Below are 57671 nucleotides of genomic sequence, written 5' to 3'. Positions count from 1 at the left end.
CCGGGCCCTGGATGAAGCCCTCGGGGAGGGAGAAGGTCGGGTCCGGTTCGGCTCCGCCGTTGCCGTTCTGGTCACCGTTGCCGCCGGTCAGGCCGCCGATGAAACCGCCGTTGCCGTTGTTTCCGCCGTTGTTGCCACGGTTGTCGTCGCCACGGTCGTCGCCGTCCTCGTCGTCACGGTCACGGTCCTTGTCGCGCTTTTCGGGCTCCGGGATGTCGACGAGGTTGAAGGACGGGGAGTCCTTGCCCGAGAGGGCGCCGGTCATCGCGTCCCGCCAGATGGGCCCCGGCACCGAGCCGCCGTAGACCTTGGCGTGGTAGGCGCCGCCGACGTTGATGTCGACCATCTTGACCTGCTGGGTGGCGCTGCCGACCCAGACCGCTCCCGACAGGTTCGGGGTGTAGCCGACGAACCAGGCGTTCTTGCGCTCGTCCGTCGTTCCCGTCTTGCCGGCGTTGGCGCGGTCCGTGAGACCGGACGCCCGGCCCGTACCGGAGTCGACCACACCCTGCAGCAGGGTGTTCACCGTGTCCGCGGTCTGCTCGCTCATCGCCCGCGAGCACGTCGACTTCGGTACCTCCAGCGACTTCTGCTGGTCGCCGACCTTCTGGGTGATCGACTCGATGGCCACCGGCGTGCAGTACATGCCCCGGGAGGCGAAGGCGGCGTACGCGGAGGCCATCGTCAGCGGGGCGACGCCCCTGGAACCGAGGGAGACGGCGGGGACCTCCGGAAGCTTCTCGCCGTTGCCCTCCACGACGTGCAGGGCGTCCGTCATCTTCACCAACGGGCACAGACCGATGTCGGCGACCATCTGCACGAAGTAGGTGTTGACCGAGAGGGCCATCGCCTCCTTCAAGCGGTACGGTCCGACCTCCGACTTGTCCTCGTTGGGGACGGTGGCGCCTTCCTGGTTCATCCAGGGCTTGCCGCTGCACGTCTGGACGGGGTCGGGGTAGGGCATCTCGTACGGCGACGAGTACTCCTGGATGGGCGGTCGCCCCTCCTCGAGCGCGGCCGCCGCGACGAAGGGCTTGAACGTCGAACCGGTCGGGAAGCCGTAGTTGGAGCCGCCCATGCTGTGGTTGACCGAATAGTTGATCTCGGTCTCGTTCTTGCCGTAGCCGTAGGGCTTCGACTGGCCCATGCCGAGTATCTTGCCGGTGCCGGGCTCCACCAGGGTGATCGCCGCGGCGACCGAGTCGCCCTTGTTGACGTGGCCCTTGAGCGAGGCGTGGACCGACTGCTGTGCCTGCGGGTCGAGGGTGGTCCGGATCGTCAGACCGCCCTGGTTCCAGATCTTGGCCCGGTCCTCCTTCTCCTTCCCGAAAACCGGGTCGTTCAGGAACACCTCACGTACGTAGTCACAGAAGAAGGCCGCATCGGCGACCGCCGTGATGCAGCCGTTGTTCGGCTTGCTGACCTTCAGTCCCAGCGGTGCCTTCGACGCCTTGGCGGCTTCCTCCTCGGAGACGTCGCCGACCTGGGCCATCCGCGCCAGGACGACATTGCGCCGCTTGATGGCCTCCGTCTCGTCGTTGACCGGGTTGTACCGGCTCGGCGACTGGACGAGGCCGGCGAGGAGGGCGGACTCCTGGAGGTTGAGGTCCTTGGCGGACTTGGAGAAGTAGCGCTGGGCGGCGGCCTCGACACCGTAGGCCTGCTGGCCGAAGAACGTGATGTTCAGGTAGTTCTCGAGGATCTTCTTCTTGCCCAGCTCCTCCTCGACCTGGATCGCGAACTTCAGCTCGCGGATCTTGCGGCCGATCGTCTGCTGGGTGGCCTGCGCGACCTTCGTCGGGTCGTCGCCGGCCTCCTCCACGAAGACGTTCTTCACGTACTGCTGAGTCAGCGTGGACGCGCCCTCGGAGACACCGCCGCTCTGCGCGTTGCGGTTGACCGCGCGCAGCACGCCCTTCAGGTCGACCGCACCGTGCTCGTAGAAGCGGGAGTCCTCGATCGCGACGATCGCCTTCTGGAGGTACGGCGAGATGTCCTTGAGGTCGACCACCGTGCGGTCGCGCGAGTAGACGGTGGCGATCTGACCGCCCTTCGCGTCCAGGATGGTGGTGCGCTGGCTCAGCGGGGGCGTCTTGAGGTTGGCGGGGAGCTCGTCGAAACTCTCCACCGAACCCTTGGCGGCCAGGCCCAACGCACCCACGGCGGGCAGTGCGATACCGGCCAGGACGGCACCCGCGAGGACACTGACACCGAGGAACTTGGCGGCCTGCTGCGTTGGCGACAGACCACCGCCTGAGCGCTTCTTTGGCATGGGAGCAGCCTACGTTCTCGTTTGCCGGACAGGCGTACAGGCCTTGGCCTAAGCTGCTCACAACTGTCACAGCAGTGAGGCCACGTATCAATACGTCCGGCGACCCCGAATCGTTCCGGATCTTCTCGACTTTCTTTGTCGGGGTGTGGTGGGTGCGTGTCCGGATCCGCCTTGTGTGTCACTCGGTATCCGTTGTGACGCAATGGGACTGCCCCGAAACGCCGGGATTGTCGCGCATGTCGTCAGGTCACTCCCCCGGGTGATCTGCCGCTTACCCATAGTCCGTTCGGGCCATTCAAGATTGGGCCCGCTGGGGGTGTTGCGCTGTGCCCACCTTCCGTAACGTCCTCAACTGGCGGCGGTGAATATGCCGCTGCCGCCGTGGGGGAGCCTCGATTCGGGAGAGGACGGCGCCGGTATGGGCTGGGTTACCGACTGGAGTGCGCAGGCTGCCTGCCGCACTACTGATCCGGATGAACTGTTCGTTCAAGGAGCAGCGCAGAACAGGGCCAAGGCGGTGTGCACCGGATGCCCGGTGCGTACGGAGTGCCTGGCCGACGCGCTCGACAACCGCGTCGAGTTCGGCGTGTGGGGAGGCATGACGGAACGTGAACGCCGCGCACTGCTGCGCCGGCGGCCCACCGTGACGTCCTGGCGCCGGCTGCTGGAGACCGCGCGCACGGAGTACGAGCGGGGGACGGGCGTCGTGCCCCTCGACGACGACGAGGTGTACGCGAACTACGCGGCGGTGAGCTGAGGTCTCTCGGGGGGTCCTCGGCGGGGCGTCTCGGGCTGTGTCGGGGCTGCCTGTTCGTCCGTCAGGCCGTGTCGGTGTGCGGCAGGTCGGTGCGTGTCAGGCGGTTGCCTCGGGTGAGGCGGGTGCCTCCGGTGTCTCGGGCAGCTCCGGCCTGTTGGTCGCGAGCCGGTCGCCGATCTGCCGCAGGCCCGCGAGGTCGTGCACGTCACCGGGCAGCGCGGCCACTTCCGTCACCGCCACCTCGGGATGGAGCGCGGTGAAGCGGTCGCGTGTGCGCTGCTCGCGTGAGAGCAGCCGCATCCGCTCGGCGTGCAGTCTCAGCAGGCCCGCGGTGAGTTGGTCGACGGACCGCTCCGCGTCCACCCCGTCCGTGTCCGTGTTGGTGTCGGTGGTGCTGGTGTCCGTGTCGTCAGTGGTGGCGGGGGAGCCTCCGGCAGGGACGTCTGAACTGGCGTGTGTGTCGGGGGAGTTACGAACTCCAGCTTTCCCGTCCTCCTGATCCACAATGCGGGAGTCCTCAAGATTTTCCGCGGCGGCGAGTGCCCGCTCGGCCGACAGCCGGTCGGCGCCGCTGCCATGGACCCGGTTGAGCACCAGACCGGCCAGCGGCATGTCCTCCGCGGCCAGCCGTTCCACGAAGTACGCGGCCTCGCGCAGCGCGTCCCGCTCCGGGGCCGCGACGACCAGGAACGCCGTCCCGGGCGCCTGGAGCAGTTTGAACGTGGCGTCCGCGCGCGTGCGGAACCCGCCGAACATGGAGTCCATCGCCGCCACGAACGTCTGTACGTCCCGCAGCAGTTGTCCCCCGAGTACCTTCCCCAGGACGCCGGTCATCATGGACATCCCGACGTTCAGGAACTTCATCCCCGCACGGCCGCCGACCTTCGCCGGGGTCAGCAGGACGCGGATGAGCTTGCCGTCGAGGAAGGACCCGAGCCGCTTGGGCGCGTCCAGGAAGTCCAGCGCGGAGCGGGAGGGCGGTGTGTCGACGACGATGAGGTCCCACTCGTCGCGGGCCCGCAACTGACCCAGCTTCTCCATCGCCATGTACTCCTGCGTGCCCGCGAAGCCCGCCGAGAGGGACTGGTAGAAGGGGTTGCCGAGGATCGCGGAGGCGCGCTCCGGGTCCGAGTGCGCCTCGACGATCTCGTCGAAGGTGCGCTTCATGTCGAGCATCATGGCGTGCAGTTCGCCGCCGGCGGAGTCGTCGATGCCCTTCACCCGGCGGGGGACGTTGTCGAGCGAGTCGATGCCCATGGACTGGGCGAGCCGGCGGGCGGGGTCGATGGTGAGGACGACCACCTTGCGTCCCCGTTCGGCCGCGCGCAGTCCCAGGGCCGCGGCGGTGGTCGTCTTGCCGACCCCGCCCGAGCCGCAGCACACCACGATCCGGGTGGTCCGGTCCTCGATCAGCGGGTCGATGTCGAGCGTGCGCACGGGGGAGAGGTGGTGGCGGGCCGGGTGGGCCGGATCGTGCGCGCGCGGGTGCGCCGGTTCCGGATGACGACTCATGACATCCCCTGCTTCCGATACTTCCGACTCGTGACGGACGTGAAGGGCCTGATGGGGGTGGCGGGCACGCCGGGCACGGGTACGGACACGGGCAGGTTTCCGCCGGTCATGACACACCCTGTGCGCGGAGTTCCTCGGCCAGTTCGTACAGGCCCGCCAGGTCCATGCCCTCCGCGAGCAGCGGCAGCTCGTGCAGGGGCAGGCCCACCTCGGCCAGCGCGGCGCGCTGTTCGGCCTCCAGCGTGTACCGCTCGGCGTACTCCTTCGCCTGCGCGAGCAACGGGTCCACCAGCTGCTCGGCGTGCCCGCCGCGCCGCGCGCCGCCGAGACCGGCGGACGACAACGCCCGCGCGACAGAGGAACGCCCGACCGTCCCCATGAGTTCCAGGTCGATCGCGTCCAGCACCTCGGGCCGCACCATGTTCACGATGATCCGCCCCACCGGCAGCCGGGCCCCCCGCAGCTCGGCGATGCCGTCCACGGTCTCCTGGACCGGCATCTCCTCCAGCAGGGTGACCAGGTGCACCGCCGTCTCCGGCGATTTCAGCACCCGCATCACGGCCTGGGCCTGATTGTGTATCGGGCCGATCTTCGCGAGCCCGGCGACCTCGTCGTTGACGTTGAGGAAACGGGTGATGCGCCCGGTCGGTGGGGCGTCCATCACGACGTAGTCGTAGACGAACCGCCCGTTCCTGTCCTTGCGCCGCACCGCCTCGCACGCCTTGCCGGTCAGCAGGACGTCCCGCACGCCGGGCGCGATGGTGGTCGCGAAGTCGATCGCGCCGAGCTTCTTCAGCGCCCGCCCGGCGCTGCCCAGCTTGTAGAACATCTGGAGGTAGTCCAGAAGGGCCCGTTCGGCGTCTATGGCGAGGGCGTGCACCTCCCCGCCCCCGGGAGCGACGGCGATCTTCCGCTCCTCGTACGGCAGCGCCTCCGTCTCGAAGACCTGCGCGATGCCCTGGCGGCCCTCGACCTCGACGAGAAGCGTCCGCTTCCCCTCCGTGGCCAGGGCCAGCGCGAGGGCCGCGGCCACCGTGGTCTTGCCGGTTCCGCCCTTGCCACTGACCACCTGAAGCCTGCTCACGCCTTTGAGCCTAATTCCTCCCCGTGCGCCCCGGCGGCTCCGGGGGCGAGTTGCCGGGCTTCCCGTGCTCCTGGGTACCCGGGCTTCCCGGGTTTCCCGGGCTTTCAAGGCTTCCCGTGCTTCCCGTGCGGGGGACGGCAGCGGCTAGAGTCGCCGCATGACGAAATGGGAGTACTCCACGGTTCCGCTGCTGGTCCACGCCACGAAGCAGATTCTGGACACCTGGGGCGAGGACGGCTGGGAGCTCGTGCAGGTCGTGCCGGGCCCGAACAACCCCGAGCAGCTGGTCGCCTACCTGAAGCGGGAGAAGCAGGCGTGAGCGCGGTCGAGGCCAGACTAGCCGAACTCGGTCTGAGCCTGCCGGAGGTCGTTCCGCCGCTGGCCGCGTACCGTCCGGCCGTGCTGTCGGGGCGGTACGTCTACACCGCCGGCCAGCTTCCCATGGTGGACGGCGAGCTTCCGCTGACCGGAAAGGTCGGTGCCGAGGTCACGGCCGAGGAGGCGAAGGAGCTGGCGCGCACCTGTGCGCTGAACGCCCTCGCCGCCGTGAAGTCCGTCGCCGGTGATCTGGACCGCGTCGCGCACGTGGTGAAGGTCGTCGGGTTCGTGGCCTCGGCCACGGACTTCACGGGCCAGCCGGGCGTCCTCAACGGTGCGAGCGAGCTGCTGGTCGAGGTCCTCGGCGACAAGGGCGTCCACGCCCGCAGCGCGGTGGGCGTCGCGGTACTGCCCCTCGACGCACCGGTGGAGGTCGAGATCCAGGTGGAGCTGACGGACGCCGGCTGACGGACGCGCGCTGACAGGCACGCGCTGACAGGCACGCGCTGACGGACACGGACAGGCAGAAGCGGCCGGTGTCCGACGGAGGCGGAGGCGGGCCGGTGCTCGGCGGAGGGCCGTGTGGCCCGTGCCGACCGCCGGGTCCGCCACCTCTCCTCGCCGCGTCCCCCTGCCGCTTCCCGGCGTCGCGCGTCCCCTTGTGCCCGCCTTCTCCCGCTGGGCACTCGAACATCCGCCCGTCCCGAGATAGCCTCCGGCCATGGTGAATGCGCAGGCTGGTGGGCAGTGGTACCCACCCGAGTGGCCGGTCCGCATCCGCGCGCTCGCGGAGGGCACCCTCACCCCGGTCCCGCCCAAGCGGGCGGCCACCGTGATGCTCCTGCGGGACGCCGGTGACGGCTGCGTCGTCCACATGCTGCGCCGAAGCGCCTCCATGGCCTTCGCCGGAGGCGCCTACGCCTACCCCGGCGGTGGCGTCGACCCGCGGGACGACGACCACCACGTCCGCTGGGCGGGCCCCACACACGCGTGGTGGGCGGACCGGCTCGGCGTCGACGAGACCGACGCCCAGGCGATCGTCTGCGCCGCCGTACGCGAGACGTACGAGGAAGCCGGTGTGCTGCTCGCCGGTCCGACGCCCGACTCCGTGGTCGGTGACACGACGGGCGCGGACTGGGAGGCGGACCGCGCGGCACTCGTCGCGCGAGAGACGTCCTTCGCGGAGTTCCTCGACCGTCGAGGGCTGGTCCTGCGCTCGGACCTGCTCGGCGCGTGGACCCGGTGGATCACCCCGGAGTTCGAGCCCCGCCGCTACGACACCTGGTTCTTCGTCGCCGCGCTCCCCGAGGGGCAGCGCACCCGCAACGCCTCCACGGAGGCCGACCGCACGGTGTGGATCGCCCCGCGCGAGGCGGCCGCCGCGTACGACCGGGGCGAGCTGCTGATGATGCCGCCGACGATCGCGACCCTGCGCCAGCTGACGGCGTACCCGGCGGCCGCGCAGGCGCTCGACGCGGCATCCGCGCGGGATCTCACGCCGGTACTGGCCACCGCGCGCCTGGACGACGAGAAGATCGTGCTGTCCTGGCCGGGGCACGACGAGTTCACCCAGCACATCCCGACCGGTGGAGCACCCGCATGACGGACGCGGCAGCCCTTCCCGGCCAACCTCGCGGTGGGGTCCTCTCCGGACCCGCCACCGCGCGCGCGGTCAACGTCCTGGCCCCGAACGCCTCGGCCATGACCCTGGACGGCACCAACACCTGGATCCTCTCGGAACCCGACTCCGCGCGGGCGATCGTCGTCGACCCCGGCCCGCTGGACGAGGGGCATCTGCGGAACGTCGTCGACACGGCCGAGCGGGCCGGCAAGCGTGTCGCCCTCACCCTGCTGACGCACGGTCACCCCGACCACGCCGAGGGCGCCACCCGCTTCGCCGAGCTGACCGGCACGAAGGTACGGGCGCTGGACCCGGAGCTGCGGCTGGGGGACGAGGGCCTGTCCGGCGGGGACGTCGTCGACGTGGGCGGTCTGGAACTGCGGGTCGTCCCCACCCCCGGCCACACCGCAGACTCCCTGTCCTTCCACCTGCCGGCCGACGGAGCCGTCCTCACCGGCGACACCGTCCTGGGACGCGGTACGACCGTCGTGTCCCATCCCGACGGCCGCCTCGGCGACTACCTGGACACCCTGCGCCGCCTGCGCTCGCTCACGGTCGACGACGGCGTCCACACGGTCCTGCCCGGTCACGGTCCCGTACTGGAGGACGCTCAGGGCGCGGTCGAGTACTACCTGGCGCACCGGGCCCACCGCCTCGCCCAGGTGGAGACGGCCGTCGAGAACGGCCGTCTCACCCCGTCCGAGGTCGTCGCCCACGTCTACGCCGACGTGGACCGCTCCCTGTGGCCGGCCGCGGAACTGTCGGTCCGCGCGCAGCTGGAATACCTGCGAGAGCACGGGCTCATCTAGCGGGTGTACGGGTTCGTCCAGCGGCGGCACGGCTCGTCCGGCGGCGGCACGGCTCGTCCGGCGGCGGCACGGCTCGTCCGGCGGCGGCACGGGCTCACCCGAAGGCCCCGGGGCCCGGCAGGCGCTGAGGCCTGCGGGGCACCGGGGCCTTCGGCACGCGTGCCGGGAATCCCGTCAGCGGGAGCGCTTCGCGAGGCGCTCGACGTCCAGGAGGATCACCGCGCGGGCCTCCAGACGGAGCCAGCCGCGCTGTGCGAAGTCCGCCAGGGCCTTGTTGACCGTCTCGCGGGACGCGCCGACCAGCTGGGCCAGCTCCTCCTGCGTGAGGTCGTGGACGACGTGGATGCCCTCCTCGGACTGCACCCCGAAGCGGCGGGAGAGGTCCAGCAGGGCGCGGGCGACCCGGCCCGGGACGTCGGAGAAGACCAGGTCCGACATGGCGTCGTTGGTCTTGCGCAGCCGGCGCGCGACGGCCCGCAGCAGCGCAGTGGCCACCTCGGGGCGGGCGTTCAGCCAGGGCTGGAGGTCGTTGTGGCCCAGGGCGAGCAGCTTGACCTCGGTCAGCGCCGTGGCGGTCGCGGTGCGCGGGCCCGGGTCGAAGAGCGACAGCTCACCGATGAGCTCGCCGGGACCGACGACGGCCAGCATGTTCTCGCGGCCGTCGGGGGAGGTCCGGTGGAGCTTGACCTTGCCCTCGGTGACCACGTAGAGCCGGTCTCCGGGGTCGCCCTCGTGGAACAGGGAGTCACCCCGTGCGAGGGTCACCTCGCTCAGCGAGGCGCGAAGCTCCGCGGCCTGCTCGTCATCGAGCGCCGCGAAGAGCGGGTTCCGCCGCAGAACGTCGTCCACGTGTTCTCTCCTTGTCGACCTGCTCAGGGGATCTTGTTCCCCGCGTACCAGGGGACCGAGGTGCCCATTTTGCCGGACAGTCCAAACAGTGTGATCTGTCACAAGGATGCCGCACAGGCGTGCCCGGGTAAGCGGCAGGGGTCCAATTGGGCGCCGATCCGCAGGGGCCGGGGCGGATGTCGGTGCCGAGCCGTAGGCTGGTCGGGTGTCCAAATCGCCGGTGAGAGCACGCCCCTAGGGCGCTGCACGGGTGGCGGTACATCATGATTCCGCTGTGGGCGAACAGGGTCCTGGCAGCGGCGGGGAAACGGCGAAACCGACAGAGAAGGCACCGGTGAAGAAGGATTCGACCGCGAGTGCGAGCGAAGCGGCGGCCGAGGTGAGGCCCGCGTCCGCGAAGGGCTCCGCACCCGCGAAAGGCTCCGCACCCGCGAAGAAGGCGGCGTCCGTGAAGGGCCCCGCGTCCGCGAAGAAGGACGCCGCCGGGCAGCCCAAGGCCGAGTCGCGTACCGCTCTGGTCCGCCGGGCCCGGCGGATCAACCGGGAGCTCGCCGAGGTGTACCCGTACGCCCACCCCGAGCTGGACTTCGAGAACCCCTTCCAGCTGGTGGTCGCCACGGTCCTGTCCGCCCAGACCACCGACCTGCGGGTCAACCAGACGACCCCCGCCCTCTTCGCGAAGTACCCCACCCCCGAGGACCTGGCCGCCGCCGACCCGGAGGAGGTGGAGGAGATCCTCCGCCCCACCGGGTTCTTCCGGGCCAAGACCAAGTCGGTGATAGGGCTTTCGAAGGTGCTGGTGGAGGAGTTCGGCGGCGAGGTGCCGGGCCGGCTGGAGGATCTCGTCAAGCTGCCGGGCGTGGGCCGCAAGACGGCCTTCGTCGTCCTCGGCAACGCCTTCGGCCGCCCGGGGATCACCGTGGACACGCACTTCCAGCGCCTGGTGCGCCGCTGGAAGTGGACGGAGGAGACCGACCCGGACAAGATCGAGGCAGCCGTCGGCGGGCTCTTCCCCAAGAGCGACTGGACCGACCTCTCGCACCATGTGATCTGGCACGGCCGCCGCATCTGTCACGCCCGTAAGCCCGCCTGCGGAGCCTGCCCCATCGCCCCGCTCTGCCCGGCGTACGGCGAGGGGGAGACGGACCCGGAGAAGGCGCGGAAGCTGCTGAAGTACGAGAAGGGCGGCTTCCCGGGCCAGCGTCTGAACCCCCCGCAGGCCTACCTCGACGCGGGCGGCCGACCGGCCCCGCCGCTGGGTGCCGGGTGACAGGGCATATCCGGCGGCCGCAGGTGGAACGATCTTTGATGGAACGTTCCAGGGGCCGCCGGGCGTTGGACCTGTCGCCGGGGCCGGACGGGCAGGGGGCAGGACGACGGGGGTGGCGATGACGCGGGCGGGCGACATCCAAGGTGGCCGGGCGACGCTCAGTCAGGAGGGTCTGCCCACCTGGCTGGACCCGGTGGTGCGGGCCGTGGAGACGGTCGCGCCGGGACAGCTGAGCCGCTTCCTGCCGCCGGCGAACGGCTCGGGGCGCCAGTCCGCGGTCCTGATCCTGTTCGGCGAAGGCGCGTACGGCCCGGAACTGCTGCTCATGGAGCGGTCGACGGCGCTGCGCTCGCATGCCGGGCAGCCGGCTTTCCCCGGTGGCGCCCTCGACCCCGAGGACGGCGACCCGCTGGCCGACGGGCCGCTGTGGGCCGCGCTGCGCGAGGCCGAGGAGGAGACCGGGCTCGATCCGGCCGGTGTCCAGCTCTTCGGTGTCCTGCCCAAGCTCTACATCCCCGTCAGCAGCTTCGTCGTCACCCCGGTGCTGGGCTGGTGGCGGGTGCCCAGCCCGGTCGGCGTCGTGGATCCCAACGAGACCGCCCGGGTCTTCACGGTCCCGGTGGCGGATCTCACCGATCCGGACAACCGGGCGACCGCGGTCCATCCCAGCGGTCACCAGGGTCCGGCATTCCTGGTCGAATCGGCTCTTGTCTGGGGTTTCACGGCCGGGATCATCGACCGGCTGCTCCACTACGCGGGGTGGGAGCGGCCCTGGGACCGGGACAGGCGGGTCCCGCTGGACCAGAGGTCATGACAGGGTGGGCGCCGTGCCGTGCGGTTCGGGGGCTGGTGACGACGGTGGTTCGTGCCGTACGCCCCCGGACTCCGGCCGAGTGGGAGCGACCGGAATGACGAGGCGAGGCTGGAAGCAGTGAACGTGCTGGACATCCTGTTGCTGGTCGCCGCCGTCTGGTTCGCGATCGTCGGCTACCGCCAGGGGTTCGTCGTCGGCGTCCTGTCGGTGATCGGGTTCCTGGGCGGCGGTCTCGTCGCCGTCTACGTGCTCCCCGTCATCTGGGACGTCCTGACGGACAACGCCGAGGTCGGCACGGTCGCGGCCGTCGCCGCGGTCGTCGTCGTCATAGTCTGCGCCTCCGTCGGCCAGGCGCTGACCACCCACCTCGGCAACAAGCTGCGCCGCTACATCACCTGGTCCCCGGCCCGGGCGCTCGACGCGACCGGCGGTGTCCTGGTCAACGTCGTCGCCATGCTCCTGGTCGCCTGGCTGATCGGCTCCGCCCTCGCCGGTACGACGCTGCCGACGCTCGGCAAGGAGGTCCGCGGTTCCAAGGTCCTGCTCGGTGTCTCCCGAGCGCTGCCCGACCAGGCCGACACCTGGTTCGCCGACTTCTCCTCCGTCCTCGCGCAGAACGGCTTCCCGCAGGTCTTCAGCCCGTTCGCGAACGAGCCGATCACCGATGTCCAGCCCCCCGACCCCGCCCTGGTCGGCAGCCCCGTGGCCGCCCGGGCCCAGCGGTCCATCGTCAAGGTCATGGGCACCGCCCCGCAGTGCGGCAAGGTGCTGGAGGGCACCGGCTTCGTGTTCTCCGAACGCCGCGTCATGACCAACGCGCATGTCGTGGGCGGCGTCGACGAACCGACCGTGCAGATAGGCGGCGAGGGCAGGAAGTACGACGCGACGGTCGTCCTCTACGACTGGAAGCGCGACATCGCGGTCCTCGACGTCCCGGACCTGAAGGCGCCGGCGCTGCGGTTCACGACCGAGGACGCGGGCAGCGGCGACAGCGCGATCGTCGCCGGCTTCCCGGAGAACGGCGCGTACGACGTCAGGTCCGCCCGGGTCCGCGGGCGGATCACGGCCAACGGCCCGGACATCTACCACCGGGGCACGGTCCGCCGTGACGTCTACTCCCTGTACGCGACGGTCCGTCAGGGCAACTCCGGCGGCCCGCTGCTCACACCCGAGGGCCGGGTCTACGGCGTGGTGTTCGCCAAGTCCCTCGACGACGCCGAGACGGGGTACGCGCTCACCGTGGACGAGATCCAGGACGACATCACCAAGGGCCGTGCCGCGAACCAGCAGGTGGACAGCGACAGCTGCGCGCTCTGAGCGGCACGAGGCCAACGGTGGCGGCGAGAGCTGCCTACGGCGTGACGCGCGGTGCGGGAACGCGGCGCGTGAACTCGGTGCGGGACGCGGCGCGCGGGGTACGGCCGTCGCGCCGCTGTCCGGTCACCCGCGTGGGTGAAGCAGCCGTACCGAGACCCAGCGGGCCCGGCGGCGGAGGATGTGTGGGATCCCCACCCTGAGGTCCGTGCCCGCCATGTGCGGTGCACCGCCTCGCTGGTGGGGTCCCCTGCCGCCCGCCGAGCGGCGGTCGCGGCCTGCGTCACTGTAGTCGTGCGTCCAGCCCATATTCCGACGGTGCCCCCGCCTCATGGTCGATAACCGCTTCTGGGGCAGCCAATTGGCCTATGCGCCAGGCAAGTGGCCGTTCGTAGGACAGGTGTTCAATTCCGATGATCGGGATGTCTTGGTTCAGCGGTCGGGCTCCGGGTCCTTCAGCCAGTTGATCAGCTCGGTGGAGAACGTGACCGGGTCCTCCTCGTGCGGGAAGTGCCCGAGCCCGTCGAACAGCCGCCAGCGGTAAGGCGCTTCGACGTACTGTCCGGACCCGGCGGCGCTCCGGGTGCGCACCACGGGGTCCAGCGAGCCGTGCAGATGCAGCGTCGGCACCCGCACCGGCCGCTTCATCCGGCGGTTGAACTGGATGCCGTCGGGCCGGGCCATGGAGCGCACCATCCAGCGGTACGGCTCGATCGAGCAGTGCGCCGTGGACGGGATGCACATGGCGCGGCGGTAGTTCTCCAGCGCCTTCTCCTCTGGCGGGCGCGGCCCGGACCAGTCCTGGATGAGTTTGGCCACCAGCGCCCCGTCGTCGGCGGTGAGCTGCCGCTCCGGGACCCAGGGCCGCTGGAACCCCCAGATGTGGGACATGGCGGACGACTGCCTGACGTCCGCGAGCATGGCCGACCGCCAGCGCCGCGGATGCGGCATGGACGCGACCGCGAGCCGTCGTACGAGCTTGGGACGCATCGCCGCCGCCGTCCAGGCCAGGTAGCCGCCCAGGTCGTGCCCGACCAGCGCGGCGTCCGGCTCGCCGAGGGAACGGACCACCCCGGTGATGTCCAGCGCGAGGTTGGCCGGGTCGTAACCGCGCGGTGTGCGGTCGCTGCCCCCGACGCCCCGCAGGTCCATGGCGACGGCGCGGAACCCGGCGTCGGCGAGTGCCGTCAGTTGGTGCCGCCAGGCCCACCAGAACTGCGGGAAGCCGTGCAGCAGCAGTACCAGCGGTCCGTCGCCGAGCTCCGCGATGTGGAAGCGCGCGCCGTTGGCGGCCACGTCCCGGTGGGTCACCTCGGCGCCGCCCGGGATGTCGAGGCGTACGGCCGAGAGGGGGTGCGCCGAGGGAGGTTGCCCCGAGGGGAGGGAGGAGCCCGTCATGAGGACGAGCGTCCCACAGCTTCGATCGCCGCGGGGGCCCGGTCCTTGGACAGGACGAGTTCGGGACGCGGGTGCGGCTTGGCCTTCTGCAGCACGCCCGCGGTCTCCTTCATGGAGGCGGCGACCTTCTGCGGGCCCCGGCCCTTCTTCGCCTTCTTCGCGAAGACCAGGCCGATCAGCGCGAGGACGCCGGCGACGAGGCAGTTCGCCAGGAAGGACAGCAGGAAGCAGAGGGCGAGGTTCCAGTCGCTCCAGGTGCGGATGCCGTAGGCCAGGGCGAAGCTCAGCATCGGCAGGGAGAACAACAGGACGAGGCCGGCCAGGGTCAACACCCCGCCGCTTGTCGCGCCCCGCTTCACGTCCTGCTTGAGCTGCGCTTTCGCCAGCGCGATCTCGTCGTGCACCAGCGCCGACATGTTCTCCGTCGCCGAGGCGAACAGCTCGCCGATGCTGCGTTCGGCGCCGACCGGGCTGCCGTCGGGTGCGCTCATCGCGGTCTCCCTCTCCTGCGTACGTATCGCGTGCCACTGTGTGTCGCTGCGTACGGTTCAGTCTGCCGTCTGACGGTTCCCGTCCGGCCGGCCGCCACGTCCGACCGCGTGTGGCCGACCCCGTGGGTCGGACGTGGCGCGTCCGGTCGTGTGTGTCCGCGGGCGTCCGTGTGTGTCCACGGGCGTCCGACTGTCCTGACTTTTGTACCGTCTCGTCAGATCATGCCGGACCGTCGTGGCCCTCGCCTGCCCCGCCCGGCACTTCGGCAAGCCCGCGCCGCTGTTCGGCCTTCTCCCGGGCGAGGCGTCGGTGCTCGGCGGCCTTGCGGTCGTGGATCTCCGCCATGCGCAGGTGGTGGGCCGGGTCGTCCTCCTCGTACACGTCGGGGATGCCGCTGAGGTCGTCGTCGCGCTCCTCCTCCTGGGACAGCCTGCGGTACTTGGCGTTCCGGATCCTCAGCAGCACGGTCGCCACGGCGGTCGCGATCAGCGAACCGGTCAGCACGGCGGCCTTGACGCTGTCCGTCATCGCCGCGTCGCCCTCGAAGGCGAGTTCACCGATGAGCAGCGAGACGGTGAACCCGATCCCGGCCAGCGTCGACACCGCCAGTACGTCCGCCCAGGCGAGCTCCTCGCTGAGCGAGGCCCTGGTGAAGCGTGTGGTCAACCACGTACCGCCGAAGATGCCGACCGTCTTGCCGACGACGAGGCCGAGGACGACGCCGAGTGTCTCGGGCGTGGTGAACACGTCCGCGAGCGCACCGCCGGAGACCGCCACACCCGCGCTGAACAGGGCGAACAGCGGGACGGCGAGGCCCGAGGAGAGGGGCCGGACCAGATGCTCGATGCGCTCACCGGGGGACTGCTCCTCACCCTCGTGACGGTGGCAGCGCATCATCAGGCCCATGGCGACACCGGCGATGGTGGCGTGGATGCCGCTGTTGTACATCAGGCCCCAGACGACGAGGGCGAGCGGCACGTACACGTACCAGCCGCGCACGCCCTTGCGGAGCAGCAGCCAGAAGACGGCCAGACCCACCACGGCACCGCCGAGCGCGACGAAGTCCAGGTCGGCGGTGAAGAAGACCGCGATGATCAGGATCGCGAAGAGGTCGTCGACGACGGCGAGGGTGAGCAGGAAGGCGCGCAGCGCGCTCGGCAGGGAGGTGCCGATGACGGCGAGCACGGCGAGCGCGAAGGCGATGTCGGTGGCGGTGGGCACGGCCCAGCCGGCCAGTGAGCCGCCGCCGATGCCGCTGGTGAGCGTGTAGACGAGCGCCGGTACGGCCATGCCGCACAGGGCGGCGACGACGGGGAGCGCGGCGGCCCGGGGGTCGCGCAGATCACCGGCGACGAGTTCGCGCTTGAGTTCCGTTCCGGCGACGAAGAAGAAGACCGCGAGCAGTCCGTCGGCGGCCCAGTGCGCGACGGACAGGTTCAGGCCGAGCGACTCGGGGCCGAAACGGAAGTGGCTGACGCTCTCGTAGCTGTCGTGCAGGGCGGGCACGTTCGCCCAGATCAGCGCGGTGATCGCGGCGACGAGCAGCAGCATGCCGCCGACGGTCTCGGTGCGCAGCGCGTCCGCGACGAAGTTCCGCTCGGGCAGGGAGAGGCGGCCGAGGGCCTTGCGGGGGCTGGGGGTGCGGGGCGCGGTCACGGGGTGGTCCTCTGGTCGTCGGGCAGCACGAATCGTGTGCCGACCAGACTTCCCGGCGCTCCATGAGACAGCGTGTGTGCGGGTGGCCTGCTGCGGCCACCTTCGTGTCCACTCTAACCAACGTGCTTCCGGGCCGCACCGAGGGCTTTCGTGACGGATGTCACGGGGAGGGTGCCCGGCGCGTGCGCGGCGCCGGGCACCCCGTGTTCCTGCGGTCGGCCGACCCCCGTGTTCAGCGGCCGACCGTCCCGTGCTCAGTCCTCGCCGGGCGCCTGGGGCAGCTTCGCCTGGATCAGGTCCATCACGGTGGAGTCGGTCAGCGTGGTCACGTCACCGAGCTGGCGGTTCTCCGCGACGTCCCGCAGCAGACGGCGCATGATCTTGCCGGATCGGGTCTTCGGCAGCTCGTTGACCGGCAGGATCCGCTTGGGCTTGGTGATCGGGCCGAGTGTGGCGCCCACGTGGTCGCGCAGCTCGGCGACCAGATGCTCGGTCTCCGCCGCCGTACCGCGCAGGATCACGAAGGCGACGATGGCCTGCCCGGTCGTCTCGTCCGCCGCGCCGACCACGGCCGCCTCGGCGACCGACGGGTGGGAGACGAGCGCCGACTCCACCTCGGTGGTGGAGATGTTGTGCCCGGAGACCAGCATCACGTCGTCGACCCGGCCGAGCAGCCAGATGTCGCCGTCGTCGTCCTTCTTGGCGCCGTCGCCGGCGAAGTACTTGCCCTCGAACCGTGACCAGTACGTGTCGATGTACCGCTGGTCGTCGCCCCAGATGGTGCGCAGCATCGACGGCCACGGCTCGGTGAGGACCAGGTAGCCACCGCCGCCGTCGGGCACCTCGCGCGCCTCGTCGTCGACGACGGTCGCGGCGATGCCGGGCAGCGGGGTCTGGGCGGAGCCCGGCTTGGCGCCGGTCACACCGGGCAGCGGCGAGATCATGATGCTGCCGGTCTCGGTCTGCCACCAGGTGTCCACCACGGGGGTGCGGTCCGCGCCGATGTTCTTGCGGTACCAGATCCACGCCTCGGGGTTGATCGGCTCACCGACGGAGCCGAGGACCCGCAGCGAGGACAGGTCGAACTTCGCGGGGATGTCGTCGCCCCACTTCATGAACGTCCGGATCGCGGTGGGCGCCGTGTAGAGGATCGTCACGCCGTACTTCTGCACGATCTCCCAGAAGCGGCCCTGGTGCGGGGTGTCGGGCGTGCCCTCGTACATGACCTGGGTCGCGCCGTTGGCGAGCGGCCCGTAGACGATGTACGAGTGCCCGGTGACCCAGCCGACGTCGGCCGTGCACCAGAACACGTCGGTCTCCGGCTTGAGGTCGAAGACCGCCCAGTGCGTGTAAGCGGTCTGGGTGAGGTAGCCGCCGGAGGTGTGCAGGATGCCTTTCGGCTTACCCGTGGTGCCGGAGGTGTAGAGGATGAACAGTGGCTGCTCGGCCTCGAACGCCTCCGGGGTGTGCTCGGTGCTCTGGCGGCCCACCACCTCGTGCCACCACAGGTCGCGGCCCTCGGTCCAGGCGACGTCCTGGCCGGTGCGGCGGACGACGAGGACGTGCCGCACGGTGTCGACGCGGTCGGTCGCCTCGTCCACGGCGGGTTTGAGCGCGGACGGCTTGCCGCGCCGGTAGCCGCCGTCGGCGGTGATGACGACCTTGGCGTCGGCGTCCTGGATACGGGTCGCGAGCGCGTCCGCCGAGAAACCGCCGAAGACGACGGAGTGTGCGGCGCCGATACGGGCGCAGGCCAGCATGGCGACCGCCGTCTCGGGGATCATCGGCATGTAGATCGCCACCCGGTCGCCCTTCTGGACGCCCAGTTCCAGCAGGGCGTTGGCGGCCTGGGAGACCTCGTCCTTGAGCTGGGCGTAGGTGATCGTGCGGCTGTCGCCGGGCTCGCCCTCGAAGTGGATGGCGACCCGGTCGCCGTGCCCGGCCTCCACATGCCGGTCCACGCAGTTGTAGGCGACGTTGAGCTCGCCGTCCTTGAACCACTTGGCGAACGGCGGGTTCGACCAGTCGAGCGTTTCGGTCGGTTCCTTGGCCCAGGTCAGTCGGCGGGCCTGCTCGGCCCAGAAGCCGAGCCTGTCAGCCTTGGCCTGTCCGTACGCCTCCGCGGTGACGTTGGCGTTGGCGGCCAGGTCGGCGGGGGGTGCGAACCTGCGTTCTTCCTTGAGCAGGTTGGAGAGGGAAGGATTCTCGCTCACTGTCCCATCTCCTCGCTCAGCAGGTCGGCCAGGCTTTCGTTGCTCACGGCATCTGCCTTTCCCGGAGTGTCCGTTGTGTCCCGGGCCACAGCTCATCAGACCCGGGGGCGGGCTGACAAGGGCCGATGGCAAAGTGGTTTAGACCTTTTGAGGTCAGCTCTCTGAGGTCAACCGATTGCTTCCGTGGCCCGGGGGTCATCCGTACCCACGGACGCCGAGGGCACGCGGTTCAGCCTCCGTCACACCACTCATACCCGCGGCGGTCCCTCATCGCGCCAGGTCCGCCGCCCTCACCCGGTCGAACATGCCCTCTCCCGCCGTCTCGGTGAGGAGATACGCCTGCGCCTCACCCGCATGGAAGTACATGCCGTGGAGCGTCAGCTTCCCGTCCTTCAGAGCACGGGCCACCGACTCGTGGGCGCGTAGATGGTCGAGCTGCTGGACGACGTTGGCCAGGCAGAGCCGCTCGGCCGGGTCGGCCGGTGCCCGTCCGCCGAGGCGTGCCCAGGGCCCGTGCCCGTCGCCGGCTCGCTCCAGGCTCGGCAGCCCGTGCCGCAGCCACCGTCTCAGCGGAGTGCGGGCACCGTCCGGCTCCGGGTCGAGCAGGGCCCGCACGGCACCGCACCCCGAGTGCCCGCAGACCGTGATGGACCGCACCGCGAGCACCTCCACGGCGTACTCGAGGGCGGCCGCCACCGAGTCGTCACCGCTCTCCTCGCCGGGCGGCGGCACGAGGTTGCCGACATTGCGGACCACGAAGAGGTCTCCCGGACCGCTGGAAGTGATCATCGATGTGACCAGCCGGGAGTCGGCACAGGTGAGGAACAACTGGGTCGGCCGCTGTCCCTCGTGCGCCGACCGCGCCGGTTCCCGGCCGACTTCGGCGCGAGACGGCTCCGGCCCGCCCGCACCGGACGCGTGGTCCTCACCGGGTGGGCTCCCTGCGCCGGAGAGGATCGCCCGTGTGTCCGGGCCGCCGTGGATCCCCAGGCTGCCGGGGGCGCCAGGGGCCCCGGGGAAGTCGTGGACGTCGTGGACGCCGCGGTCGTCGTTCGGTACGGAGTGGCCGTCGGGTGTGGATCGTGGGGGCTCGCACTGGTGGTTGCGCCAGGCGGTCCAGGGCCGGCAACGGCACCCGGCGCCGGTGGCCGGGCCCGCCGCGTCGGTGCCGTCCGAAGCGGGTGCGGCGGCGAGGACCGCGGGCTCGGCGATCCGGACTCCGGCCCCGGGCCGACGGCCGGTGATCTCGACCGCACCGCCCCGGGCGGTGTGCGTGTTCCGCCAGTCCTGCAAGGCCTCGTGCGCCGCGTGGTCCATGAACGACCCGTCCAGCGCCACGACGGTGGTGGCCCCCTGGGGTACGAGATGCAGGGACCGGCTGAGCCGGGGCACGGCGAGGAACGTCAACTGCCCTCGGACATGTACGTGATGGACTCCTTTCTTCTCCTCGTGCGTGATCCGGGTGCGGGTGAGACGGTGCAGGGCCACGCCGACGGCCGCGGCGATGCCGAGAGCGACGCCCTCCAGGACGCCCGCGGACACCACGCCGAGGGCGGTCACGGCGTAGACGAGGACTTCACGGTGTCGGGTCACCGTACGGATGTGGTGCAGGGACACCATCTGGATGCCGACGGCCATCACCAGGGCGGCGAGTGAGGCGAGCGGGATGAACTCCAGGATCGGGACCATCAGCAACGCGGCGACCACTACGAGAACGCCGTGCAGCATCGTGGAGTTCCGGCTCACGGCACCCGCGTTCACATTCGCGGAACTGCGCACGGCCACCCCGGCCACGGGCAGTCCGCCGAGGCAGCCGGAGGCGATGTTCGCGGTGCCCTGACCGAGCAGTTCGCGGTCCAGGTCGGAGCGTGGGCCGTGGCCCGGACCGGGGCGGCGGGAGACCAGTTTGTCCACGGCGACCGCGCCCAGCAGCGACTGCACGCTGCACACCAGCGTGGTGGTGAGCACAGCGGCGACGAGACCGAGTACGGGCCCCTCGGGCAGTCCGGCCAGCGCGTGGCTGCGCCAGGACGGCAGGTCGACCTCGGCCAGGACGAGACCGGCCGCGGCCGCGACCGCGGTGGCCCCGGTGACGGCGACGAGCGCGGCCGGGACCCTGCGCAGAACGCGCCCCGCTCCACCGGGGATCCGGGGCCACAGCAGGAGCAGGGCCAGGGTGAGCACGCTCACCGCGACGGCAGCGGGGTCCAGGTTTGCCAACTGGGCGGGAAGCGCCCGGAGGTTGTCGGGGACGGAGCTCTGCGGGGTGCCGCCGAGGACGATGTGCACCTGGGCGACGGCGATGGTGACGCCGATACCGGCGAGCATCCCGTGCACGATGGCGGGGCTGACGGCGAGTGCGCCGCGCGCCACCCGCAGGCAGCCCAGGCCGAGTTGGGAGAGTCCGGCGAGAACGGTGATGGCGCAGGTCGTCCGCCAGCCGTACTGCTGGATGATGTCGGCGGTGACGACGGTGAGTCCGGCGGCCGGACCGCTGACCTGGAGCGGGGAGCCGCCGAGCCGTCCGGCGACGAGGCCGCCCACGGCGGCGGCGACCAGGCCGGCCCGAAGCGGCGCGCCGGTGGCGAGAGCGATGCCGAGGGACAGGGGCAGAGCGATCAGGAAGACCGCGACGGCGGCCGATAGATCGGCGCCCGCGATACGGAGCCGACGGGGCCCGGCCGGCGGCGGGCTGTGGGGCGGATGGGCACGCCCGGTCCGGTTCGGGTCGCTGGCATGGGTGGTGGGAACACAGGTCGGCATGCTTCCCGTCTCCTCCGGGGCTGCGTGGTCGCGGAAGTGGGGGTGACTCACTCGGCGGCGGGGCGGTCGCGGCCGTGGGCCACGGCGTCAGAACGGCGGGATCGGTCAACGGCGGCGAGGAGCCTCGACGGCAAGAACCTCAACCATCAGTAAACGAATCGTAATTCAGAGTAAAGGGCGAGTCTTTACTTTTCGAGTAAATGGTCTAATACATACTTCTCACGAGTGAAGTATGTATTTCATCGGCTTGTCGTATTAATTCCTTCTCAGTCCCATGCGACTTTGGCGGCGCTGTCGGCGCGGACCGGCAAGCACCCGACATCGCCGCCCACGGGGCCGGCCCGAGAGAAGGAAGAAGGTGGGCGGGCGTGGCCGCCACCCGAAGGATCGCCGTGAGCACCATGATCGCCGCGGTCTGTGCCCTCCCGCTCGCCGGCTGCGGGACCGGCACCGATGGTTTCGGCGAGGAATCTCAGGATCAGAAGAAGGCGGAGCCGGCTCCGAAGAACGTGGTCCGGCTGATCGGCGACGGCTCCACTGCGTACACCGGAGCCCAGCCGCACCTGCCCGAGCCCGAGCGGCTGGAGCCGGGCGAGAAGCCCCCGCAGTTCGTCGTCTTCTCGTGGGACGGCGCGGGTGAGGACAGCCAGAAGCTCTTCTCCCACTTCCGCAAGGTCGCCAAGGAGAACGACGCGACCATGACGTACTTCCTGAGCGGCGTGTACATGCTCCCGGAGGAGAAACGTGACCTGTACCGCCCGCCGCAGCACTCACCGGGCCGGTCCGACATCGGCTTCAACGACGTCGAGGGCATCGCCGCCACCGTGGAGCAACTGCGCCTGGCGTGGCTCGAGGGCAACGAGATCGGCACTCACTTCAACGGTCACTTCTGCGGCCCCGACGGTGGGGTCGGCGAATGGTCTGTGGCGGAGTGGAAGGACGAGATCGCCCAGGCCAAATCGTTCGTGAAGGCGTGGAAGACCCACACCGGCATGAAGAACGAGGCCCCCCTCCCCTTCGACTACGACAACGAGCTCATCGGCGCCCGCACCCCCTGCCTGGAGGGTCAGGAGAACTTCATGAAGGCGGCGAGGGAGCTGGACTTCCGCTACGACACCAGTGGTGTGGACAACCAGGTGTGGCCGAAGAGGAAGCAGGGGCTGTGGGACCTGTCGCTGCAGCTCGTCCCGTTCCCCGGGCACTCCTTCGAGCAGCTCGCCATGGACTACAACTTCATGGTCAACCAGTCCGGCACCGAAACCCAGGGAGACCCCGCCAAGCACGGACAGTGGGGTGACGAGATGCGGGACGGCCTGCTCGCGGGCTTCGAGCGGGCCTACGACGGCAACCGGGCACCTCTGATCATCGGCAACCACTTCGAGTCCTGGAACGGAGGCACCTACATGCGGGCCGTCGAGGAGGTCGTCAAGGAGGTGTGCACCAAGTCCGACGTGCGCTGTGTCTCCTTCCGGCAGCTCGTGGACTGGCTGGACGTCCAGGACCCGAAGGCCCTGGCGAAACTGCGCACCCTGACCGTGGGCGAGGCCCCGGAGCAGGGCTGGAAGTCCTTCCTGTCCGGCGCCCCCGCCCCGGCCCCCAAGGGCGTGCCCGGGGCGCCCGCGGCGAAGGGTTGAGCGGGCGGCCTTCACCTCGGCTCCGGCGAGCGGTCCGGAGTGAGGAAGGCCACTCCTGCGCAGGGCGGGCGCCCAGGGTGCGTAATGTCGTACTCATGAGTACGACAGGCGCGACCGCCGATCCTCCCCCGAGCTCTCGGAAGAGTTCGAGCAGCGGGGACCCCCTCGCGGCTTTGGGCTCGCTGCCCGGTGTGTCCGACTCCGTGGAATCCGTCCGCAAGGCCGTCGACCGGGTCTACAAGCACCGGGTCATGCGGCGGCGCAGCAACGAGATCACCTCCGAGGCGGCCCTGCGCGGCGCCCGTGGCTCGGCGGCGCTGTCCGGGGCGGACTGGGCCCTGGAGGAGGTGCGTCGGCGCAGCGACTTCGGCAGCGGCGACGAGGCGCGCACGATGGGTGCGGCCCTACGGCTGTCCGCCGAGGCGGGGCAACTGCTCTCCATCTGGCGCCAGTCGCCGCTGAGGGTGCTCGCCCGGCTGCATCTGGTCGCGGCGGCCGACCGGGCCGACCAGGTCGGGCGTCCGCGGAAGGAGGGCGAGCCGGTCGACGAGCCCTTGATCGGGCTTCCGCTGCCCGCCGCGGCGGAGACGCACGGCCGGCTGGAGGGCCTGTCGGAACTGATCATCGCGGGCAGTTCCGCCCCGGCGCTGGTGACTGCCGCCGTCGTGCACGGTGAACTGCTCGCACTGCGCCCCTTCACCTCCTGCAACGGCCTTCTCGCGCGTACGGCCGAACGCATCGTGCTGGTCGGCAGCGGGCTGGACCCGAAGTCGGTCTGCCCGGCCGAGGTCGGCCATGCCGAACTGGGTCAGGAGGCCTATCTGGCCGCTCTGGAGGGTTATGTCTCGGGCACCCCCGAGGGCGTGGCCTCCTGGATCGCCCACTGCGGACGCGCGGTCGAACTGGGGGCACGCGAGTCCACGGCGGTGTGCGAGGCGCTGCAGCGCGGGGCGGCGTAGCCGCGGTCGCGCAGAGATGCGGCGGTACGAGAACTCGTACCGCCGCTGGCATGTCCACCTGGTTACCAAGCGTCCTCGATATATGCCCATCAGGTCGGGAACATTTGCCCGTCCCTGGTGCGGCTGGCCCGTAATCGACGGGTCGACGTCGCGTGGGTGCCCTGTGGCCATGCTCGGTCCGTGGGGCCAAATGCGTTCTAAAGGGGATCCTCTCGGATGTCCTTGGTCTCGCGGGCCGTCGAGTCCTTTGTACTCCAGGTTCGAAGCAAGCGGAAGTGCTGGACCCGCTTCTTTACTTTTAGGTTCAAATGCCCGCCAATCGGGCGCCCGTCGGCGAAGGGGAACCGGCCTGTCGGCGCGTCGTGCGGGGTGGCCGGTCAGGCCACCGGCGCCCGGCGTCGGCTCGCGTACCAGACCAGGCCCGCCGTGGCCGCGGCGGCGCCTATGGCGGCAGCCGCCACGAGGGCCGGGCGAGGAGGTACGGAGAGTGCGGGCAGGCGCTGCTTGAGCCGGACGGGCCGGTGGAAGTCCAGGACCGGCCACTCGCGCGCGACCGCTTCGCGGCGCAGTGCCCGGTCCGGGTTCACGGCGTGCGGATGGCCCACGGACTCCAGCATCGGCAGATCGGTCGCCGAGTCGCTGTAGGCGTAGCAGCGGGTCAGGTCGTAGCCCTCGGATTCGGCCAGCTCCCTGATCGCCTCGGCCTTGGTCGGGCCGTACGCGTAGTACTCCACCTCCCCGGTGAAGCACCCGTCGTCACCCACGACCATGCGGGTGGCCACGACCCGGTCCGCGCCGAGCAGCTCGCCGATCGGCTCGACCACCTCGGCGCCCGAGGTGGACACGATCACCACATCGCGGCCGGCGGTGTGGTGCTGCTCGATGAGGGTGGCGGCCTCGTCGTAGATGATCGGGTCGATCAGGTCGTGCAGGGTCTCTGCGACGATCTCCTTGACCTGTCGGACGTTCCAGCCGCGGCACAGCGCGGACAGGTACTTGCGCATCCGTTCCATCTGGTCGTGGTCTGCGCCGCCGGCCAGGAAGACGAACTGGGCATACGCGGTGCGCAGGGCCGCCCTGCGGTTGATCAGGCCGCCTTGGTAGAACGACTTGCTGAACGTGAGCGTGCTCGACTTCGCAATGACCGTCTTGTCCAGATCGAAGAAGGCGGCTGTGCGCGGCAGTGAGTGGTTTTCCACGCCTTGAGCATAGGCGCAGCCCATTCGGCGTAAGGTGTGGCGCGTGGGTTTGCCTGAGAGGCCTCTCGGGTACACCATGGAAGTCACGGATCGTTCGCGACCGTGCTAACCCGGTCCGGCTCCTCCCCCCCCCGAGTCGGCCGTGGGGACGACCCCCGCTCTCCCCCCCGGCGGGGGTCGTCGCATGTCCGGGTGGGTTTTTCCCCTCCTCTCCATGACCGAGGCGTGATCGGTCGACCGGGACCGGCCAATTTTTGACATGAGCATGATCTTAAACTCTGCGTAGTCATGGGATTGCTCTGCGGGGGTCGTGCGGAGGTGTGCCGGGCTCGCCGGTATGGGTGACGGAGATATTCACAACCGTTGGCCCGTCCACAGTTTTTGACCAAGATCCACGCGATTTCCCGTATCCCTGCACCGTGATTCCAGCGCGTCCCGCTCGCGGCGAGTTCATCGCCGGTTCCGTTTTGGCGAGTCGCGTATGGCCGGTTTCTGGCGGCCGTTCATATGGAGACCGCTTGCCGGTTCTTCACACGTTTGGGAATCGCGGAGCCGCAGGGGCGCCGCGAGATACAGCGAAGGGGGACGAAAATGGCAGGAACTGTCACACACGATCCGCCGCCCGCCGCCGGAGGAGGCAGGCAGGGCGGACCGCTGATCGTCACCGAGGACCCCGGACTTCTCGACGATCTGCTGCGTCTGTGCGCCGCGGCCGGCGCCACCCCGGAGGTCCACCACGGAGTTCCGGAGCCGAGGGGCAGCTGGGAGGCCGCGCCGCTCGTCCTCGTCGGCGACGACGCCGCTCGGCGTGTACGCGGCGCCGCGCGCAGGCGAGGAGTGGTGCTGGTCGGCCGCGACCAGGACGACTCGGGGGTCTGGCGCAGGGCCGTGGAGATCGGCGCCGACCATGTGCTGATGCTGCCCGACGGAGAGCAGTGGCTGGTCGACCGTATCGCCGACGTGGCCGAGGGCGTCGGCCGGCCGGCCCTGACCGTCGGCGTCCTCGGCGGCCGGGGCGGGGCCGGAGCCTCCACCCTGGCATGCGCGCTCGCCGTCACCTCGGCGCGGGAGGGACTGCGCACCCTCCTGGTGGACGCGGATCCGCTGGGCGGCGGACTCGACGTGGTCCTCGGGGGCGAAACGGCGGAAGGGCTGCGCTGGCCCGCGTTCGCCGCCTCACGGGGGCGGGTCGGCGGGGGAGCCCTGGAGGAGTCGCTGCCCGAACTGCACTCGCTGCGGGTGCTCAGCTGGGACCGGGGTGACTGCGTCGCCGTACCGCCCCAGGCCGTACGGGCGGTGCTCGCCGCGGCCCGGCGCGGAGGCGGCACGGTCGTGGTCGACCTGCCCCGCCGCGTCGACAGCGGGGTGGCCGAGGCCCTCGCGCAACTCGACCTCGGGCTCCTGGTCGTCCCCGCCGAGCTGCGCGCCGTCGCGGCGGCCGGACGGGTCGCCTCCGCCGTCAGCATGGTCCTGCGCGACCTGCGAGTGGCGGTGCGCGGCCCGTACATGCCCGGCCTCGACGACCGGGAGGTCGCCCGGCTGCTCGGACTGCCCCTTGCCGGCGACGTACCCGTCGAGCCCGCCCTGCAGCGTCCGTCCGGGTCGGGACAACCACCTGCGGCATCCGGCCGGGGCCCGCTGGCCCGCTTCTGCAAGGAGTTCTGGGAGCGGGCGCTGGTGGAGGCGAGGGCGGCATGAGCATCAGGAGCACCAGGAGGGCGGAGAGGCCGCGTCACGTGCCGGTGGGCGGCCCGGGGAGCGCGGCCCCCGAGGGGACACACGGTGCGCCGCCGACGGGCCCGCGGGGTGTCACCTCGGTCGGGGCGCCGATGAGGGGAGGGGCGTTCGGCACACCGGTGGGCGGGCCGGGGGCGCCTTCAGGCCTGCTCGACGGGGTACGGCGGTGGCTCGCGGAGAGCGGGTCCGAGCCGACGCCCGCGCGGGTGGCGCAGGCACTGAGGGAGCAGGGGCGAGTCCTCGGCGACGCCGAAGTGCTGGGGGCCGCCGAACACCTGCGGTCCGAGCTGATCGGCAGTGGTCCGCTGGATCCGCTCCTCGCCGACCGGTCGGTGACCGATGTGCTCGTGTCGGCACCGGACCGGGTCTGGGTGGACCGCGGCGGCGGACTGGAGCTCACCCGCGTCTCCTTCCCGGACGCGGTCGCCGTACGGCGGCTCGCCCAGCGGCTCGCCGCCGTGGCCGGCCGGCGCCTGGACGACGCCCGGCCGTGGGTGGACGCGCGGCTGCCCGACGGGACACGGCTCCACGCGGTGCTCCCCCCGGTGGCCGTCGGCTGCACCTGCCTGTCGCTGCGGGTCGTACGACCCCGCGCCTTCACCCTGGACGAACTGACGGCGGCGGGAACGGTGCCACCGGGCGGCGACCGGATCCTGCGCGCACTGCTCGACGCGCGACTGTCCTTCCTGGTCAGCGGCGGTACCGGGACCGGGAAGACGACCCTGCTCAGCGCTCTGCTGGGGCTGGTCGGGCCGGACGAGCGGATCGTCCTCGCCGAGGACTCGGCCGAACTGCGGCCCGACCATCCACACGTCGTACGCCTGGAAAGCAGGCCCGCGAACCAGGAGGGCGCCGGACTCGTCACGCTCGAGGACCTGGTGCGCCAGGCACTGCGGATGCGGCCGGACCGGCTGGTCGTGGGGGAGGTGCGCGGCCCCGAGGTGGTCCACCTCCTGGCCGCCCTCAACACGGGACACGAAGGCTCGGGGACAGTCCACGCCAATGCCGCCGCGGACGTGCCCGCCCGGCTGGAGGCGCTCGGCACGGCGGCCGGGCTCGACCGGTTCGCGCTGCACAGCCAACTGGCGGCCGCCCTGTCCGTGGTGCTGCACCTCGTACGTGACCGGGGCGGTCGGAGGCGGATCGCGGAGGTGCACGTGCTGGAACGGGGCCCGTCGGGGCTGGTGCGGACGGTGCCCGCGCTGCGGTGGGGCCCGGACGCCTTCGCCCACGAGCCGGGATGGGAGCGGCTGCGGGAGCTGCTCCGGAACGGGAGTGGGGGCGGCGGACGGTGAGCGGGTCGGAGCGGTCGAGGGTGAGAGGGGAGCGAGGGTGAGCGGGACTGCCGGGATGTCGATCGGGGCGGCCACGGCGTGCCTCGGGGGTGCCGCGTGGCTGCTGGGCGGCAGCCGGGCCGGAGCCAGGCGGGCGCGCCTGCTGCTGGCCGGCGGGGGAACCGTCGGGAGTGGGCCCCAGGGGTGGCCCCGGGTGGCCCGCGAGTGGGGGCGGGTCCGTGGACGGCTGCGGGCCGAATGGTGGGCGCCGGCCGCCGGAGTGGTGCTGGCGCTGCTGGGTTCGTCGGTGTTGCCGGTCGTCGCGGGTGCGGCCGGGGTGCCGTTGCTGAGGCGGGTGCGGCTGGCCGCTCGGGAGCGCCGGGTCCGGGAGAACCGGACCGACGCGGTGATCGCGCTGTGCGGGGCGCTCGCCGGTGAGGTGCGTGCCGGGCGGCAGCCGGGTGAGGCGCTGTCGCCGGCCGCGCGTGATTCCGGCGGGCTCGGCGAAGCGCAGGCGGCGGTACTGGCGGCGGCGCGGTTCGGCGGGGACGTCCCGGACGGGCTCGCGGCGGCGGCACGGCAGCCGGGCGCCGATGGGCTTCGAGGGCTCGCCGCGTGCTGGCGGGTCGCCGTCGACCAGGGGGCGGGGCTCGCGGCCGGACTCGACCGGCTGGAAGCGGCACTGCGTGCCGAACGGGACCAGCGCGGCGACCTGCGCGCCCAGCTGGCCGGTGCCCGTGCCACCGCGGTGATGCTCGCCGGGCTCCCGGCCCTGGGGCTCGGACTCGGCGCGGCCCTCGGGGCCGATCCGCTGCACATCCTGCTGCACACCGCGTCGGGGTTCGGCTGCCTCGTGGTCGGCGGGGTTCTGGAGGGCCTGGGGCTGTGGTGGGTGCTGCGGATCATGCGGGGAGTCGAGGAGGCATCGCGATGAGCGGCGAGGTCGTCCACAGGCTGGGGGTTTTCGTGGGGATGGCGCTGGTGATCGGCTGGCCGGTCTGGTGGCTGCGCCGGACGCGGTGCGAGCGCCAGGTACGGCGAAGGCTGGCTGGGATGTCGGCTGTGGAGCCGCCGGCCGCCCGGCCGCGCCTCGCCGTGCCGGGAGCCGCGCGGCGTTGGTTGCCCCCGGTGGGCGTGGCGTGCGCGGGATGGGCGCTGGTGGGCGGCCTCACCGGAGTGCTGGTGGGGTTGGCCTGCGCCGTCGGACTGTGGCGGTGGCGACTGCGGCAGACGGCTGCCGGAGCGCACGTGCGGGAGCGCGAGGCGACCGGTGCGGCACGGCAACTGCCCCTCGCCGCCGATCTGCTGGCCGCCTGCATCACGGCGGGCGCCGGTCCGGTACCGGCCGCGCAGGCTGTCGGTGAGGCCCTGGGCGGGCCGGTCGGGGACGCGCTGGCGCGGGGCGCGGCAGAGGTACGGCTCGGTGGTGAACCGGGTGTGGCCTGGCGGCGGCTGGCCTCCGTGCCGGGAGCCGCTGCTCTGGCCCGGCTGCTGGAACGGACCGACGTGTCCGGGCTTCCCATGGCCGCGCCCGTCACGCGGTTCGCCGCGGAGTCCCGTGCGCAGTGGGCACGCGCGGCGACGGCACGGGCGCGGCGGGCGGCCGTCATGGTCACCGCACCCGTGGGGCTGTGCTTTCTGCCCGCCTTCATCGCGGTCGGCGTGCTGCCCGTGGTGATCGGGCTCGCCGGCGGGGTGCTGGGAGGGGGTGAGCCGCTGGGGCGGTGAGCGGGACGAACAGTCGAGTGGTTTCAACAGGGCTTTTCTGTAGGGGATCTGTAGGGGAGTTGGGATGTTTCAGGTGGTGCGGGCACGGCTGCGTGCCCTGGTGTGCAGGATGCGGGCGGCACGGAGGGACACCGGAATGGTCACTTCCGAATACGCGATGGGCATCGTGGCGGCGGTGGCGTTCGCCGTGGTGCTCTACAAGGTGGTGACGAGCGGCCCGGTCGACGAGGCGCTGACGAGGATCGTGGAGCAGGCGCTCGATGGCCGGATGTGAGCGTCGGACGGACGATGGCCCCTGTGCGTGGCGTGCGCGTCGTGCGGACCGGGGGTTTGTGACGGCGGAGACGGCGATGGTGCTGCCTGTGCTGGTGATGTTCGCGATGGCGCTGGTGTGGGGGCTGCTGGTGGTGGCGGTGCGGATCCAGTGCGTGGACGCGGCCCGCACGGGTGCCCGTGCGGCGGCCCGGCAGGATCCCCCCGGCGCGGTCGTCGAGGTGGCCCGCCGGGCGGCGCCGCCCGGGGCGGAGGTCATCGTGCGCCGGGAGGCGGCGCGGGTCCGTGTGGCCGTCGTGGCCAGGCCCCCGGTGCTGCGCGGGCTGCCCTTCGACGTACGGGAGGAGGCGGTGGCCGCCGTGGAGGAGGCGGTGGGGGCGGGCACATGAAGAGCGGAGGATTCCGTGACCGGCGCCGACGGCTGAACGGCCGGCTCCCCAGCGGCCGCGGACGTGACCGCGGGTCCGCGACCGTCTGGAGCGTCGGGGTGATCGCCGTGCTGTGTGTCGTCTTCGGCGTCCTCCTCGCCCTCGGCCAGGCCGTCGTGGTCCGGCATCGGGCGGCCGGGGGCGCGGACCTCGCCGCGCTGGCGGCGGCGGACCGGTGGATGGACGGCGAGGCGGCGGCCTGCGCACGGGCCGACCGGGTGGCGCGGGCGCAGAACACCCGCCTCGTGCGGTGCGCGGTCGACGGCGAGGTCTCGGACGTGTCGGTGGCCGCGGGACGAGAGCCGTTCGCGGCGGAGGTCAGGGCACGGGCGGGACCTGCCGGTCCGCCTCCTCCGCCGGCGCCGGGGTCCCCTCCAGCAGCACCGTGAGCAGCCGTACCGCACCCCGCTTGTGCAGAGGGTCGTTGCCGTTGCCGCACTTGGGGGACTGGATGCAGGAGGGGCACCCGGCCTCGCACTCGCAGGACGCGATGGCCTGCCGGGTGGCGGTGAGCCAGTCGCCGGCGGTGTGGAAGGCACGCTCCGCGAAACCCGCCCCGCCCGGATGCCCGTCGTAGACGAAGACGGTGGGCAGCAGGGTGTCGGGGTGCAGGGGGACGGAGACACCGCCGATGTCCCAGCGGTCGCAGGTCGCGAAGAGGGGCAGCATGCCGATCGACGCGTGCTCGGCGGCGTGCAGGGCACCGCCGAGGATCTCCGGGTTGATCCTGGCCCGGTCCAGTTGGTCCTCGGTGACCGTCCACCACACCGCGCGGGTGCGCAGCGTACGAGGAGGCAGGTCGAGTTTCGTCTCGCCCAGTACCTCGCCGGTGACGACCCGTCGACGCAGGAAGGAGACCACTTGGTTGGTGACCTCGACGGAGCCGAAGCACAGGCGGCCGTCGCCCCACGGGACCTCGGTGTCCGTCTCCAGCACGGAGATGGACGTCGTGTCGCGGGCGACCGTCGTGTAGGACGGGGAGGCCTGCTCGACCAGGGCGACGGAGTCGTCCAGGTCGAGGGAGCGGACGAGATACGTGCGGCCCTGGTGGAGGTGGACCGCGCCCTCGTGGACGGCCGTGTGCGCGGCGCTCGCGTCCACCGTGCCGAGCAGTCGTCCGGTGCCGGACTCGACGATCTGGACCGGTCGGCCGCCCTCCCCGCGGATGTCGGTCAGGTCGGCGGCCCGCTCCCGGCGGGTCCAGTGCCAGGCCTTCGTCCGGCGGCGGAGCAGCTTCGCGGCCTCCAGTTGCGGCAGGAGTTCCCCGGTGGCCGGTCCGAACAGTTCCAGGTCCTCGTCCGTCAGGGGCAGTTCCTCGGCCGCCGCGCACAGGTGCGGGGCGAGTACGTAGGGGTTGTCGGGATCGAGGACGGTGGATTCCACGGGCCGGTCGAACAGGGCTTCGGGGTGGTGGACGAGGAAGGTGTCCAGGGGGTCGTCGCGGGCGACCAGGACGGCGAGAGCACCCTGCCCGGAGCGTCCCGCGCGGCCGGCCTGCTGCCACAGGGACGCCCGGGTGCCCGGATAGCCGGCGATCACGACGGCGTCCAGGCCGGAGATGTCCACGCCGAGTTCCAGGGCGTTCGTCGCGGCGAGTCCGAGGAGTTCGCCGGAGTGCAGGGCACGTTCGAGGGCACGGCGCTCCTCGGGGAGGTAGCCGCCCCGGTAGGCCGCCACGCGCCGGGCCAGTGAGCGGTCGCCCGTGGTGCCGGCTGCTGATGTCACTTCGGCGAGGCGTTCCTGCGCGATCACCGAGATGAGTTCGGCGCCGCGCCGGGAGCGTACGAAGGCGACCGAGCGGACGCCCTGCACGGTGAGGTCGGTCAGCAGGTCGGCGGCCTCGGCGGTGGCCGTACGGCGGACGGGGGCGCCCTTCTCGCCGTGCAGCTCGGTCAGCGGGGGCTCCCAGAGGGCGAACACCAGTTCACCGCGGGGTGAGGCGTCGTCGGCGACCTCGACCACCGGCAGTCCGGTGAGCCGGCGGGCGGCGACCGCGGGCTCGGCGGCGGTCGCGGAGGCCAGCAGGAAGACGGGTGAGGAGCCGTAGCGCGCACAGAGGCGGCGCAGCCGGCGCAGCACCTGGGCGACGTGCGAGCCGAAGACGCCCCGGTAGGTGTGGCACTCGTCGATGACGACGTACTTCAGCGACTTCAGGAAGGAGGCCCAGCGCGGGTGGGACGGGAGCATGGCCCGGTGCAGCATGTCCGGGTTGGTCAGCACGTAGTTGGCGTACTGGCGGATCCACTCGCGTTCCTCGAACGGTGTGTCGCCGTCGTGGACCGCCGCGCGCACCGAATGGCCCAGAGGTTGTGAAAGTTCCTTCACGGCGCGGCACTGGTCGGCCGCGAGGGCCTTGGTGGGGGCGAGGTAGAGGGCGGTCGCGCCCCGGCCGTTCGGGGCCTCGGAGCCGTCCAGGAGCGCCGACAGGACAGGCATGAGGTACGCCAGGGACTTGCCGGAGGCGGTACCGGTGGCGACCACGACCGACTCGCCGTCCAGGGCGTGCTCGGCGGCCCGTGCCTGGTGGGCCCAGGGGTGGTCGATGCCCGCCGCCCGCACGGCGGCGAGCACCTCCGGGCGAATCCGGTCCGGCCAGAGGGCATGGCGCCCCGCTCGCGGGGGCAAGTGCTCCGTATGTGTGATGCGCGAAGCCCGGCTCGGCCCGGCGGCGAGCCGGGACAGGAGCGCCCCCGGCGCGAGCTGGGAAGCGCTGTCCGTCAGGGGCCGATCGGGTCGGAGATTCTTGGCCATCGGCACCGAGTGTGTCACCGGCATGACGGACAATGGGACCAAGGCGTCGTGCACGCCTGCCGGTAAGTGATTGAATGCCATCGCGGCTGGCGAACCGTCCCGGGGGCTGAGCCGAGATGCCCCAAGGGCGACCGCTCGATAGCTAGGTGCTGGAGGATCCGTGGACCTGTCCCTGTCGACCGAGACCATGGGCGATCGCACGATCGTCAGGGTCGGTGGCGAAATCGACGTATATACCGCGCCCAAGCTGCGCGAGCAGCTGGTCGAGCTGGTGAATGACGGCAGTTTCCACCTTGTCGTCGACATGGAGGGTGTGGACTTCCTCGATTCAACCGGACTCGGCGTGCTGGTCGGCGGTCTGAAGCGGGTGCGTGCCCATGAGGGCTCGCTCCGCCTGGTCTGCAACCAGGAGCGCATTCTCAAGATCTTCCGTATCACCGGCCTCACCAAGGTGTTCCCGATTCACACCTCGGTCGAGGAAGCGGTGGCGGCCACCGACTGATCATCGGGTCCGGGCGTCCGCGTCCGGGCAGAGCAGTGAAGTACGAGGAGGGCCGGGCTCTTCGACAGCCCGGCCTCTCCACCACACGCCCGAAGTCCGCGAGGGGGATGCATGGCCACCGTCGAGCTCCGCTTCAGCGCGCTGCCCGAGCATGTCAGGACCGCCCGACTGGTGGCGGCGGCGGTGGCGCGCAGGGCCGGAGTGGACGAGACGGTCCTCGACGAGGTCCGGCTCGCCGTCGGGGAGGCGTGCACCCGGGCCGTCGGACTCCACCAGAACGGTGGAATCTCGGCCCCCGTGAAGGTACTGCTGACCGAGGAGGAGAAGCAGTTCTCCATCGAGGTCGGTGATGAGGCGCCCCATCCGGCTCCCGGCGGGCGGACGCCCGGTGACGGGCCGGGAGGCGCCGAGGCCGAGATCGAGGAGGACGAGATGGGCCTCGCGGTCATCAGCGGACTCGTCGACGACGTCGAGGTCAGTTCCGGGGAGCACGGCGGAACGATCCGTATGAGGTGGTCCACCACGCCGCCGGCCACCTTCCACGGCTGACCCGCCCGACCGCTTGCCCCGGCTGGTCACCCGGCCGCCCGACCCGAGTCACCCGAACAGCGACTTCTTTTCCGAAGGGCCCCACCCGTGGGGCCCTTCGGCATGTGCGGGTGTCACCGCCCGCGCTTACTGTGGTTTCTGTTCCGCCGTTTCCGTGCGGTTCACCGCGTGAATTCATTCACGATCCACCAGGCGATCCGTGAATGCTCCAGAGGCATTACAGGTGATCATGGCGTGAAGGGTATGTGCGGCGATTTACATTTAACGCGCTCTGTTTCGATCAGGTTCCGGGTACCTAGAATCCCGTCCACATCTTGAGCTCAGCCCAAGCGTCAAGGAGGACGAATGGCGGGGCTTTCCATCTCACATCAGTCGGGCCAACCCATCTCTCTCGCAGCAGCCGTGCTGACCGACGAAAACCGTGTGCTCGTGGTGGTCATCGGGGTCGTGGCACTGGCGGCACTGGTGGTCGCGGGCGTCCTGGTGCGCCAGGTACTCGCGGCCGGCGAGGGCACCGACGGCATGAAGAAGATCGCCGCAGCGGTCCAGGAGGGCGCGAACGCCTACTTGGCCCGCCAGCTGCGCACACTCGGCGTTTTCGCCGTCGTCGTGTTCTTCCTGCTCATGCTGCTGCCCGCGGACGACTGGAATCAGCGTGCCGGACGATCGGTGTTCTTCTTGATCGGAGCGGCGTTCTCGGCAGCCACCGGGTATATCGGTATGTGGCTCGCCGTGCGCACCAACGTGAGGGTCGCCGCGGCGGCCCGCGAGGCCACACCGGCTCAGGGCGAGCCGGAAAAGGATCTCACCGCCGTCTCGCACAAAGCGATGAAAATCGCTTTTCGCACGGGTGGCGTGGTCGGCATGTTCACCGTCGGGCTCGGCCTGCTGGGCGCCACCTGTGTGGTGCTCGTGTACGCGGCCGACGCCCCGAAGGTGCTCGAGGGATTCGGGCTCGGGGCCGCGCTGATCGCGATGTTCATGCGTGTCGGCGGCGGCATCTTCACCAAGGCCGCCGACGTCGGTGCCGACCTGGTCGGCAAGGTCGAGAAGGGAATCCCGGAGGACGATCCGCGCAATGCCGCGACCATCGCCGACAACGTGGGCGACAACGTCGGCGACTGCGCGGGCATGGCGGCCGACCTGTTCGAGTCGTACGCCGTGACGCTGGTGGCCGCGCTGATCCTGGGCTCGGCCGCCTTCGGCGACGCCGGGCTGGCCTTCCCGCTGCTGGTGCCCGCGATCGGCGTCCTCACCGCGATGGTCGGCATCTTCGCGGTGGCTCCGAGACGCGCCGACCGCAGCGGCATGAGCGCGATCAACCGCGGGTTCTTCATCTCCGCGATGATCTCCCTCGTCCTGGTCGCGATCGCCGTGTTCACCTATCTGCCGTCGTCGTACGCCGACCTCGACGGCGTCACCGACGAGGCGATCCAGGGCATGGACGGCGACCCGCGGATCCTCGCACTCGTCGCGGTGGCCATCGGCATCGTGCTCGCCGCCCTGATCCAGCAGCTCACCGGTTACTTCACCGAGACCACCCGGCGTCCCGTCAAGGACATCGGCAAGACCTCGCTCACCGGACCGGCCACCGTCGTCCTCGCCGGTATCTCCCTCGGTCTCGAATCGGCCGTCTACACCGCCCTGTTGATCGGCCTTGGCGTGTACGGGGCCTTCCTGCTCGGCGGCACGTCGATCATGCTGGCGCTGTTCGCGGTGGCGCTGGCCGGCACCGGCCTGCTCACCACGGTCGGTGTGATCGTCGCGATGGACACCTTCGGACCGGTCTCCGACAACGCGCAGGGCATCGCCGAGATGTCCGGCGACGTCAAGGGCGCGGGCGCCCAGGTGCTCACCGACCTGGACGCCGTCGGCAACACCACCAAGGCCATCACCAAGGGCATCGCCATCGCCACGGCCGTGCTCGCGGCGGCGGCGCTGTTCGGCTCGTACCGTGATGCCATCACCACCGGCGCGAGAGACGTGGGCGAACGGCTCAGCGGCGAGGGCGCGCCGATGAGCCTGATGATGGACATCTCGCAGCCCAACAACCTCGTCGGGCTCATCGCGGGTGCGGCGGTCGTCTTCCTCTTCTCGGGGTTGGCGATCAACGCGGTCTCGCGGTCGGCGGGTTCGGTGGTCTTCGAGGTGCGGCGACAGTTCCGCGAGAAGCCCGGAATCATGGATTACAGCGAGAAACCGGAGTACGGCAAGGTCGTCGACATCTGCACCAGGGACGCCCTGCGCGAACTCGCCACACCCGGTCTGCTGGCCGTGATGGCACCCATCTTCATCGGGTTCACGCTCGGTGTCGGGGCGCTCGGCGCCTTCCTCGCGGGCGCGATCGGCGCGGGCACGCTGATGGCGGTGTTCCTCGCCAACTCCGGTGGCGCGTGGGACAACGCGAAGAAGCTCGTCGAGGACGGCCACCACGGCGGCAAGGGCAGCGAGGCCCACGAGGCCACCGTCATCGGTGACACCGTCGGCGACCCCTTCAAGGACACCGCGGGGCCGGCCATCAACCCCCTGCTGAAGGTGATGAACCTGGTGGCGCTGCTCATCGCGCCCGCGGTCATCCAGTTCTCCTACGGCGCGGACAAGAGCGTCGCCGTACGGGTACTGATCGCGGTCCTGGCGCTGGCCGTGATCGTCGGTTCGGTGTACGTGTCCAAACGGCGCGGTATCGCCATGGGTGACGAAGGCAACTCCGAACCTGATCACAAGTCGGTCGACCCGGCGGTGGTTTCGTAGGTCCAGTCACCGAAGGCCTGCTCAAGGTGCGGGCGGGCGGCGCGAGTTGACGCGTCGCCCGCCCGCGCCGCGTGGTGCGCGCACCCTTGCCGTGAGCCTTCTCTCGCTTGGTGCAAATGGCTTCAAAAACTGTCTCAGCGGACGTTCGGCGGGGGGATGTCGCCCATCTGGCGTGTATGTTCCGGGGCCGGGAGCCAAGGAAGGGGCCAATCCGGTGAACAAGAAGCTCGCGGCCGCGCTGTCCGGCGGTGCGGTACTGGTACTGGCGCTGACGGGATGCGGCGGCGACGGCAGCAACGAGAAGCTGGATTCCTGGGCGAACCAGGTCTGTGACGCGGTGCAGCCGCAGGCGAAGAAGATCGCGGCCGCCAATGCCGCGATCCAGAAGGAGACCTCGGACAACAGCACGCCGGAGGATGTCCAGAAGACCGACTCGAAGGCCTTCCAGGACATGTCCGACGCCTACAAGGCGATCGGCGCGGCCGTGAACAAGGCGGGGGCTCCGGACGTCGAGAACGGCGAGAAGAAGCAGGCGGACGCGGTCAAGGAGCTCGACGGCATCTCCGCGTCGTACGCCTCCCTGAAGAAGCAGGTCGACGAGCTCGATACGGAAGACCAGGCGAAGTTCGCCGACGGCCTCAAGGACATCGCCACCGAGCTGGACAAGCTCAGCAAGAGCAGCAACAACGCCCTCAAGACACTGGAGGAGGGCGAGGTCGGCAAGGCGATGGCCCGCCAGCCCAGCTGCAAGACGGCCACCGCTCCGGGGCAGGCCACGCAGAGCTGACGGCGCGGCAGCCGAGGCCGTCACGGCGGGCACTGCGGTCACGGTGGCCGTGGGGGCACGGCACGCGTGGGGCGAGGGCGGCGGCCACAATGGAGGGTGTGAGTAACACCGGCCTGCCGCCCTTGCCCCTGTTCCCCTCGGCCCCCTCGACTCCTTCGACTCCTTCGCCCCCTTCGTCCGGTCGTTCCGACACCGCCGCCCGTCTCCGCGACGCGCTGCTCGGAGCCTCCTTCACCGCCGACGGCCTGCTCGAACTGCTCGGCGCTCCCGCGTACGCGGCGCTGGCCCGCAGCGAGACCGTGCCCGCGTTCCGGGCGACTCGCGGGGACACGCCGCTGGAGACGCTCGTACGGCTGTTCCTGTTGCAGCAGCCCGTGCCCCGCGCGCGCGTGGCGGACGTCCTGCCGGTCGACGCCTGCCTGGAGGACGGGTGGCTGGCGCGCGTCGGAGCGGACGAGCTCACCGCGACCGTGGACGTACGGCCGTACGGCGGGCCCGCGGGCGAGGACTGGTTCATCGTGTCCGACCTGGGGTGCGCGGTCGGCGGCGCCGGCGGCATCGGCAGCCGGGAGGAGGGAGTCGTCCTCGGCGTCGGCGGGGCGTCCATGACCCTGGCCGGGATCACCGTCCGCACGCCCGCCGCCTCCGCGCTCGACCTCGGCACCGGCTCCGGCATCCAGGCGCTGCACGCCACCCGGCACGCCACGCGCGTGACGGCGACGGACGTCAACCCGCGCGCGCTGCACATCACCGCGCTCACCCTGGCCCTCTCCGGGGCCCCGGCCGCCGATCTGCGCGGGGGGTCGCTGTTCGCACCGGTCCGGGAGGACGAGACGTACGACCTGATCGTGTCCAACCCGCCCTTCGTGATCTCGCCGGGCGCGCGGCTCACCTACCGCGACGGCGGGATGGGCGGGGACGATCTGTGCCGCACGCTCGTTCAGGAGGCGGGGGAACGACTGCGTGAAGGCGGGTTCGCGCAGTTCCTCGCCAACTGGCAGCACGTCGAAGGGGAGGACTGGCAGGACAGGCTCAGGTCATGGGTGCCTCGCGGCTGCGACGCCTGGATCGTGCAGCGCGAGGTGCAGGACGTCACTCAGTACGCCGAGCTGTGGCTGCGGGACGCCGGCGACCACCGCGGCGACGCGGCCGACTACCAGGCACGCTACGACGCCTGGCTGGACGAGTTCGAGGCGCGCGACGTGAAGGCCGTCGGCTTCGGCTGGATCACCCTGCGCAAGTCGGGCGCCGCCCTGCCGTCGGTCACGGTGGAGGAGTGGCCGCACCCGGTCGAGCAGCCGCTCGGGGACACGGTGCGGGCCCACTTCGAGCGGCTCGACTACCTCCGTACGCACGACGACGCGGCGCTGCTCGAGGCGAGCTTCCGGTTGGCCGACGAGGTCGTGCAGGAGCAGGTCGGGCTGCCCGGCGCGGAGGACCCGGAGCATGTGGTGCTGCGCCAGAACCGCGGGATGCGCCGGGCCACCAGGGTGGACACGGTCGGCGCGGGCTTCGCGGGCGTGTGCGACGGCACGATGAGCGCGGGCCGCATCCTCGACGCCATCGCCCAGCTCCTCGGCGAGGATCCGGTGCTGCTGCGCGACCGCACGCCCGCCCAGATCCGGCTGCTGGTGGAACAGGGGTTCCTGGAACCGGTGAGGTGACGGGGCGCGGGCGCCCGGCGGCAAGGACGGCGGGTGCGCCGTGGCGCGGCGCGCGCGGTGCGGGGAACGTACCCGGCAGGCACTCGGAAGAGTGTTCGGTTCGCCAACTTTCGAGTCGTTCCGGACACCCTCACCGGGAGCCGGGCCGCACCCGGCCGCCGTCCCACCCGCCCCCGTCGTCCCTGCGTTCACCTTCGGTTCGCCTGCGTGCCGCTCGCGCGTGCCAGCCTCATCCCCGGGCCGGCGTCATCAGCCGGGGGAAGGGGTTCAGGGAACCATGGAGAGCGGACCGGCGATCTTCGCGGGGCTGGTGTTCTGCCTGTTCGGGGGCGGGCTGCTGGCCTGGACCGTGACGCGCGTCCGCCTGCGTCGCCCCGTGGCCCAGGATGTGAACCCCGTCGCATCGGCCGGCGTCGCGAGCCTCGTCTCGTTGATCTCCCTCGTCCTCGGAGCGTGGTGTCTCACCCGCCTCTGAGGACCGCGGGCGAACTGGGGATTCGAGTAATCGAGAGGTCGCGCTCCGCAGGGGAGCGGGCCGGGTCTGGACAGTCCGGGCGGCAGGAACGGTGCAAGTCGGGTTACCGTTCGAGTGGCCGTTGCGGGCTTTTCCCGTTTGACACGGGGGCGGGAGGTACCGTCACACTCCGCAGCGTCACGAGCCGTGAATGCAGACCCGACCCCGGGACGAGAGCCCGGGCAGGCCCCAGTGTCGACCGGAGAGAAGAGCGAAGTTGTCCCCGACCAGCGAGACCGCGAAGGGCGGCCGCCGACTCGTCATCGTCGAGTCGCCTGCCAAGGCGAAGACGATCAAGGGCTATCTCGGCCCTGGCTACATCGTCGAGGCGAGCGTCGGGCATATTCGCGACCTTCCCAGTGGCGCCGCGGAGGTGCCCGAGAAGTACACCGGTGAGGTCCGCCGTCTCGGTGTGGACGTCGAACACGACTTCCAGCCGATCTATGTGGTCAACGCCGACAAAAGGGCCCAGGTCAAGAAGCTCAAGGACCTGTTGAAGGAGTCCGACGAGCTCTTCCTCGCCACCGATGAGGACCGCGAGGGCGAGGCCATCGCCTGGCACCTCCAGGAAGTCCTCAAGCCGAAGATCCCGGTCAAGCGGATGGTCTTCCACGAGATCACCAAGGACGCGATCCGCGAGGCCGTGGCCAACCCGCGCCAGCTCAACCAGAAGCTGGTCGACGCCCAGGAGACCCGCCGCATCCTCGACCGCCTCTACGGCTACGAGGTCTCGCCGGTCCTGTGGAAGAAGGTCATGCCCCGGCTGTCCGCCGGCCGTGTCCAGTCCGTCGCCACCCGGCTCGTGGTCGAGCGGGAACGCGAGCGCATCGCGTTCCGTTCTGCCGAGTACTGGGACCTGACGGGCACCTTCTCCACCGGCCGTGCGGGGGATGCCTCCGATCCGTCGTCGCTGGTCGCCCGCCTCCAGAGCGTCGACGGCAGGCGCGTCGCGCAGGGCCGTGACTTCGACTCCCTGGGACAGCTCAAGAGCGCGAACACCCTCCACCTCGACGAGGCGAACGCCCGCGCCCTGGCCGCCGCCCTGGAGAACACGCGGTTCTCCGTGCGCTCCGTCGAGTCCAAGCCGTACCGCCGCTCGCCGTACGCCCCGTTCCGTACGACGACGCTGCAGCAGGAGGCGAGCCGCAAGCTCGGCTACGGCGCGAAGGCCACCATGCAGATCGCGCAGAAGCTGTACGAGAACGGCTACATCACCTACATGCGTACGGACTCGACGACGCTGAGCGACACGGCGGTCGCCGCCGCCCGCGCCCAGGTCACGCAGCTGTACGGCGCCGACTACCTGCCGCCGCAGCCGCGCACCTACGCGGGGAAGGTGAAGAACGCCCAGGAGGCGCACGAGGCGATCCGGCCCTCGGGCGACCGTTTCCGCACCCCTGCCGAGACCGGCCTGACCGGCGACCAGTTCCGGCTCTACGAGCTGATCTGGAAGCGGACCGTCGCCTCCCAGATGAAGGACGCCACCGGCAACTCCGTCACCGTGAAGATCGGTGGCACCGCGTCCGACGGCCGGGACGTCGAGTTCACCGCGTCCGGCAAGACCATCACCTTCCACGGCTTCCTGAAGGCGTACGTCGAGGGCGCGGACGACCCGAACGCCGAGCTCGACGACCGCGAGCGCCGGCTGCCGCAGGTCGCCGAGGGCGACGCCCTCACCGCCGAGGAGATCTCGGTCGACGGCCACGCCACCAAGCCGCCGGCCCGCTACACCGAGGCGTCGCTGGTCAAGGAGCTGGAGGAGCGGGAGATCGGCCGCCCGTCGACGTACGCGTCGATCATCGGCACGATCCTCGACCGCGGCTATGTGTTCAAGAAGGGCACGGCCCTCGTGCCGTCCTTCCTCTCCTTCGCCGTGGTCAACCTGCTGGAGAAGCACTTCGGCCGGCTCGTCGACTACGACTTCACCGCCAAGATGGAGGACGACCTCGACCGCATCGCGCGCGGTGAGGCGCAGTCCGTGCCGTGGCTGAAGCGGTTCTACTTCGGCGAGGGCACAGGCACAGGCACCGGCAACGGCGGCGCGGCCGAGGCGGGCAACGGCGACGGGGACCACCTCGGCGGCCTCAAGGAGCTGGTGACCGACCTGGGCGCGATCGACGCGCGCGAGGTGTCGTCGTTCCCGGTGGGCAACGGCATCGTGCTGCGGGTCGGGCGCTACGGCCCGTACATCGAGCGCGGTGAGAAGGAAGCGGAGGGCCACCAGCGGGCCGACGTGCCCGAGGACCTGGCGCCCGACGAGCTGAGTGTGGAGTTCGCCGAGGAACTGCTCGCCAAGCCGAGCGGTGACTTCGAGCTGGGCACCGACCCGACGACCGGCCGCCCGATCGTCGCCAAGGACGGCCGCTACGGGCCGTACGTCACGGAGATCCTCCCCGAGGGCACACCGAAGACCGGCAAGAACGCGGTCAAGCCGCGCACGGCCTCCCTCTTCAAGTCGATGTCCCTGGACACGGTGACGCTCGACGACGCGCTGAAGCTGATGTCGCTGCCGCGTGTGGTCGGCGCCGACGCCGAGGGCGTGGAGATCACCGCACAGAACGGCCGCTACGGGCCGTATCTGAAGAAGGGCACCGACTCGCGGTCGCTGCAGTCCGAGGAGCAGCTCTTCACGATCACGCTGGAGGAGGCGCTGGCGATCTACGCCCAGCCCAAGCAGCGTGGCCGGGCCGCGGCCAAGCCGCCGCTGAAGGAGCTGGGTGAGGACCCGGTCAGCGGGAAGCCGGTCGTGGTGAAGGACGGCCGCTTCGGTCCGTACGTCACCGACGGCGAGACCAACGCGACCCTGCGCTCCGATGACAGCGTCGAGACGATCACCCAGGAGCGCGGGTTCGAGCTGCTGGCCGAGAAGCGCGCCAAGGGGCCCGCCAAGAAGACGGCGAAGAAGGCCGTCAAGAAGGCCCCGGCCAAGAAGACGGCCGCCAAGAAGGCTCCGGCGAAGAAGACGGCGGCCGCCAAGAAGACCGCGGCGAAGACCACGACCGCGCAGAAGGCGACGGCGGCCAAGACCGCCGCGAAGAAGGCGACTGCCTCGAACGGCGCTGAGGACTGAGAGGACTGAGGCGCCTTCAGGACCCTGTGCGTCGCGGCGGTCCGTTGTCCGCTCCCAGGTGTGGATCTTCGCCAAGGGTTCGGAATGCGAACGCCCCGGCAACACTTCGGTGTCGGGGCGTGCGCATGTCAGGGCGGAGCGCCGTGGTGTCGGCGCGGGCCGATAGGCTGAACGCATGATGCGAGCCGAACCGCCAGCGGCCCCTCAACCGGCCCCCGACGACGCACTGGTCGCGGACTCCCGCGAGCGCGCCGTCCGCGCCCTGCTGCGCCGTCCGCAGCTGAAGCGGCTGTGGAGCGCGCAGTTCGTGGGTGGTGTCGGTGACATCCTCGCCCTCCTGGTGCTGGTCCTCCTCGCACTCCAGGCGGCGGTCGCCGAAGGTTCGTTCGGCGGCGGCTATCTGGGCGTCGCGTTCGCAGTGGCGACCGTTTTCGGGGTGCGGATTCTCGCGACGCTGCTGTTCGGCGCCGTTCTCCTCGGCCCGCTCACGTCGCTCACCTCACCGGACGGACCGCTGGACCGCCGCTGGACCATGGTCGGTGCGGACGGGCTGCGGGCGGCCCTGCTCATCGTCGCCCCGCTGTGGATCGACTGGACGCCCGACGAGGCCCTGGCCGTCCTCCTCGTCACCGCCTTCGTGACATCGGTCGCCGAGCGGTTCTGGACGGTGTGCCGGGAGAGCGCGGCGCCCGCGCTGCTGCCCGCCCCGCCCCCGGAGGGCGCGACGGTGCGGCCGTTGCCGGACCACATGGACGCGCTGCGCCGCCTGTCGCTGCGTACGGCCTTCGTGGTGGTGCCGGTCGCGGCCCTCGTACTCGTCGTCGCCGGGCTGTTCAACAACCTGCTGGGCACGGGCCTCGACTGGTTCGCCCAGCACCAGGCGGCCCTCGCCTCGTATGTCGCGGCCGGACTGTTCGCCGCGTCGCTGTCGATACTGACCTTCCTCGAGCTGCCCGCCACGCGCACTCCGCGCCCGCGCTCGCCGCTGGAGGGGCTGCGCCGCCCGAAGAGCACCGCCGGTACCGGCCCCGACAAGGGCCGCACCGGTGTGATGCCGCTGCTGGTGCTGGCGTCCGCCCTGGTGGCCGCCGCGGTGTCGGCCGCCGTCGCGGTGTTCGTGCTGCACGCCAAGGACCTGGGCGGCGGGCCCGTGCTGTACGGCCTGCTGGTGGGCGCGCTGACCGGCGGTGTCGTCGTCGGTATACGGACGGCGCCCGCCCTGCTGCCGTCGCTGTCGCGGCGCCGCCTGCTCGCACTGGCGCTCGCCTTCACCGGCGTCGCGCTGCTGGCCGCCGGTCTGGTGCCGGACGTCACCAGCGTGCTGCTGATCGTCGCGCTGGCCGGCGTGGGCGCGGGCATCGCGGCCAACACCGGGCACACGCTGCTCGACCAGGAGACCGAGGACCAGCGGCGGGCCCGTACGACGGAGCACCTGCACGCGGTCGTCCGCGTCTTCGTGGCACTCGGCGCGGTGATCGCCCCGCTGGTGGCCGCGGCCATCGGGCCGCACCGGCTGGAGAGCGGCCGGTTCGTCTTCGCGCACGGTGGTGCCGCGTTCACGCTGATGCTGGTGGGCGCGCTGCTGCTGCCGGTGGCCGCGCTCGTGCTGGCCAAGGTCGACGACCGTTCCGGGGTGCCGCTGCGGCAGGACCTGCGGGACGCGCTGCTCGGCGGCGACGACCCGGCGCCGGTCCCGGCGGGCGCCGGCTTCTTCATCGCCCTGGAGGGCGGCGACGGGGCCGGGAAGTCCACGCAGGCCGAGGCGCTCGCCGAGTGGATCCGGACCAAGGGCCACGAGGTCGTCCTCACGCGCGAGCCGGGGGCGACACCCGTCGGCAAGCGGCTGCGGTCGATCCTGCTGGACGTCTCCAGCGCCGGACTGTCCCACCGCGCGGAGGCCCTGCTGTACGCGGCGGACCGGGCCGAGCACATCGACACGGTCGTACGGCCCGCACTGGAGCGCGGCGCCGTCGTCATCTCCGACCGCTACATCGACTCCTCGGTGGCCTACCAGGGCGCCGGGCGCGACCTGTCCCCGACCGAGATCGCCCGCATCAACCGCTGGGCGACCAACGGCCTCGTGCCGCACCTCACCGTGCTGCTGGACGTGGCGCCGGAGACCGCGCGCGAGAGGTTCACCGAGGCACCGGACCGGCTGGAGTCGGAGCCCGCGGAGTTCCACGCGCGCGTGCGGGCCGGTTTCCTCACCCTGGCCGCGGCCGACCCCGGCCGGTACCTGGTGGTCGACGCCGGTCAGGAGCCGGACGCGGTCGGCACCGTGATCCGGCACCGGCTCGACCAGGTGCTGCCGCTCTCCGAGGCCGAGGTCCGGGCCCGTGAGGAGGCTCGGCGCAAGGCCGAGGAGGAGGCCCGCCGCAAGGCGGAGGAGGAAGCGGCGCGCAAGGCGGAGGAGGAGCGCCTGGAGCGCGAGCGCCAGGAGCTGATGGCGCGGCTGCGTGCCGAGGAGGAGGAGCGCAAGCGGCGCGAGCTGGAGGAGGCGCAGCGGCGCGAGGCCGAACGGCAGGCGGAGGAGGCCCGGCGGCGCGCCGAGGAGGCCGCCCGCCGAGCCGAGGAGGAGCGGCAGCGGCTCCTCGCCGAGGAGAAGGCGCGGGCGGAGGAGGAGGCCCGGCGCAGGGCGGAGCAGGAACGGCTCCGCAAGCAGGCCGAGGAGGAGGCGCGGCTGCGCGCCGAGGCCGAGGCGCTGCGCCTGGAGAAGCAGCGCAAGGCCGAGGACGCGCTGCGGCGGGCCGAGGAGGCCCGACGCCTCGCGGAGCGGGCCGCGGCCGCGGCGGAGACGGGTCCCAAGGGGACGGACGGGGCAGGTTTCTCCAAGGCACCGGGCGCCACGGACGAGACGGCGGTGCTGCCGAGGGTGCCGGGCGAGGGCCGGCGCGACGCAGGGCCTGCCGGGTCGCCGGCGCCGTCGGCCTCGTTCGGGCCCTCCGAGGCCGAGGTGACGACCGAGCTGCCGCAGGTGTCGGTTCCGCCCGGGGCGGCCGACGAGACCGAGGTGCTGCCCGCAGTCGCGCCGGATGACAATGAGGCGAGCACACGCGAGTTGCCCCAGGTCGACCTCGCGAACATGCCGGGCCGAAACAGGCAGCGCCCGGACTGGGCCGAGGAGACCCCGCTGGACGACCTGCCGACGCTGGCGGACGAACTGCTGGGCTCGCGCGACGACGGGCACGGCGAGCACGGTGACGAGGGCGGCCGGGGCCGGGGCCGCCGCCGCTGACATGAGTGGCGGTGCCTCGTGCACGGTGAACGTGACGGGGGCGCGGCGAATGGAAGGACGGCGGGACGGCGGATGGAAGGGCGGCGTGACCCATGACCGTGTGGGACGACCTCGTCGGGCAGCAGCGGGTGAGTGAACAGCTCAACGCCGCCGCCCGGGACGCCGACGCCCTCGTCACCGCCGCGGCGACCGGCGCCCCCGCGCCGACGGCGTCGAAGATGACCCACGCCTGGCTGTTCACGGGCCCGCCCGGCGCCGGACGCCACCAGGCGGCGCGTGCCTTCGCCGCCGCGTTGCAGTGCGTCAGCCCCGACCGTGCCCTCGGCGGAGTTCCGGGCTGCGGATTCTGCGACGGCTGCCACACCGCCCTGATCGGCACCCACGCCGACGTGAGCACGATCACCGCCGTCGGCGCGGTGATCCTGGTGCGCGACATGCGCGACACGGTCCGCAAGTCGTTCACCGCACCGGCGAACGGCCGCTGGCAGGTGATCCTCGTCGAGGACGCCGAGCGGCTGAACGAGAGCTCCGCCAACGCCGTCCTCAAGGCTGTGGAGGAGCCCGCACCCCGCACGGTCTGGCTGCTCTGCGCCCCGTCCGTCGAGGACGTCCTGCCGACGATCCGCTCCCGCTGCCGCCACCTCAACCTGAGCACGCCCTCCGTGGACGCCGTCGCCGACCTGCTCGTACGACGCGAGGGCGTCGAGCCGGACGTGGCGGCGGCCGTCGCCCGCGCCACCCAGGGCCACGTCGACCGGGCCCGCCGCCTGGCCACCGACCCGGCGGCCCGCGAGCGCCGCGCCGCCGTGCTGAAGCTGCCGCTGCGGGTCGACGACGTCGGGAGCGCGCTCAAGGCGGCCCAGGAACTCGTCGACGCCGCCGCCGAGGACGCCAGGCAACTGGCCGAGCAGATGGACACCAAGGAGACCGAGGAGCTGAAGGCGGCACTCGGCGCGGCCCAGGGCGGCCGGCTGCCACGCGGTACGGCGAGCGTGGTCAAGGACCTGGAGGACATGCAGAAGCGCCGCCGAACGCGCACGCAGCGGGACAGCCTCGACGTGGCCCTGACCGACCTCACCAGCTTCTACCGCGACGTCCTCGCCCTCCAGCTCGGCTCCCGCGTCGCCCTCGCCAACACGGATGCCGAGGACGCCCTGGAGCGCCTGGCACGCGGCAGCTCCCCCGAGTCCACGCTCCGCCGCATCGAGTCGATCGCCGCCTGCCGCGACGCCCTCGACCGCAACGTGGCCCCGCTCCTGGCCGTGGAGGCGATGACCATGGCGCTCAGAGCGGGCTGAACCCGCGCGTCCCGTAACTCGTACGAGGCACGGGGTGCACGCAGGGCATCCGAACCGTCGCTCACAGTTACTCTCGCCTCATGCACACAAGGCGCACCCTCCACCGCAGGCCCCGCACCGCAGCCACGCTGCTCGCCGCCGCCGCGCTCCTGGTCTCCGGCTGCTCCTCCGGGAACACGACGAGCGCCACGGGTTCCGCGAAATCGGCGGCGAGGGCGACGGAGGTACTGGCCGCACTGCCCCGTGCCACGCCCGCGGCACTCACTCCGTACTACGAGCAGAGGCCGAGGTGGCGCGACTGCGGGGTGCCCGGCTACCAGTGCGCCACGCTGAAGGCCCCGCTCGACTACGCCGACCCGTCCGCCGGTGACGTCCGCCTCGCCGTGTCCCGGAAGAAGGCCACAGGGCCGGGGGAGCGGCTGGGCTCGCTGCTGATCAACCCCGGTGGGCCGGGCGGCTCGGCGATCGGCTACCTCCAGGCGTACGCCGGTATCGGCTACCCGGCCGAGGTACGCGCACGCTACGACATGGTGGCCGTCGACCCGCGGGGCGTGGCCCGCAGCGAACCCGTCGAGTGCCTGAACGGCCCCGAGATGGACGCGTACACGCAGACGGACGTCACACCGGACGACGCGAAGGAGACCGACGCGCTGGTCGCCGCGTACCGGAGGTTCGCCGAGGGCTGCGGGGCGGACGCGCCGAAGCTGCTGCGCCATGTGTCGACCGTCGAGACGGCCCGGGACATGGACATCGTGCGGGCGGCGCTGGGCGACGAGAAGCTGAACTACGTGGGCGCCTCCTACGGCACCTTCCTCGGGGCGACGTACGCGGGGCTGTTCCCGGACCGGACGGGCCGGCTGGTGCTGGACGGCGCGCTGGACCCCTCGTTGCCGGCGCGACAGCTCAACCTCGAGCAGACGGCGGGCTTCGACACGGCGTTCACGGCCTTCGCGAAGGACTGCGTACGGCAGAGCGACTGTCCCCTCGGCGGCCGGGGCACCGGTGTCGAACAGGTCGGCGAGAACCTGAAGGAGTTCTTCGCCGGACTCGACGCCCGGCCGATCCCCACCAAAGACGCCGCGGGCCGCAGGCTCACCGAGTCGCTGGCCACCACCGGCGTGATCGCGGCCATGTACAACGAGGGTGCCTGGCCGCGGCTGCGCGAGGCGCTGACGGCGGCGATGAGGAAGAACGACGGCGCCGGACTCCTGGCCCTTTCCGACAGCTACTACGAACGCGACGCCAAGGGCGACTACGCCAACCTGATGTTCGCCAACGCCGCCGTGAACTGCCTTGACCTCCCGCCCGCCTTCAACTCCCCGGAGCAGGTACGGGACGCCCTCCCCGACTTCGAGAAGGCCTCCCCGGTCTTCGGCGAGAGCTTCGCCTGGGCCACCCTGAACTGCGAGTACTGGCCGGTCGCCGCCACGGGCAAGCCCCGGCGCATCGAGGCGCAGGGCGCGGCCCCGATCGTCGTCGTCGGCACCACCCGCGATCCCGCGACCCCCTACCGCTGGGCCGAGTCCCTCGCCGGCCAGCTCTCCTCGGCCCGCCTCCTCACCTACGAGGGCGACGGCCACACCGCCTACGGCCGGGGCAGCGACTGCATCGACTCCGCGATCGACACCTACCTCCTCCGCGGCACCCCGCCCGCAAACGGAAAGCGCTGCTCATAGCCGGTGCGCCCACCCCGGAGGCAGGCCCCCCGGCCCGCCTCCGGGGTGGGTACGAAGCACTGTCCGAAACTGTGTAGACTTACCGACGTCGCTGATCGCACCATGGTGCCGACAGCGCACGCCGCCTTAGCTCAGATGGCCAGAGCAACGCACTCGTAATGCGTAGGTCTCGGGTTCGAATCCCGAAGGCGGCTCCACCGGAACCCCCAGGTCAGGTAGTCACTGACCTGGGGGTTCTCTGTTGCTCGGGGCATGGTGGAGTTCCCCTCGGATCAACCCGATGAGCGCCAACAAGTCCTCGCGCGTGCGACCACCGGCCGACGGGGGAGATGACCTGTGGGTTCGGTATCGATCGACTCGTCCGAAAAGGTCACCTTGGACGGCTTGGCCCACGGGGCATCAACTTCGAACGCGACCTGGCTCGGCCGCCTTATGTCGCGACGCCGCCTCACGTGGTGCAGCCCGTTGCTTGCCTTGCGGCCCCCGGCAGGTAGGAGGCCGAGAACCGGTCCGTGCGGTTGGCGCAGGCAGTCATCGCCAAGACCATACCGTGAGTGCCGCATCGTTACCGGCGTGGAGTCACTCTGTGCAACCCATTCTCTTCATCCCTTCCGGCAGATACGACTGGGTAAATCGCTCGAGTTCCTGGGGCTTCGCCTCGCCTGCCCCTCGGGCCATGGACACATCCAGAACGTAGTAGTCCCCCGCTCCGCGCCCTGTGCAGGCGTTCATCGATATGAGCCAGTCATCGGAAGTCACGGTGTCGTCGCCAACCTCGGATTTTCTGGGATTGTCGGAAGATCTGCGATTCTGTTTCGTGAATTCCATGACGTCGAATCTGTTTTGGTCTCGAATTTCGCTGATTATGAGTGCGTCGGCCTTGTCTACAAGGATGAAGCATGCTGACTGGTCTTCTTCGGAAATCCGATGCCGGGCCTCGAAGTTCTGCCCGGAGGGCAGCAAGGGCTGCAGTGCGGACGGATCGATTGCCCTGCCGCAAATCGTTGTGGGAATTTCGTACCCGGTGGAGCTGCACCCAGTAGTTGAAACCAGTAGAGCTGTAAGGCTCGATGTCAGCAGAAGTGATGCACGTAGCGTTCTGATTTTCATCGTGGAGTGATTCATGCCATCCTGTTTGCAGTGTCGTTCCCATTGAAGGCGCTATTTCCGATCGCTGCCTGCCGCAGTAGCTCATCCCCGTCCGCGGACAGTTCGTGATCGGGATTAACGCGAGACCATTCCTCGCCCAGCGCATTCAGGTATTTTATGCGCGAAGCGAAAGTTTCCCTATTGTCTATGGAAAGTTCATCATCGATGCGGCCTTGCTCTTCCAGTTGCCAGGCGTAGGCCGCGGAATCCACTCCTCGCTGCACTGCATCACCGACCACCGGTATGAAATTGGCCGCGCCACCGACCACGTGATAGCCCCACTTCGCCGGCCAAGAAGGGTCCTCCTTGTCGGTATCCAGAGCGTGGTAACGGACGGACTCCATGAACCCGACGGTGTGTCCTGCTCGGATGAGCTCTTCTTTCGGGTCGCCTTTATGTTCCGCATGGATGTCAGCGATAATGGCTTGATTTACGTTCTCCATCAGCGTGCCGTAGGCATACTGGTCACGCGAGACCTGCTTGGACACCTCTAGCAGGTCCTCGTAGTCGAGTGGTCCTTCGTCGGGATCCAACTCACTGGCGGTCTGGTGAACGTCTGCTCCCCAGTTCCCCAGGAGCACTGCCATGTCGTCCCGCAGTTCGGGCGGGAAGTCGTCGCCCTTGGCGGCCAGGCGTCTCAGGGTGCCGTCGAAGACCTGTCGCTGTGCGTCGGTGTGGTCGTACGACGTGACGACGTGTGGCTGGTCCGGGTTCAAGCCGGTGCCCGCTGCCAGCAATGCCTTGCCGAGCGCGTCGCGGGACTGGACCGTGCCGTCGCCCTTGCCGTAGGGGTCGTCCTCGTCGTAGTACTCGCGCTCCGTGAGGAGGTAGTCGGCCGCGTCCTCGCGGTTGAACAGCTCGGTGGCGTAGTCAGGGTTGTGGGAGACGGCCTTGAGGAAGCCGGCCATCGGGTCGCTGCCGGTTGTTCCGTAGTCGCCGTCGGGCCCCTTGGCCGTGTAGTCGAGCTGGGCCCCTCCGAGGGCGGGGTTGCCCCAGATCGAGGCGGGATCGAAGGGTTTCTTCTCCGCCTCGAAGGTGCGCAGGCCCTTGTAGTAGTCGTCCAGGAAGCCCTCGTCGAACTTCCCCTTGACCATGAGGTTGCTCATGATCTGGAAGCCGTACGTCTTCGCCATGATGCCCTCGTGCCCGTACAGCTTGCCGCCGGCGGCGATCAGGTCCTTCTTCCACGCCTCCATCTCCGGTGAGGTGCTGTGGGAGGCGCCGGCGAGAGACATGCTGAGGTTCTTCTGGACGTCACCGAGGAGCTTGGCGCGATCGCCGTCGGGCGTCCTGCCCTGGCCGGGGTCGGCCAGGTCGCGCCAGAACTGGAGCGTGCCGTCCGCGCCCAGGTCGAGGGCGAGGGTCTCGGTGAAGCCGGGGTTGTCCCGCTGGTTCTTCAACGTCTCGTTGAAGCGGGCCAGTTCCTCCTCGCTCCAGTCCTCGACGTTGCCCTTGGCGATCTCCTTGCGCCAGTACTCGGCGTCTGCCCTGCCCTGGTCGTGGTCGGCGTCTTCCAGCCCGGTCGAACCCTGGTCGGTGAAGTCGTACTTGTCCTTGGCGAGCAGACGCAGGGCGCGGGCGGCGATACGGTCGGTCTCGGTCGCCTCCCACAGGATCCTGGTGATCCTGCGCTGCGCGACCTCCAGCTCCTGGTCCGTCGGCCTGGGGATGTCGGCCTTCCCCGCGGCCGCGGGAGAGGGTACCGAGGCGATCACACTCCCGTTGCCGTTGACATGGATGCTGCGCTTCGCCAGTTCGTCGATCGCGGTCCGCAGGTCCTGCTTGTGCTGCGTGAACGCGGCGTGCGCGTCGCTCAGGATGGCGAGCACGCTCTTGGCCTCGGAGGCCGCGTCGTCGAACTGCGCCGCGGTCCTGGTCACGAACTGCCGTGACACCGTGGCGTTGACGCCCACCCAGTCCGCCGCGTTGGCCTTCTTCTGCAGATCCCTCGCGCTGACCTGGCCGTCACCGCCAGTGGCCAGCTTCTCCAGTCGGTCGACCATGGTCCGCCAGTCGTCCACCGAGGTCTTCAGGGTGCCCAGGCGCAGGTCGTTGAGTTCCTGCACGGTCAGCATGTCCGTCGCCATCAGTCTCATGCCTCCGCGGACTTCGGAGCGTAGTAGTCGTTGATCCGCGACACCGTCATCAGGTGACCCGCCGCGTTCCGCATGCCGGTCACGACGTGGTCCTCGTCCTTCGCGTGCTGGGCCCGTGTGAAGTCCAGGTGGTTGGAGATGTGGGCGCACGCCTCCTTCAGGGTGCCCAGCTGGGTGCTCCACGCGTCGTGCAGTTCGGTGAGCGCGGAGCCCGTGTCCAGGCCGTCGTTGAAGAGATCGATGGATGCGGTGAAGGTGCTCGGCCGCGCGACGTCGCCGTCCACCGCCAGCCGTTCGCGCAGGTCGTAGGCCATGTTCCCGAGCTTGCCCAACTGGTCGTCATGCACCACCAGGTCCGGTGACACGCCTCCGCCACCATGGCCCGTGTCGGGAGCGATCCCGTTCAACTGCATCGACGTCGCCTGCTTCTGGGCGACCTCGGCCTTGATCTGCTCCCATTCGTCCCACGCCATGCGGACGAGCCCCCTCCCCGTATGCGACTTCCGCCAGACGGACACCGGCGTCCGTCCAACCAGCATCGAACACTCTTTCATGCGGTAACACGACGTCACTCAGACACCGCCCTTGTGCACGGCGTCTTCACAGTCCATGAGGACGCGCCCCTCCGGGGGCCGGCCTTCAGAGCCGGGAAGTCCCGTTCACGCACCCTCCGGCCCCTGGCCGCTCCTCGGCCTCGGTCACACGGGCGGGCGCCCGCCTCTGTTGCCGACGTTCGCTGGGAAGCCGACTGAGGTCCACGGGTCCGGGACCGTCATCCACCTCGCCTCCGAGGAGGCGCCTATGGGGTGCCCTGGGTCACGGCCGAACTGCGCCGCCAGGGCTGGCTGGTGAACAACAAGCGCGTCGAGCGGATCACGCGGTAGCACGGCATCGCCGGGCACAGCCGGCGCACCGGGCGGCGCAGTCTGACCCGGCAGGACTCCAAGGCCGCACCGGCACCGGACCTGATCGGGCGCGGCTTCCACGCGGACTCAGCGAGCCGGGGTGTGGCGGGACGGTAGCGTGGTGTGACACAAGGCACTGCGGGCAAGTGGGGCGGGCGGGTTCATGCGGATGCGGTTCGAGGCCGAGGCGGAGGAGGAGTTCGAGGCGGCGTGCGCGTTGCTGGTCGACCGGCTGGTCCGGTGGGCCGGGGAGCAGGGCCTGCCGGTGGACGCCTTCCTGGCCGAGGCGACGCTGGAGTACCGGCACCGGGCGACCGTCGACGGCCGACTCGGGTGGTGGGAGCCGCGGCACGTGGAGGAACTGCTCCTCTCCTGGCTTCCCCAGCAGGTCACCGAACTCCCCGGGGAGGAACGCGGCGACGCCCCGGGCACATTGCGCACGTTGCTGCGCTGTCTGCACGCCATGCAGTTGGCGGACCCGCGCGGTCCCGTACTCGAGGACTCCCTCGCCGCGGTCGACGCGGCCGCGGAACGGTACCCGGTGGCGATGGCGGACCGCGCCCGCTGGGGCCTGGCGAAGTACTGGATGACGACAGCCGCCGAGCAGGGCGTGGACATCCGGGACGGGGCGGCGTTGCAGCGTTTCGCGGACCGGGCGCAGCGCGGGGAGGTCGTCTACGATCAGCGGACCCTCGACGCGATCATGGAACGGCGGCTGACCGGCCGCGCGCTGTCCGGTTCGGCCCGGGCCGCACCGCAGCTGCCCGTGACGCTCCCCATGGACGACGAGTTGCGGCGACGGGCCGAGGCGTCGGCGATCGTGTCGCAGTTGCGCGGGCTGGCTGAGTGGGCGGGGCAGGGCGGCCGGGCGGTGACGGGCACGGGACGGCTGCGGATGGCGGACGCCCGCGAGCTGGTGGATGCACTGAGCACCGGCGACAAGACCGAGGGCGTGCGTTCGTCGGCCGACCTGCCACGGCTGGGGCTGCTGGTGGAGTGGGCGAAGAAGGCGCGGCTGGTCCGGGTGGCCAAGGGACGGTTGTACGCGGTGGCCAGGGCCCGGCCGGTGCTGGCCGACCCGCTTCAGCTGTGGTTGCGCGCCTTCGACGCGTGCTTCGAGCTGCGGCGGGCCCTGATCGGGCCGCGCAGCGGCTGGCACGTCGAGTCGATGCTGTTCGACGCCTACGAGGACGTGCTGGAAGATGTGCTGAACACGCTCTACAGCCTGCCGTACCCGATGCCCTGGCCACGGCTGCGCGACTCCGTGCACCTGGCCTACCGGGCCCGCTTCCAGCTGGACGGCGGGTCGGACCTCCGGCACCGGATGTGGTTCGAGCACGCCGACCGGGACCTGCGTACGGTGCTCGACGTGCTGGACGACCTGGGGGCGATCGAGCGTGACCAGGGGATGGCCGATCCGGTGTTCCTGGACGTCGATCTCCCCGATGCCGGACCCGAACTGCCCGCGGACACGCCACCGGAGCTTGCGGAGCTGCTGGGGGTCGCGGGGGCGGCAGCGGACCCGGCGGCGCAGGAGCGTGCCGATGCCCGGCGTGAAGAGCTGACGGCGGGGCCGGTGGAGCTCATCCGTCTCACCGGACTGGGCACCCGGGCCGTACGGCAGCGGCTGTTGGCGGTCGGCCGGGACGCGCCGTTGGTCGGTGAGCTGGTTCAGGCGCCGGCGGCCGGTCTGCTGGGGGCACTGGCCGAGGACTACGACCTGGACACCGCCCGTGTGGAGCTGGCCGGCTGGCTTTCGGCCCGCGGGGAGCGGGAGGCCGCTCTGCGGCAACTGACGGACGCTGTAGGGGCCATGGCCTTCCGCACCCGTGCGCAGGCGATGCTCGACGTGCTGCAGGTGGCGTTGCCGGACGGTGAGGGCGAGCGGCTGCTACGACGGCTGCGTGGTGACAGCCGGTTGGCGCCGCCGGCGCTGAACGCGCTGGCGCAGCGTGAACTGCTGTCTCCCGAGGACATGACCGATGCCGAGCACCTGCTGGTGCTCGCCGAGAGCCTGCTTCAGCTCGTGGAGCTGGCGGGCGGCCGGGACGGCGCCGAGGAGGCGCTGCGCGCCCAGGGCCCCGAGGTCAGGGAGGCGGTCGCCGCCGCGCTGGACTCCGCGCACCCGGACCGGGCCGGACTCGACGAGCTCAGGCAGCTGGCGGCCCGGGCGCTGCGCGCTCCCGCCGCCCGTATCGGCCGCTCCCGCAAGCGCGGGCGCCCCGCCGGCAAGAACACCCGCAAGCGACGCCGCTGACCGGAGCGACACCGTCCGTCCTGCGAACACCAGGTGAGAGGAGTGGGCTCCGGCCCTGTGTATGGTCCGATCCGCCTGGACGAGGGTGGTGGGGTGGCTGGTTCACGGGACAGCCTGCGGGCAACGGGTTTATGGGCGAGCACTCATCGGTCGGCGCTGCCCGGTGGGACGACCCACTCGGTGGGTTGGCTGGTGAGGGAAGCGATCATGTCGAAATCGCTGTCGTAGTGGAGAACCGTCAATCGGTTCAGCTCCGCTGTGGCGGCGATGAGAAGGTCGGGGAGCGACAGCGCGCGATGGAAACCCGCGTTGAGCGCGTGACGCTGCACCTCCAACGCGCGGATGAAGGCGTCGTCCGTGCTGTGAAGGTAGTCGAAGGCGCGGAGCCACGTGCTGATCCGGGTGGCCTCTGATCTGTCCCGGGCCGAGTGGATCATCTCGTACTCGGTGGGCTGGCAGACGGCAAGCAGGTAGCGCTCGTGGAGCGGCTTGAGTACCTTCCTGACGCCGGGTTTCGTCCAGCGAGCGAGAGCGGACTTGTCGATCAGATAGCGATCTTGCATCAGGCGGCCCGGCCGCCTTCGCGCTTGAGGGTCCCATCAGCGTTGCGGGGGCCTGTGCTCTCGACGATCTCGCTGAAGTCGAACTCGCCGGCGTCCATGGCGTCGAAGCCCTCTTGCCGCAGATGGCGCTTGACGGCGTCCTCCATGGCGAGCCGCACGGCTTGGGCCTTCGTTTTGGTGCCGAAGATGCGCATGGCTTCGGCCACCATGGCTTCGTCGAGATCGATGACTGTCCTGGCCATGTTGCCTCCTCGAATGCTCGGACAGCTCAAACGATATCGCTTTTCGCGGTGAATCGATATCGCTTAGCGGAGTGTGGGGCGATGACATCCTCGTCCCGCACGTCACGTCGATCCGCGGCGTCCCCCGCTCCTCGTCAGCGGGCAGGGGTTCCGTCGGAGCCGGCGGGAATCATCCGGGCTTTGTTGAGAAAACGCGTACGGGAAGACGTATTCGACAAGTCCTTGCCGTGAACGGCTAGCATCGCGCGTCAGTCGTCGGCCGTGGGTGTTCAAGGAGGTGGGGGGCATCGAGGCTCTGAGGATCGCTGTCGCCGTGGTGACCATGGGGAACCGGCCCGCGGAGGTGGACGCGCTGCTGGAGTCGGTGGCGAAGCAGGACGTGGCGCCCGCGCGGATCGTGATCGTGGGCAACGGGTGCCCGCTGCCCGAGTTCGCCCGGCGGTTGTCGCTGCCGGGTGAGGTGACCACCGTCGAGCTGGAGGAGAACCTCGGCTGCCCGGGCGGGCGGAACGCCGCGATCGCGCGACTGCGGGAGTTCGGGGACGTGGACGTCGTCGTCGAGCTGGACGACGACGGACTGCTCGTCGACGCCGATGTGCTGCGCCGGGTGAGGGAGTTGTACGCCGGGGACGAGCGGCTCGGGATCGTCGGGTTCCGGATCGCCGACGAGTCGGGGGAGACGCAGCAGCGGCATGTGCCCCGGGTCGGAAAGTCGGACCCCATGAAGGGCGGGTACGTCACCGGGTTCCTCGGGGGCGGGCACGGGCTGCGGATGGCGATGCTCGACGAGACCGGTGACTGGCCCGCCGCGTTCTTCTTCGCGCACGAGGAGACCGACCTGGCCTGGCGCGCGGCCGACGCGGGCTGGCGGATCCTGTACGCGCCGGAGCTGTTGCTCCAGCACCCGAAGACCTCACCCGCCCGGCACGCCATCTACTACCGGGTGAACGCCCGGAACCGGGTGTGGCTCGTCCGTCGGCGGCTGCCCCTCCCGCTCATTCCCGTCCATCTCGGGGTGTGGGTGCTGCTCACCCTGCTCAGGAACCGGTCGGTCGCCGGGCTGCGGGCGTGGTTCGGCGGGTTCGCCGAGGGCCTGCGGAAGTCGGCCGGTGAGCGGCGCGCCATGCGCTGGCGGACGGTGTGGCGGCTGACGCGCCTGGGGCGGCCGCCGGTCATCTGAGCGGTGGGGCGCAGCCCGTCGTGCGCCCGGGCGCCCTCACTTCCCACCTTCCCCGAGGCCTCACTTGGCGTCCGCGTAGCACTCCACCACCGCCGTCGTGAACGGGAA

The 57671-nt window shown here is 70.8% G+C and carries 47 protein-coding genes, 1 tRNA gene and 1 pseudogene (2 of these 49 only partly in view); 31 read left to right on the top strand and 18 right to left on the bottom strand.

Going from position 1 to position 57671, the window contains the following annotated elements; genetic code table 11:
- Positions 1–2272, bottom strand: the 5' portion of a protein-coding gene (locus AC6F7H_RS11765; protein WP_500756925.1) for a transglycosylase domain-containing protein. It extends 26 nt beyond the left edge of the window; only the first 2272 of its 2298 coding nucleotides appear in the window; the start codon lies at positions 2270–2272; its stop codon lies off the left edge, out of view.
- A 418-nt stretch (positions 2273–2690) separates the two neighbouring features.
- On the opposite strand from AC6F7H_RS11765, the gene wblA reads away from it, so the two are divergent.
- The gene (gene wblA, locus AC6F7H_RS11760; protein ID WP_181383401.1) at positions 2691–3029 is read left to right on the top strand and encodes a transcriptional regulator WblA; all 339 of its coding nucleotides are present in this window, start codon (positions 2691–2693) and stop codon (positions 3027–3029) included.
- Between the two features lie 96 nt (positions 3030–3125).
- Here the strand turns inward: wblA and bagB are convergent, their stop codons facing one another.
- Entirely contained in the window at positions 3126–4541 is a 1416-nt protein-coding gene (gene bagB / locus AC6F7H_RS11755; RefSeq protein ID WP_500756924.1) for an ATPase BagB, read from the bottom strand.
- 106 nt (positions 4542–4647) lie between these two features.
- Complete coding sequence (gene bagA / locus AC6F7H_RS11750; protein WP_500756923.1) at positions 4648–5625, bottom strand: ATPase BagA; 978 nt, start codon at positions 5623–5625, stop codon at positions 4648–4650.
- A gap of 157 nt (positions 5626–5782) precedes the next feature.
- On the opposite strand from bagA, the gene sp36 reads away from it, so the two are divergent.
- The 4 genes from sp36 (at position 5783) to AC6F7H_RS11730 (ending at position 8373) form a co-directional block, all read left to right on the top strand.
- On the top strand, positions 5783–5944 hold the full coding sequence (sp36, locus tag AC6F7H_RS11745) for a Sp36 family protein (protein WP_019355547.1): 162 nt from the start codon (positions 5783–5785) through the stop codon (positions 5942–5944).
- Entirely contained in the window at positions 5941–6411 is a 471-nt protein-coding gene (locus tag AC6F7H_RS11740; RefSeq protein ID WP_500756922.1) for a RidA family protein, read from the top strand. Before sp36 ends, AC6F7H_RS11740 begins: the two co-directional genes overlap by 4 nt.
- Positions 6412–6664: 253 nt before the next feature.
- Entirely contained in the window at positions 6665–7546 is an 882-nt protein-coding gene (locus AC6F7H_RS11735; RefSeq protein ID WP_500756921.1) for an NUDIX hydrolase, read from the top strand.
- Positions 7543–8373, top strand: coding sequence for an MBL fold metallo-hydrolase (locus AC6F7H_RS11730; protein WP_500756920.1), 831 nt, complete (start codon positions 7543–7545; stop codon positions 8371–8373). The genes AC6F7H_RS11735 and AC6F7H_RS11730 overlap by 4 nt, the downstream gene beginning before the upstream one ends.
- 174 nt (positions 8374–8547) lie before the next feature.
- Here the strand turns inward: AC6F7H_RS11730 and AC6F7H_RS11725 are convergent, their stop codons facing one another.
- Positions 8548–9222, bottom strand: a complete 675-nt coding sequence (locus AC6F7H_RS11725) for a Crp/Fnr family transcriptional regulator (protein ID WP_500756919.1) — start codon at positions 9220–9222, stop codon at positions 8548–8550.
- A 250-nt stretch (positions 9223–9472) separates the two neighbouring features.
- Here AC6F7H_RS11725 and nth point away from each other — a divergent pair, with 250 nt between their 5' ends.
- From nth to AC6F7H_RS11710, 3 genes are all read left to right on the top strand, one after another.
- Positions 9473–10492 (top strand): endonuclease III, encoded by a 1020-nt coding sequence (nth, locus tag AC6F7H_RS11720; RefSeq protein WP_500756918.1) that lies wholly within the window; start codon positions 9473–9475, stop codon positions 10490–10492.
- Between the two features lie 118 nt (positions 10493–10610).
- Positions 10611–11306: an NUDIX hydrolase gene (locus AC6F7H_RS11715; RefSeq protein WP_500761769.1), complete on the top strand. Its 696-nt coding sequence runs from the start codon at positions 10611–10613 to the stop codon at positions 11304–11306.
- Positions 11307–11423: 117 nt separating this feature from the next.
- On the top strand, positions 11424–12623 hold the full coding sequence (locus AC6F7H_RS11710) for a MarP family serine protease (RefSeq protein ID WP_500756917.1): 1200 nt from the start codon (positions 11424–11426) through the stop codon (positions 12621–12623).
- A 123-nt stretch (positions 12624–12746) separates the two neighbouring features.
- Here AC6F7H_RS11710 and AC6F7H_RS11705 read toward each other — a convergent pair whose 3' ends face one another.
- The 6 genes from AC6F7H_RS11705 to AC6F7H_RS11680 form a co-directional block, all read right to left on the bottom strand.
- Positions 12747–12929 carry a hypothetical protein gene (locus tag AC6F7H_RS11705; RefSeq protein WP_500756916.1) on the bottom strand — a complete coding sequence of 61 codons (183 nt, stop codon included), beginning with the start codon at positions 12927–12929 and terminating at the stop codon, positions 12747–12749.
- A gap of 123 nt (positions 12930–13052) precedes the next feature.
- Positions 13053–14018, bottom strand: coding sequence for an alpha/beta fold hydrolase (locus AC6F7H_RS11700; protein ID WP_500756915.1), 966 nt, complete (start codon positions 14016–14018; stop codon positions 13053–13055).
- Positions 14015–14509, bottom strand: a complete 495-nt coding sequence (locus AC6F7H_RS11695; RefSeq protein WP_500756914.1) for a phage holin family protein — start codon at positions 14507–14509, stop codon at positions 14015–14017. The genes AC6F7H_RS11700 and AC6F7H_RS11695 overlap by 4 nt, the downstream gene beginning before the upstream one ends.
- A gap of 220 nt (positions 14510–14729) precedes the next feature.
- Complete coding sequence (gene nhaA / locus AC6F7H_RS11690; protein WP_500756913.1) at positions 14730–16166, bottom strand: Na+/H+ antiporter NhaA; 1437 nt, start codon at positions 16164–16166, stop codon at positions 14730–14732.
- Between the two features lie 254 nt (positions 16167–16420).
- A complete protein-coding gene (gene acs / locus AC6F7H_RS11685; RefSeq protein ID WP_500756912.1) occupies positions 16421–18379 on the bottom strand; it encodes an acetate--CoA ligase in 1959 nt (652 codons plus the stop codon).
- Between the two features lie 267 nt (positions 18380–18646).
- Entirely contained in the window at positions 18647–21142 is a 2496-nt protein-coding gene (locus tag AC6F7H_RS11680) for a bifunctional SulP family inorganic anion transporter/carbonic anhydrase (protein WP_500756911.1), read from the bottom strand.
- A gap of 368 nt (positions 21143–21510) precedes the next feature.
- Between AC6F7H_RS11680 and AC6F7H_RS11675 the strand changes: the two genes are divergently transcribed.
- Together AC6F7H_RS11675 and AC6F7H_RS11670 are read left to right on the top strand one after the other, a co-directional pair.
- A complete protein-coding gene (locus AC6F7H_RS11675; RefSeq protein ID WP_500756910.1) occupies positions 21511–22776 on the top strand; it encodes a polysaccharide deacetylase family protein in 1266 nt (421 codons plus the stop codon).
- Between the two features lie 95 nt (positions 22777–22871).
- Positions 22872–23735, top strand: a complete 864-nt coding sequence (locus tag AC6F7H_RS11670) for a Fic family protein (protein WP_500756909.1) — start codon at positions 22872–22874, stop codon at positions 23733–23735.
- A gap of 377 nt (positions 23736–24112) precedes the next feature.
- On the opposite strand, the gene AC6F7H_RS11665 is transcribed toward AC6F7H_RS11670, so the two are convergent.
- A complete protein-coding gene (locus AC6F7H_RS11665; RefSeq protein WP_500756908.1) occupies positions 24113–24958 on the bottom strand; it encodes an HAD family hydrolase in 846 nt (281 codons plus the stop codon).
- Between the two features lie 567 nt (positions 24959–25525).
- Here AC6F7H_RS11665 and ssd point away from each other — a divergent pair.
- The 7 genes from ssd to AC6F7H_RS11630 all read left to right on the top strand — a co-directional run bounded on the left by ssd (position 25526) and on the right by AC6F7H_RS11630 (position 30763).
- Positions 25526–26632: a septum site-determining protein Ssd gene (gene ssd / locus AC6F7H_RS11660; protein WP_500756907.1), complete on the top strand. Its 1107-nt coding sequence runs from the start codon at positions 25526–25528 to the stop codon at positions 26630–26632.
- Positions 26633–26763: 131 nt separating this feature from the next.
- Positions 26764–27966, top strand: coding sequence for a TadA family conjugal transfer-associated ATPase (locus AC6F7H_RS11655; RefSeq protein WP_500761767.1), 1203 nt, complete (start codon positions 26764–26766; stop codon positions 27964–27966).
- A gap of 55 nt (positions 27967–28021) precedes the next feature.
- On the top strand, positions 28022–28879 hold the full coding sequence (locus AC6F7H_RS11650; protein WP_500761765.1) for a type II secretion system F family protein: 858 nt from the start codon (positions 28022–28024) through the stop codon (positions 28877–28879).
- Positions 28876–29673: a type II secretion system F family protein gene (locus tag AC6F7H_RS11645; RefSeq protein WP_500756906.1), complete on the top strand. Its 798-nt coding sequence runs from the start codon at positions 28876–28878 to the stop codon at positions 29671–29673. The genes AC6F7H_RS11650 and AC6F7H_RS11645 overlap by 4 nt, the downstream gene beginning before the upstream one ends.
- Positions 29674–29737: 64 nt before the next feature.
- Positions 29738–29947: a DUF4244 domain-containing protein gene (locus AC6F7H_RS11640; protein WP_500756905.1), complete on the top strand. Its 210-nt coding sequence runs from the start codon at positions 29738–29740 to the stop codon at positions 29945–29947.
- Positions 29934–30335, top strand: coding sequence for a TadE family type IV pilus minor pilin (locus AC6F7H_RS11635; protein ID WP_500756904.1), 402 nt, complete (start codon positions 29934–29936; stop codon positions 30333–30335). Before AC6F7H_RS11640 ends, AC6F7H_RS11635 begins: the two co-directional genes overlap by 14 nt.
- Positions 30332–30763, top strand: a complete 432-nt coding sequence (locus AC6F7H_RS11630; protein ID WP_500756903.1) for an Rv3654c family TadE-like protein — start codon at positions 30332–30334, stop codon at positions 30761–30763. The genes AC6F7H_RS11635 and AC6F7H_RS11630 overlap by 4 nt, the downstream gene beginning before the upstream one ends.
- Here the strand turns inward: AC6F7H_RS11630 and AC6F7H_RS11625 are convergent.
- Positions 30693–33206, bottom strand: a complete 2514-nt coding sequence (locus tag AC6F7H_RS11625) for a DEAD/DEAH box helicase (RefSeq protein ID WP_500756902.1) — start codon at positions 33204–33206, stop codon at positions 30693–30695. The two genes, AC6F7H_RS11630 and AC6F7H_RS11625, sit on opposite strands and share 71 nt — an antisense overlap.
- A gap of 79 nt (positions 33207–33285) precedes the next feature.
- Between AC6F7H_RS11625 and bldG the strand changes: the two genes are divergently transcribed.
- The 11 genes from bldG (at position 33286) to AC6F7H_RS11570 (ending at position 49368) form a co-directional block, all read left to right on the top strand.
- Positions 33286–33627 carry an anti-sigma factor antagonist BldG gene (gene bldG, locus AC6F7H_RS11620; protein ID WP_003991900.1) on the top strand — a complete coding sequence of 114 codons (342 nt, stop codon included), beginning with the start codon at positions 33286–33288 and terminating at the stop codon, positions 33625–33627.
- A gap of 111 nt (positions 33628–33738) precedes the next feature.
- On the top strand, positions 33739–34176 hold the full coding sequence (locus tag AC6F7H_RS11615) for an ATP-binding protein (protein WP_500756901.1): 438 nt from the start codon (positions 33739–33741) through the stop codon (positions 34174–34176).
- A gap of 345 nt (positions 34177–34521) precedes the next feature.
- Positions 34522–36927 carry a sodium-translocating pyrophosphatase gene (locus AC6F7H_RS11610; protein WP_500756900.1) on the top strand — a complete coding sequence of 802 codons (2406 nt, stop codon included), beginning with the start codon at positions 34522–34524 and terminating at the stop codon, positions 36925–36927.
- Between the two features lie 214 nt (positions 36928–37141).
- Complete coding sequence (locus tag AC6F7H_RS11605; RefSeq protein ID WP_500756899.1) at positions 37142–37714, top strand: small secreted protein; 573 nt, start codon at positions 37142–37144, stop codon at positions 37712–37714.
- Positions 37715–37803: 89 nt separating this feature from the next.
- On the top strand, positions 37804–39378 hold the full coding sequence (locus AC6F7H_RS11600; protein WP_500756898.1) for a DUF7059 domain-containing protein: 1575 nt from the start codon (positions 37804–37806) through the stop codon (positions 39376–39378).
- Positions 39379–39655: 277 nt separating this feature from the next.
- Positions 39656–39853 carry a hypothetical protein gene (locus AC6F7H_RS11595; protein ID WP_500756897.1) on the top strand — a complete coding sequence of 66 codons (198 nt, stop codon included), beginning with the start codon at positions 39656–39658 and terminating at the stop codon, positions 39851–39853.
- Between the two features lie 256 nt (positions 39854–40109).
- Positions 40110–42962, top strand: coding sequence for a type I DNA topoisomerase (gene topA, locus AC6F7H_RS11590; RefSeq protein WP_500756896.1), 2853 nt, complete (start codon positions 40110–40112; stop codon positions 42960–42962).
- 175 nt (positions 42963–43137) lie between these two features.
- The gene (gene tmk / locus AC6F7H_RS11585; RefSeq protein WP_500756895.1) at positions 43138–46197 is read left to right on the top strand and encodes a dTMP kinase; all 3060 of its coding nucleotides are present in this window, start codon (positions 43138–43140) and stop codon (positions 46195–46197) included.
- Positions 46198–46289: 92 nt separating this feature from the next.
- On the top strand, positions 46290–47495 hold the full coding sequence (locus AC6F7H_RS11580) for a DNA polymerase III subunit delta' (RefSeq protein ID WP_500756894.1): 1206 nt from the start codon (positions 46290–46292) through the stop codon (positions 47493–47495).
- Positions 47496–47575: 80 nt separating this feature from the next.
- A complete protein-coding gene (locus AC6F7H_RS11575; RefSeq protein ID WP_500756893.1) occupies positions 47576–49171 on the top strand; it encodes an alpha/beta hydrolase in 1596 nt (531 codons plus the stop codon).
- A gap of 120 nt (positions 49172–49291) precedes the next feature.
- A tRNA-Thr gene (locus tag AC6F7H_RS11570) sits at positions 49292–49368 on the top strand.
- A gap of 382 nt (positions 49369–49750) precedes the next feature.
- Here the strand turns inward: AC6F7H_RS11570 and AC6F7H_RS11565 are convergent.
- The 3 genes from AC6F7H_RS11565 to AC6F7H_RS11555 are packed head-to-tail and all read right to left on the bottom strand — an operon-like array spanning position 49751 to position 52889.
- Positions 49751–50296, bottom strand: coding sequence for a hypothetical protein (locus AC6F7H_RS11565; protein ID WP_500756892.1), 546 nt, complete (start codon positions 50294–50296; stop codon positions 49751–49753).
- Positions 50293–52407, bottom strand: coding sequence for a hypothetical protein (locus AC6F7H_RS11560; protein WP_500756891.1), 2115 nt, complete (start codon positions 52405–52407; stop codon positions 50293–50295). Before AC6F7H_RS11560 ends, AC6F7H_RS11565 begins: the two co-directional genes overlap by 4 nt.
- Positions 52408–52412: 5 nt before the next feature.
- Positions 52413–52889, bottom strand: a complete 477-nt coding sequence (locus tag AC6F7H_RS11555; protein WP_500756890.1) for a hypothetical protein — start codon at positions 52887–52889, stop codon at positions 52413–52415.
- Between the two features lie 330 nt (positions 52890–53219).
- On the opposite strand from AC6F7H_RS11555, the pseudogene AC6F7H_RS11550 reads away from it, so the two are divergent.
- Together AC6F7H_RS11550 and AC6F7H_RS11545 are read left to right on the top strand one after the other, a co-directional pair.
- A pseudogene (locus AC6F7H_RS11550) lies at positions 53220–53300 on the top strand (hypothetical protein); the annotation flags it as partial.
- Positions 53301–53484: 184 nt separating this feature from the next.
- The gene (locus AC6F7H_RS11545) at positions 53485–55578 is read left to right on the top strand and encodes a hypothetical protein (RefSeq protein WP_500756889.1); all 2094 of its coding nucleotides are present in this window, start codon (positions 53485–53487) and stop codon (positions 55576–55578) included.
- Positions 55579–55721: 143 nt separating this feature from the next.
- Here the strand turns inward: AC6F7H_RS11545 and AC6F7H_RS11540 are convergent, their stop codons facing one another.
- Both AC6F7H_RS11540 and AC6F7H_RS11535 read right to left on the bottom strand, forming a co-directional pair.
- Complete coding sequence (locus AC6F7H_RS11540; protein WP_500756888.1) at positions 55722–56141, bottom strand: PIN domain nuclease; 420 nt, start codon at positions 56139–56141, stop codon at positions 55722–55724.
- Positions 56141–56383, bottom strand: a complete 243-nt coding sequence (locus AC6F7H_RS11535; protein WP_500756887.1) for a type II toxin-antitoxin system VapB family antitoxin — start codon at positions 56381–56383, stop codon at positions 56141–56143. The genes AC6F7H_RS11540 and AC6F7H_RS11535 overlap by 1 nt, the downstream gene beginning before the upstream one ends.
- A gap of 286 nt (positions 56384–56669) precedes the next feature.
- On the opposite strand from AC6F7H_RS11535, the gene AC6F7H_RS11530 reads away from it, so the two are divergent.
- A complete protein-coding gene (locus AC6F7H_RS11530) occupies positions 56670–57563 on the top strand; it encodes a glycosyltransferase family 2 protein (RefSeq protein WP_500761763.1) in 894 nt (297 codons plus the stop codon).
- Between the two features lie 60 nt (positions 57564–57623).
- On the opposite strand, the gene AC6F7H_RS11525 is transcribed toward AC6F7H_RS11530, so the two are convergent.
- Positions 57624–57671: the 3' portion of a bifunctional 3'-5' exonuclease/DNA polymerase gene (locus tag AC6F7H_RS11525; RefSeq protein ID WP_500756886.1), read on the bottom strand. 1659 nt of this gene lie beyond the right edge of the window; the window shows 48 of its 1707 coding nt (coding positions 1660–1707); its start codon lies off the right edge, out of view; the stop codon is at positions 57624–57626.

Source organism: Streptomyces sp. MMS24-W38, assembly GCF_059889265.1.
The sequence above is the reverse complement of the archived record's forward strand: the minus strand, read 5'-3'. Positions and strand labels throughout refer to the sequence as shown.

Excerpts from the sequence above, each read along its gene's own strand:
- ssd (WP_500756907.1), top strand. The coding sequence starts at position 25,526 with ATGGCAGGAACTGTCACACACGATCCGCCGCCCGCCGCCGGAGGAGGC.
- tmk (WP_500756895.1), top strand. The coding sequence starts at position 43,138 with ATGATGCGAGCCGAACCGCCAGCGGCCCCTCAACCGGCCCCCGACGAC.
- AC6F7H_RS11670 (WP_500756909.1), top strand. The coding sequence starts at position 22,872 with ATGAGTACGACAGGCGCGACCGCCGATCCTCCCCCGAGCTCTCGGAAG.
- AC6F7H_RS11595 (WP_500756897.1), top strand. The coding sequence starts at position 39,656 with ATGGAGAGCGGACCGGCGATCTTCGCGGGGCTGGTGTTCTGCCTGTTC.
- AC6F7H_RS11730 (WP_500756920.1), top strand. The coding sequence starts at position 7,543 with ATGACGGACGCGGCAGCCCTTCCCGGCCAACCTCGCGGTGGGGTCCTC.
- AC6F7H_RS11575 (WP_500756893.1), top strand. The coding sequence starts at position 47,576 with ATGCACACAAGGCGCACCCTCCACCGCAGGCCCCGCACCGCAGCCACG.
- AC6F7H_RS11700 (WP_500756915.1), bottom strand. The coding sequence starts at position 14,018 with ATGACGGGCTCCTCCCTCCCCTCGGGGCAACCTCCCTCGGCGCACCCC.
- AC6F7H_RS11615 (WP_500756901.1), top strand. The coding sequence starts at position 33,739 with ATGGCCACCGTCGAGCTCCGCTTCAGCGCGCTGCCCGAGCATGTCAGG.
- AC6F7H_RS11655 (WP_500761767.1), top strand. The coding sequence starts at position 26,764 with ATGAGGGGAGGGGCGTTCGGCACACCGGTGGGCGGGCCGGGGGCGCCT.
- AC6F7H_RS11650 (WP_500761765.1), top strand. The coding sequence starts at position 28,022 with ATGTCGATCGGGGCGGCCACGGCGTGCCTCGGGGGTGCCGCGTGGCTG.
- AC6F7H_RS11545 (WP_500756889.1), top strand. The coding sequence starts at position 53,485 with ATGCGGATGCGGTTCGAGGCCGAGGCGGAGGAGGAGTTCGAGGCGGCG.
- wblA (WP_181383401.1), top strand. The coding sequence starts at position 2,691 with ATGGGCTGGGTTACCGACTGGAGTGCGCAGGCTGCCTGCCGCACTACT.
- AC6F7H_RS11715 (WP_500761769.1), top strand. The coding sequence starts at position 10,611 with ATGACGCGGGCGGGCGACATCCAAGGTGGCCGGGCGACGCTCAGTCAG.
- AC6F7H_RS11625 (WP_500756902.1), bottom strand. The coding sequence starts at position 33,206 with ATGGCATTCAATCACTTACCGGCAGGCGTGCACGACGCCTTGGTCCCA.
- AC6F7H_RS11540 (WP_500756888.1), bottom strand. The coding sequence starts at position 56,141 with ATGCAAGATCGCTATCTGATCGACAAGTCCGCTCTCGCTCGCTGGACG.
- AC6F7H_RS11610 (WP_500756900.1), top strand. The coding sequence starts at position 34,522 with ATGGCGGGGCTTTCCATCTCACATCAGTCGGGCCAACCCATCTCTCTC.
- AC6F7H_RS11635 (WP_500756904.1), top strand. The coding sequence starts at position 29,934 with ATGGCCGGATGTGAGCGTCGGACGGACGATGGCCCCTGTGCGTGGCGT.
- AC6F7H_RS11735 (WP_500756921.1), top strand. The coding sequence starts at position 6,665 with ATGGTGAATGCGCAGGCTGGTGGGCAGTGGTACCCACCCGAGTGGCCG.
- AC6F7H_RS11645 (WP_500756906.1), top strand. The coding sequence starts at position 28,876 with ATGAGCGGCGAGGTCGTCCACAGGCTGGGGGTTTTCGTGGGGATGGCG.
- AC6F7H_RS11705 (WP_500756916.1), bottom strand. The coding sequence starts at position 12,929 with ATGGGCTGGACGCACGACTACAGTGACGCAGGCCGCGACCGCCGCTCG.
- AC6F7H_RS11600 (WP_500756898.1), top strand. The coding sequence starts at position 37,804 with ATGGAGGGTGTGAGTAACACCGGCCTGCCGCCCTTGCCCCTGTTCCCC.
- AC6F7H_RS11630 (WP_500756903.1), top strand. The coding sequence starts at position 30,332 with ATGAAGAGCGGAGGATTCCGTGACCGGCGCCGACGGCTGAACGGCCGG.
- AC6F7H_RS11665 (WP_500756908.1), bottom strand. The coding sequence starts at position 24,958 with ATGGGCTGCGCCTATGCTCAAGGCGTGGAAAACCACTCACTGCCGCGC.
- AC6F7H_RS11555 (WP_500756890.1), bottom strand. The coding sequence starts at position 52,889 with ATGGCGTGGGACGAATGGGAGCAGATCAAGGCCGAGGTCGCCCAGAAG.
- AC6F7H_RS11680 (WP_500756911.1), bottom strand. The coding sequence starts at position 21,142 with ATGCCGACCTGTGTTCCCACCACCCATGCCAGCGACCCGAACCGGACC.
- AC6F7H_RS11565 (WP_500756892.1), bottom strand. The coding sequence starts at position 50,296 with ATGAATCACTCCACGATGAAAATCAGAACGCTACGTGCATCACTTCTG.
- AC6F7H_RS11580 (WP_500756894.1), top strand. The coding sequence starts at position 46,290 with ATGACCGTGTGGGACGACCTCGTCGGGCAGCAGCGGGTGAGTGAACAG.
- sp36 (WP_019355547.1), top strand. The coding sequence starts at position 5,783 with ATGACGAAATGGGAGTACTCCACGGTTCCGCTGCTGGTCCACGCCACG.
- AC6F7H_RS11695 (WP_500756914.1), bottom strand. The coding sequence starts at position 14,509 with ATGAGCGCACCCGACGGCAGCCCGGTCGGCGCCGAACGCAGCATCGGC.
- AC6F7H_RS11560 (WP_500756891.1), bottom strand. The coding sequence starts at position 52,407 with ATGGCGACGGACATGCTGACCGTGCAGGAACTCAACGACCTGCGCCTG.
- bagB (WP_500756924.1), bottom strand. The coding sequence starts at position 4,541 with ATGAGTCGTCATCCGGAACCGGCGCACCCGCGCGCGCACGATCCGGCC.
- AC6F7H_RS11535 (WP_500756887.1), bottom strand. The coding sequence starts at position 56,383 with ATGGCCAGGACAGTCATCGATCTCGACGAAGCCATGGTGGCCGAAGCC.
- AC6F7H_RS11640 (WP_500756905.1), top strand. The coding sequence starts at position 29,738 with ATGTTTCAGGTGGTGCGGGCACGGCTGCGTGCCCTGGTGTGCAGGATG.